The sequence below is a fragment of the Desulfovibrio intestinalis genome (assembly GCF_014202345.1).
Lineage (GTDB): Bacteria > Desulfobacterota > Desulfovibrionia > Desulfovibrionales > Desulfovibrionaceae > Desulfovibrio > Desulfovibrio intestinalis.
In genome coordinates this window covers 229,565-287,235 of sequence record NZ_JACHGO010000003.1, presented here as the reverse complement: position 1 = coordinate 287,235, position 57,671 = coordinate 229,565, and the positions used below count along the sequence as shown (strand labels likewise).

The following is a 57,671-nucleotide window of genomic DNA, read 5'->3' as shown; positions in this document are numbered from 1 at the left end:
TCACACGCAGTGGCAAAAGCAGGTCAGCCAGTGGCGCGAAGAAGTGGCGCAAGACCCGCAGCTTGGCGGCACTCACATGGCCGCCAACGTGGCCCGCGCCCAGCTTGCTCTGGACCGTTTTGACCAGGGCAGGCACATAGGCCGTCTGCTGGAAGAAAGCGGCTATGGCAATCATCCCGAAGTGTTGCGCTTCTTCAGCCGGGTAGCTGACGCCTTGATGGAAGACAGTCTGGTGCGGGGCGAACCGGGCAACAACAGCATGCCCCCGCTCGAAGAGCGCATGTACGCTGGCTGGAGTTCGCGCAAATAGTCTGATCTGCCCCGCCTGAAAACCTGTGCTCTTTTAGAATAACCCCGCCTGCGCCAGCCCATTACGGGCAGTTCAGAGCACTCGGCGGGCAGCAATCATCACAATCCTGCTTCGTGCAGAAGTACCCTTGCTGAATATTCATCCTTTCAGCAGGCGCTCCACTACTGTTCTCTGTCGCACAGCTTTACCCTTATTACACATTCACCTTTCTACATACGAGGCATTCATGTCCAGCTCTGCAGGTCTTGTGGTTTCTCTGGCGGAAATGGAACAGTTTTACCGTGGCGACAAGGCTGGTCAGATCATCGAGCTGATGAACAAGACCAACGACATTATGGACGACGTGCTCTGGATGGAATCCAACCAGAGCGACGGGCATCTCACCCGCATTCGCACGGGGCTGCCTGAAGTTTACTGGCGCAGGCTCTATCAGGGCACCCCGCCATCCAAATCCCAGTGGGGGCAGGTCAAGGAAGGCTGCGGCATTCTTGAGGCCATTATGGAACTGGATGTGGAAGAGCTGCGCCTCTACGGCAGCCGCGACAAGGCTTTTCGCATGAGTGAAGGCGTGGCCTTTGCCGAGGCCATGCGTCAGAAAGTGGCCGCCACGCTTTTTTACGGCAACAGCAACATCAACCCCGACGAATTCAACGGTCTTTCCATGCGCTATCCCGCGCAGGACGCCAAAAACGTGCTGGACGCGGGCGGGCGTGACGAAGGCGGCTGCACGTCGCTCTGGCTTATCTCCTGGGGCGCTCAGGCCGTGCACGGCATTTACCCCAAGAGCAGCACGGGCGGACTTTCGCACGAAGATCTCAACACCTACATGGCCCAAGACCCCGATGGCCGCAAATATCAGGTGGTGGGCGACAAGTACAACTGGCGCTGCGGCCTGGCCGTGCGCGACTGGCGCGCCGTGGTGCGCGTTGCCAACCTGCCTTTGGCGGCCCTTGGCAAGCGCAAGGGCCAGAGCGGCTTTATTGACCTGCAAAAGCTGACCATTGAGGCCAAAAACCGCATGCCCCAGCACTTGCGCCAGAAGGCCGTGTGGTACGCCAATTCCGATGTGCTCACGGCTCTGGAACTGCAAAATTCTGACGCGGGCAACGTGCAGTTGCAGTACGGAGAATTCTTTGACTCCAAGGCGATTCCCATACTGCATGGCCGCCCCGTGCGCCAGTGCGATGCCGTGCTGGGCAACGAAGGTATTGTATAGAACAATTTGGTTTTGAAAATATTCAACTTCAAAAGTTAGGATTGGCCAACCTGAGCGATTGCCTGCGCAAAATCTGACAGCGCCATACCTTCAACAGTTACAGACGATGACGCTGTCTTGCGGATAGTGAAAGCAAAGCCTGCAACCCTGCTCTGCTCTGGACAACATTTTCTCAGGAAAGAGCCTCTGCCATTAGCTTGGCTGCTTGCACCAGATCGATGCAGGCAGGGGCTCCTTCCCAATCCGAAGCACCACAACTGAACAAGGAGCCCACATGGCCATTATTGATCGTAATTCCATTTTTTTTGAAGGCCCGCTTACCGCCAGTACCACGGGAACAGCCGTGGCTCTCAACGCGCTCAAGCTGCCGGGCCGTATGGAGCCCATGCCCCTGCGTCTCTCCGTGACGCAGGCTTTCAAGCCCGAAGAGGTGCAGTCCCTGACCATCGGCCTTGAAGAAGCCGATGCCGCAAGCGGCCCCTGGGCAGCCGTGCCCGGAGCCGCCGTCAGCGTGCCCAATACGGCGGAAAATCCTGCTCTGACTGCTGGAGCCCGTCCCTACCACCGCTTTTTGCCTCAGGGGGTACGCAAAAGCTGGCTGCGCCTGACGTTCACGCTCACCCCCGTGAGCGGCAAAAGCGTGACGCAGGGCCATATTTTTTCCGCGCTGCTGCGTGAGGAAGATTTGCCCTATGAAAAGGCGCTGATGGTCGGTTAGACCATCTTAACGTTCCCCAAACTGATCTGGCTGATCTGCCTTGGACAGACAGTACGTACCGTACATGCAAGCCTTCTTGTTTTTCCGCGAATAAGCCGGAAAGCTGTGCATCTCGCTATGGCTTGTAGAACTGCGCCCTGAGTTTTTTTGAACCTTGCCGCTAAAGCTCCGCGCGTGGCTTTCGCGCAGGCAAAATCCTCCGCATGCCTGCCCGTATTGCACAAAGAACCACTAATACCGCCACAATCTTGAACACGTTTTCTGCCTCCGGCTGCCTTGGCCGCCGGAGGCTTTTTCTTTTTATCACTCGATATGGAGGCGTCATGACCATCAGCCAGATAGACATCTGGAACCGCGCTCTCGGCTTTCTGGGCGCACGCAGCGTGGCATCTGAACGCGAAAGCACGCCCGAAGTTTTGCAGTGCCGCCTGTACTGGGATTCTGCCCGGCGTCAGGTGCTGCGGGATTTTCCGTGGAGCTTCGCCCAGCGCAGGGCGTGGCTGGCCTTGCAGGCACTGCCCCAGGGCTATGCGCCGGAATACCGCTTTGCCTACGCCCTGCCAGAAAATTGCCTCAAAGTGCATGAAGTGCGGCACGAGGGCATCTCTGCCCGGCCATTCTGCCTTGCGCTCAATGCGGCAGGCGACGGCTCGCTGCTTTTGACCAATGCCTCGCGCGCCTTGCTCCTGTACACCGAAGACGTGCGCAACAGCCGCCTGTTTGACGATCTTTTCGCCCACATGCTGGCCCGCAAGCTGGCCGCACTTGTTGCCGTGCCTCTGCTCAAGGGCAATGGGCAAAAAGCCGCTGAACTGGAACAGCTCTATACCGTCAGCCTGCCCCCGGCGCGTGAGGCCGCAGCTTCGGAACGCAGCGAAAAACCGGCGGAGGATTCCTGGCTTGCCACACGTTGAAACTGATGCATCAAAAACTGTGAGGATACATTAATGACCATGCCATATAGTCCCAGCCGGGCCGTCTATGAGGGCAACGACGCGGCCACGCGCTTTCCCTTCAGCTTCAAGGTGTGGGACGCGTCACAACTTGTGGTCACACTCACTTCCCCAGCAGGAGTAACCACCGGGGCCTCCGGCTGGACAGCGGATATTGGAGCGTCCGGCGGCGAAATCGTCTACCTGCACGATGCCGCCCCCCTGCCCGCTGGCTGGAAGCTGGCCATCACCCGCGACATGCCCTTCACGCAGGAGGTAAATCTGGTCAGCGCCTCGCGCTTTGACCCCCAGGTTATTGAAGATGCCCTGGATCAGGCAGCGGCTGAACGCCAGCAAACTATGGAAATGATGCGCCGCGCCGTCATCCTTCCAGCCACAAGTGACAAAACACCACAGGATGTTGTGCAGGACGTGTATGCCAGCCGGGATGCCTCAGTGGCCTCTGCCATACATTCGAAAAACGCAGCAGAGGAGTCTGCAACGCAAGCCAACAAATCTGAGGCCGAAGCGCACAGGGCTGCATCAGAAGCAGACAGGGCCGGGGCTGAAGCCAACCGTTCAAAATCCGAGGCTAACCGGGCTGAAAGTGCTGCCGAGGTTGCTGCAGATAAAGCTCACGAGGCTATGGCAAGCGAACTTGCCCGTGCCGCATCCGAGGCTGACAGAGCACGGGCAGAAGCCGACAGGGCGCAAAATATGAGTAATATCGGCCCAGCCACGGTTGATAAGCTTGGTTTTGTCAAGATTGGCGAAGGTATTGCCGCAGAGGATAATGGAACGATTTCTGTCACCCCCGTAGACTTCGCCTCTTCCGAAAAACCCGGCACCGTCAAACCGGGCCTGGGTTTAACCATTGCCGATGGCGGCGCGCTGAACGTTTCATACTGGGACGCTTTTCCGCCATGCGTGCCTGTTCCCGTATGGGGAGTAACTTTCGGGGGCAGCGACGGAAGACGGGCTATTATGCCCGGCGAAACGCAGGCAAGGGAAGACTGGATAAAGTGCGACGGTGGAACTGATGGGATTTCTGGGGTGGTGCCAAACTTAACTGGACGAGTTTTGCTTGGCACAGACACCGCGAACCCGGCGGGAGCGCTGGCCGGCACGTCCAAGCATACACACACAATCACGGGCAATGTAGACGCAACTACCATCTCAACCGCACAGATGCCCAGTCATGGGCACTATTACACGTACCCGCCGCATTACGGGCAAGAGAATCAGGCAAGTGGCGGTTCAGCCGGGAGACTGTTCAACAGCTTGGTTGGGGGTACCACAGGCGCCCAGGGCGACAGCGGAGGACATATCCACAGTATGTCTAATGCGTTAGCGTCCAATACATCTAACATGATGCCTTATTTCGCAATGGATTTTGTAATAAAGGTGGTATGAAATGCCTACAGTGACTGTTGTGCCTAGTGACAACCTGATTATGGTAGACGGCGTTCCGCTGGTGTTTGAATTTCCGCACCCAGTCAACCTTCATGCAATCCAGTGGATGATAAAAACAGGCTACATAGAGTGGGTTGACGACTACAACTGGCCGCTGTCAGCCGCCGACACTACAGCCTATGATGAGGAGGTGGCTCCCTACGTAGCCCTTTGGCAGGCAGAAAAAGAACGGTTGGAGCAAGAAGCCGCCACTCGTGCCGCCGAAGAGGTCGCAGCCGAAACTACCCGCCTTGCCGAATACAACTGTGTGGCCGCCAGAGCGTCACGGTTGCGTGAGCTGCGCGATGGCCGCCTTGCAGCCTCTGACAAATATTTGCTGGCAGACTACCCCATCACCTCGGAAGAGCTTGTGGTTATCAAGGCCTACCGCCAGCTTTTGCGCGATCTGCCCGCGCAGGAGGGCGCACCATTTGACGGCGGCGGGTCGTCCACTCCCTGGCCCGAAATGCCGCAAATATAACAGGAGCACGCATGCGCACAGCCCTGCAAAATTTTACAGGCGGCGAAATCGCGCCCACCCTGTACGCTCGCTATGATCTGGCGCGGTACCGTAACTGCCTTTCCTGCATGGAAAACATGCTGCCCGGCCTGCACGGCGACGCTGCCCGGCGGCCCGGCACGCGCTTTGTGGCGGATATGGGCGGGTATTCCGTGCTTATTCCTTTCAGTTTCAACGCCCTTGCCAAACAAAATTTCGTTCTGGTTCTGGGCGACCATAGCTTGCGCATTGCCAGCGAGCGCGGGCTTGAAGACGTTGCTGCCATTGCAACTCCTTACGCGCCCAATGAACTGCTGGACATATCCTACGCTCAGGTGGGGGACATTGTGTACCTCGCTCACAGCAACCACCCCCTGCACAAAATAATACGCCGGGATGCGGAAAACAGCTCCGAGTCTGGAAATACAGGCTCCACAAACGGGCAGGCAGCGTATTCCTGGCATCTGGAAGCAGTAGCCCTCAACACATCCATAAAAGCTCCGCCTACACCCACTGTGACATTTTCCGGCACAGCGGGCAGCTACACCCTGCGCTACAAGGTGGCAGCTGTAGATGCCAACGGGCGCGAATCCCTTGCTTCGCCTGCCGGGCAATGCACCAATGGCCGCCACCCTTCCGACTGGGTGCAGGGCAACAGCGCCGCCATATCCTGGCCCGCTGTCGCTGGTGCAGTGGAATACAACATTTACCGTGAAGAAGCGGGCTACTTTGGTTTTATAGGCGTGTCGGCGGGCCTGAATTTCAGCGATCAAAACTATCAGGCCGATACCGCCGACACCCCGAAAGAAGACTGGAATCCCTTTGCTGACGGCAACTATCCCGGTGTGGTGACTTTTCATCAACAACGCATGGTGCTGGCGGCCACACCAAAAAATCCGCAGGCATTCTACATGTCACGGGTGGGAGATTTTGAAAACTTTCGTAAATCGCGCCCCTTGCAGAATGATGATCCTGTGGAATACCTCATTGCATCGGGCTCCATAGACGCCGTCACCTGGGCGGCCAGCTTTGGCGATCTGCTCATTGGCACGTCCGGCAGCGAATACAAGGCCACAGGGGGCGACGGCACGGCGATCACGCCGGGCAACATCAGCATCACGGCGCAAAGCTACTGGGGCAGCGCGGGCCTTGCGCCCATAATCATCGGCAACTCCATTCTGCATGTGCAGCGGCACGGCTCGCGCGTGCGCGACCTTTTCTATTCGCTGGAAAAAGACGGCTACGCGGGCAACGACCTTTCCATCATGGCTCCGCACCTTTTTGAAGGGCATACTATTTTACAATGGGCCTATCAGCAGACACCCGGCTCCACTATCTGGTGCCTGCGCGATGACGGCCTGCTGCTGGCCTTTACCTATATGAAGGAGCACGACATCTGGGGCTGGTCGCGGCAGGTCACAGACGGACGGGTGCTCTCCATCGCCGCTGTTTCCGGCGAAAATGGCGATGTCCTTATGCTGGTGGTAGAGCGCCACATAAACGGGCAGAGCCGTATTTTTCTGGAACGCCTTGCCTCGCAGTGGCAGGATCACGAACCCATTGAGGAGGCCTTTTTTGTAGACTGCGGCCTGACCTTGCGCCCGGAGCAGCCTGCAACCCGGCTGGACGGCCTGGACCATCTTGAAGGATGCGAACTGGCCGTGCTGGCAGACGGCAGCCCGGTGGAAGGCTGCGTGGTGCACGAAGGCGGCATTGAACTGCCCTATGCAACCAGCGTGGCGCAGGCTGGCCTGCCCTATGCTTCGGCGCTCGCCTCTCTGCCTATAGAGCTGGACGGCCCTTCCGGCACAACCCTTGGCCGCCAGCGTGCCCACGGCATGTGTACCGCCCGCCTGTACCGCAGTGTTGGCGGTAAATACGGCCCCGGCAGGCAGGAACTCTATGACTTGCCCTTTTTGCCGGAGTATTGGGGGCAGGCAATTTTGCCCTATTCCGGCGACGTATCCTTTGCCCCCGGCGGCACATGGACAGCCTCGGATAATCTTTGGCTGGTTCAGGACAGGCCCCTGCCCTTCCGCCTGCTTTCGCTGGTGCTGGAAGTGAACTTTTCCTGACCGCAGCGCTACACAGTTAAATATATGGGCCGTGATCTGGCATTGCACCCTCTGCCATCCGGGCGGCTGTAAAGGCCGCCAATTTTACGCCAGCGAGAGGACGCCACGTCAATAAATCCTCCCGCTGCGGCACCCAACAAGGAGAATCGCATGCTGGCCTTTGCCACAGAATCTTTTACAAAACTGGAACCTGAAGCCCGGCTTCTTACCGCTGCGCACTGGCATGAGGTGGAGGCCCCACTGCACAATAATACAAACTTTGGCCTGGACGCAGAGCGGTACGCCTGCCTTGAAAATCTGGATATGCTGCACGTCAGCGCGGCGCGCACACCCGATGGAAATCTGGCGGGCTATGCGGCCTTTACCCTTGTTTCCTGCCCACACAGGCAGGGCACGCTTCTGGCGGCGCTGGACGGGCTGTACCTGGCCCCGCAAGCTCGCGGTGGCTTCACTGCCCTGAACCTGCTGCGCCATGCCGAAGCGGAACTCAGGCAACGCGGCGCAGGTCTTGTGCAATACAGTTCACCCGCCTCACGGCCCTGTGACGCCCTGTACCGCCGTCTGGGCGCGCGCCATACCGAAACCATCTGGCACAAGGAGCTTTGCTGATGGCCATTACAACAAGTACTGCCGCTGCCATCAGCGCAGCCGTAGCTCTGGCCGGAGCCGCTGTGGGCACGGTCAGTTCCATCCAACAGGCTGAAAGCCGCCGCCAGCAGACAGAATACCAGTCCAAACTGGCTGAACGCAGCGCACAACAGGCTGAACAGAGCGCCACCCTGGCGGACGAGGCCGCCCGGCAGGAAAAGCAGGCCGGATATGAAGCCGCAGTAAAAAAACGTCAGGAAGTTGCGCGCATTATTGGCGGGCAAAGAGCGCAGGCGTCAACATCGGGCGCACAAGTGGGGACCGGAAGTCAACTGGATCTGAACCTTGATACCGCAGAAAAAGGCGAACTGGACGCCCTGGCTCAGGAACAGCAAGGCAATGCCGCCTCATATAACCAGCAGGTTCGCGCCTGGAACCTGCGCAACCAGTCCACAGGGGCAACCCTGAATGCCGAAAATCTCAACAATCACGCACAGACCGACTATCTGGGCCTGACTACTACCCTGCTCAACGGTGCCAACCGCGTGGGGCGCAACTTCTACACCCTTGGCACGCGTGGCCCGTTGCTGCCCTGACCGTATACCTGTTGTGGTGCTGCACCCGGAGTGTATGCCGTCTATATCTGGAGCAGATTTGGTTTGAACTATTTTGTGGGGGAGGGGCCCTTTTGAAAAAGGGTCTCCTCCCCCACGCCCCACCCCCTAAAACTTTTTTTGGGGGATGCTCTGATAGTTTTTACTGAAAAACGAACAAAACCTCTTTGCTTCAAGGAGGCATTGTGAAGCGCTCACGTCATCAACGCTATGATGTATTCAAATCCGAGCTGGTTAAAAAAGCGCAGTTCAGCCCGATTTTTGAATTGCCGCAGTTAGAGCCGGTTCACTTCAAACCTGCGCATGCTATTCCTTTTGAAAAAATATACAGCAAGGCAACCAGTAAAAACTGGCTGCACTTCTACACGCATGACCATATCTTTGAATGTGTCTGGAATAACCCCAAACGCTATCTGCCCATATTCAAGCGAATTGCTGGCGTGATTACGCCAGACTTCAGCGTATACCGTGAAATGCCATTGGCTATGCAGATATGGAACACCTACCGCAACAGGGCACTGGCCTTTTGGCTGCAACGCGAGGGTGTGCCAATCATTCCCAATGTTCGCTGGGGAGACGAACGCACCTATGCTTTTGCTTTTGAAGGCCTTCCCAAGGGGGGAACCGTGGCAGTCAGCACCAATGGGCTACTGCGCAACAAGCAGTACAGGGAATATTTCAAACAGGGGTTAGCTGTTATGATTGAAACGCTCCAGCCACAAACCATCGTCAACTACAGCCGGATGACGGATGATATTTTTGGCCCTTACCGTAATGACGGGCCAGAACTGATTGAAGTGCCATATTACGCATTTTCAGTTCGCAAGGAGGCTGCGTAATGGGCGGAGGCAGAGGTGCCGGATTTTTTGCCGGAACAGACGGATGGCGCGCGTCAGAGGCTTTTGCCAAGGGAACGCTGGTTGCTGCGGCCGCCCTGAACAGCGCTACGGACGCTGGTGGCGGCACATCCGGCGGCATGCTTGACGCTTTGCGCCCATGGTGGTCTTACCCGTATGGGCACCCAAAAAAAAACAAAAAAGATTGAGATGCTACAGAAGGCTTTAAAGCCGAGAGCGGAAAGATTAGCAAAAGGGGTTATGATTCACCCCAGCCTCCTACAAGAATCAATAAAACTTGGTGGTAAATTTATCAAAAAAAATCCCTAAATACTGGTGTGACTCCTGCAAAGCAGATAAAATGAAATAAGTTCAATGCAAAAAGCCGATAACAGCCTTCCGAAAGGCTGTTATCGGCTTTTTGCAAGAATTTCCTGATTGATATATTTGCCGGAAAAAAAATAGGCGCACAATAAAAAATACAAATAAAGCAAGGCAGCTAGCAATGCGTGATCAATGGGAACGAAACGATCTTTTTTGAAAAAAAGAACATTAGGCGTAGCACCAGGGCTTGAGAAAAATGACATTCCATCACTACTATAACCAAATATATTAAGTACCATCATGACTAGACAATATGTCAACGTTATTTTAACACTGAATTCTAGAATTTTCTTGTAAAAAAAGCTTGCGACAAAGGCAATGCCCACAAAAATTCGTATACATTCCGTCATGATCACATAAACAAAAGACGCCTGCTCCCAATGCCCGCCATACAGCCAGATAAAATGGTCAATAATAACAAAGAACAACAGCACTATTCTGTGGCGATTATCAACTGATAAACGCATCTAAACTCCAAGCTAACCTGTTTTTGCAGAAATTCGTCAAAACCAATACCGCTGAACTGCTCACCGCCTCTCTGTACGCTGCGTTTTTCATCAACATTCCGTCCCATGAGGGCATCAAAAGCAATCAATCTACCTTTAAATATGCAAAAATTAACAATACATAATATATTATCAAGCTCTGTTAATGTTCTTTTTTGCAATGATTTCAGGATTAATATATTTCCCGGAAAAGAAATATGTACCTAATATAAAGTATGAATAAATTATTGTCGCAAGAAATCCATACTCAATGGGAACAAAGCGGTCTTTTTTGAACCAAAAAAAATTAACCATAGAACCAGGGATATCGGAATTCCTCGCTTTATCCGTACAACCAAATAGATTCAGCACAAACATGACCAGGCAATACGCCAGCACAAACTTAACACTGCCTTCCAGAATCCTTGGGTAAAAAAAGCTTGCCACAAGGGCCATGCCCACGAAAATCCGCAGACATTCCGTCATCACCACATAGGCAAAAGACGCCTGCTCCCAATGCCCGCCATACAGCCACACAAGATGGTCAAACACTACAAAGAGAAGCAATACAATTCTGTGGCGATTATCAACGGATATGCGCATCCAAGCCTCGGGCTGGGCATTTTTTACAGAAAATTGTCAAAGCCATAGCCGCTGAACTGCTCACCGCCTCACTGCACACTGCGGCTTTCGTCAGCTACCTGCCCCATAAGGGCTTCAAGGTTTTCAACAGCAACCAGACGCCCGGCGTTGCTGCCGTCAAAACTCACCCGCCCGGTTACCCGGTAGCTTTCGCCATTGCCGTGGTCATACACCGTAAAGGGCACCAGCCAGTCGCCATTTTTGGCGCGTGCCTCGCCCACCTGTCGAATTTCCTTGCGGCCAGTGGAGGCATCTGCAAACAGCGGAGCCAGCACGCCCTGTGCGGCGCGGCCATCCACCTTGCGCCCTGCAAATGCGCCGGAACTGATGCCATTCATGATAAACGAGCGGGATTCGCTGAGCAGCACCGCGCGCACCGTAGCGCTGCCCTGCTCGCCTGATCCGGCCTGAGAAAACAGTATGGCCAGCATAGGCGGCAGTTCGGCAGCGGCCTGCGGCTGTTTGGCGCGGCGCACAAAAATATCCAGGGCGTCGGCAAGAATACCGTCCACATCCACAAGTTTTTCAAAAGCCGTGGCGTCGGCGCTGTCCACAGCCTTGCCCGCCTGCACCACACATTGCCGCGCAGCGGCTGCCGTGCCTGCTGCCAGAGACGGAACAGCAAGTCCAAGGCACAGCGGCACAAGAAAAAGACACAACAATGCCATCGACAAGGCGTTTCTATTGGCCGTGCCGATGTTTATACGCGCACAATTCAGCATATTTCCTCCGGCAGCGCCCCCTTGAGGGGCAGGGGCAGGCCGCAGCTGACAAAAACTACATGATGGCAAACCCGGGCCAGTTTCTGATTGGCGAGGCCCAGCACGTCATTGAAGGCCCGCCCCAAAGGCGACATGGGCACAAGGCCCAGGCCCGTCTCGGCGCTGACCACAGCCACAGGCAGGGGAGGTGCCGCAAGGCGCTCCCCAAGGGCCGATACTTTGCGTAAAATTGTATCCTCGTCCTGATCTCGGGCAAGAAGATTGGCAATCCACAGGCTTACGCAGTCTAACAGAACGACGCCCGGCACAAGAGTTTCTGCTCTTTCAGACCTGCCGAAAGCCTCGCCTTTTTGCGGCGCGCAAGCATTGTCTGCCTGTGACACTGCGGCAAAAAGACGGTCAAGGGCGGCGGCTGGGTCCAGAGGTTCTTCCTGACATTGCCAGCCAGCGCCCCGCATGTCCTGATGGCGCGCCACGCGGCGCGTCATTTCTTCGTCCTCGGCCCAGCAGGTTGCCAGATACAGACGTTGCGGGGCTACAGCTTCGGCCCAGCGCTGGGCCATGTCGCTTTTACCGCTGCGTGTGCCGCCCACAAAAAAGACGCAAGGCGCGCTCAACGGCCCTGCCCGCCCACTTGAACGGGTGCTCCAATGGCTTCCTGACGCGCGGCAGGCGGCGTAAGCGCCGAACCTGTATGCGGCGCGGCAGGAACAGCCGGGGCCATTCCCTGAGCCGGAACCTGTGCCGGGGCAGGCGTAGGGGCGGGCGCAGGCGCAGCAAGAGCGCCATTACCACCGGGCACGGTCAAACCTTGCGGCGTGCCTTGTGCCGCCCCCATTCCAGCCGCCGGGCCGGAATGAGCGGGCTGCTGCGTTGCCCCTGTGTGCGCTGCGGGCGCGCCAGTGGCGGCCTGAGCGAAGCGGCGGGCAAGATCGCGCAAAATACCTGCAGAAGACTGCACCGATGCCATAGCCTGCGGATCCTGCTTGAGACGGCGGTCTGCCCAGCGGGCTACGAAGAGCAGTTCGTCATCGTCCATAGTCTGCCCGGCCCCGCGCCGGATGGCGTTCACCAAAGCCCGCTGCACCACCGACTGCTCTTCCAGAGAACGGCGAAACCGCGCCCCAAGGCCATCTACGCGTAATTGCGACGTGCTGAGCTGCGACTGAGACGCCCCGGATTCACGCAACTGGTCGTATTCAAATACCGCTTCAGCCATCTGGCTGTTAATGTCCACTGTGCTTTGGGCAGCAGCGTCCACCTGGCGCAAGCGGGCATCCAGATCGGGCGTTGCTGCAACGCCCTCCAGCGCTCCTGCAAGCATCACAAAGCGGCCAGCCAGCGCCATATATAGTTGATGCGTTTGCTCGGCAGTGAAATCCTTGGCCCTTGCTTCACGGGCCACGTCTTCCATAAAACGGTCCACATACAGACTGTACAGACCTTGCAGCATGGTGGGATGAAAGGCATAGCGCAGAAGAGCCGCTCTGCCCCCGGTATCGCCTTCAGCAATGCCCGTAAGTTTTGTGCCGAACCGCTGATTGACGTTCTGCACCGAGACATTAAGCGTGCCAGCGCGAGGGCCGGGCTTGAAGCGCGAAACCAGATAGGCCGCCAGACTTTCCACAAACTGCGGGCGCACGCGGCTGTCTTCCGTAACTCGCGGGGGCAGACCAGTTGGGGCCGCAGCGCCGTTTGTTGCCGCAAGGCCGCTTCCGGGCATGGTGCCGTCTGCGGGGCCACCTACTGCTCCCTGTACATTTTGACCAGCCAGGGTACCCGGCGCTGTATAAGGACTGACAACCGATGGAGGCGGCGGCGGAGGCGCGTCGCGAAAGGCATCGCCCACACCAGCCAGAGGCGTGCCGCTGGTGGCGTTATCAATAACAGAGGCAGCCTGTTCGCGCCAATGATCGCGAGTATCTTTATCCCGCGTAAGCCAGAAGGCGGCTCCACCCACCAGCAATACCGCCAGCAGAGCCAAAGCCACAACCTTACGTCCGCCCTTGCCCGGAGCAGGATCGGGAAGATTAACAATACCCGGTACGCCGGGTTCTTTTTTTTCCAACTTCATGCGCAACTCCTTCTCTGGCGGCGCGCGAAAATATATAATCACACTGGGCGCAAAAGCCTGCGCCGGGGAGCTTTAAGCTATATAAGGGGCACTCCCGTACGGCGCTCATACCGCCTAGCGGATGCTAGCATTGCTTCTCGGGGCTGTGAAGACTTTTTCTAGACTCGTCGCGGCCGGAAACGGTGATTGACATCAACACATTGCGTCCGGCAACAGGGAGAGCTATAGTATACCTCTGTTCGCTTATACTGTTTCTAATTTCTACTCAAAAGGGGCTCGCATGTTAACTCCTCCTAACATTCTCACTATTGCCGGGTCCGACTCTGGCGGCGGTGCGGGCATCCAGGCAGACCTGAAAACCATTATGGCTCTAGGCGGCTATGGCATGAGCGTCATTACGGCGCTTACCGCCCAAAATGGCATGGGCGTCACGGGCATACATGCTCCTGACCCTGATTTCGTGGCACTTCAACTAGACACGGTGCTTGATGGCTTTCCCGTGGCAGCCGCAAAAACGGGCATGCTTTTTTCCGCTGGCATTATCCGGGCTGTGGCCCCTGTATTGCGGCGGCGCAGTTTTCCTCTTGTTGTTGACCCCGTTTCAGTGAGCCAGAGCGGCAGCCGCCTTTTGCAGGAAGACGCCATCTCCGCTCTTGTCAATGACATTCTGCCCGGCTGCGATCTGCTGACGCCCAACAGGCCGGAAGCGGAAATGCTGACCAACATGACCATCGACAGTCTGGACGATGCCGCCACCGCAGGCGAAAAACTGCTGCAAATGGGCGCAAGAGCAGTGCTTATCAAGGGCGGCCATATGGAAAACAGCGTCGTTGTCACAGACTGCCTGTGCATGGAAGGCCAGGCCCCCAAGGCTCTGCCGCAGGCCAAGGTAGATACGGAAAACAATCACGGCACTGGCTGTACGCTTTCTGCGGCCATAGCAGTGGGTCTTGGCAAGGGGCTGCCCCTTCAGGTAGCAGTGACGCGGGCTCAGGAGTATCTTAATCTCGCCCTGCGCCGCAGCTACAGCCCCGGCAACGGAGCTGGCCCAGTCAACCATGCGGCGGGCTTGAACTTATAGCAGCCGGGTAGCGATAGAGCAAAATGCCGTTAAAAGCGTACATTCCTCAAAGTTAAGGGGCGCTTGTTATGGCGGGCAGATGCTTAACCAGCCTCAATGTATATTAAAATAAACGCTGATAAGCTATATAGCAAAACGATTCATCAAGTGGCGTCCGGGCGCGCCAGCGGAACTTTCTGCGTACACTGTCTATATATAGATAGAAGACAAGTCGCGGTGCGGGTTTTCCTGGCTGCCCCCGGTTCAGACTGTATTTTGGCGCAAAGCGTCGCCAGAACGGCCCGCAGCTTTGGTGGCTGGCGCTTTTTCATGAGCACCCGCAGAACAGACGAGCACCTTCCATCGAAAACTCTTTGGGGAAGATTTGTTCCACGCGCAACAGCCTGAACCTGCCTGCGAAAATTCATCGCGCAAGCGTATCTGCACGGGCCGTACGGTCACAAGTGGAACGCCGCTTGGCCCGCTGTTTGCAACTGACGGAAACGGATACCCCGCAGGTGTCAAAAAAAAGGCGGTATGCGCGTGCCCTTCCGTTTCAAAATGCAAAAAGTGCTGGATTACCGGGAGCAGCTGGAAGAAGAGGCCAAGGTAAACCTTGCCATTCAGCGGGCCCGTCTGGCCGAAGCCCAGGACCGCCTTGATAAGGTCAAAGCAGAGTTGCTCCAGACGGAGGACCGTCTTGTGGGGGCAGTTCTTATGGACGCATCCGAGCGCTGGCTGCTTGAGCAATATGCCAAAGGCCTGCGGGCAGATGTAGCCCACGAAACCCTTCAGGTACGCATGCTCGAACAACTGGCTGAAGAAGCCCGCAAGCTGCTGGCTGAACGCGCCATCGACAAAAAATTGCTGGAAAAGCTCAAGGAAAGGCAAAAACAGCACTATGCCCGTGAGGAACAATTGAAGGAGCAACGCACCAATGACGAAACAGCAACCCTCCGCTACAAAGCTCCGACTCTCTAAGCTGTTCCGCTGGCTGGCGGTGCTTTGCTTTATCAAGCTTTCCATGCTCAGCATGCTGCTTCTTGATGTTCCCCTGCCTTCGTGGCTTGGCGGCGCACCTTCGCAAACAGCCTTTGTTCCTCCCGTTGATCCCCTGTCCGACGCGGCTGTTATGGAAAAATTGACCGCGCTTGTGGCTGCAAGCCGTCAGGAAGGTGACAAGGATGCCCAGGCCGTTGACCTGCCCGCCAGCCCTCAAGAAGCTACCGTTGGGGTAAACCTTGCACCTGGCGCGCCTGCCGCAACCGTAGCGCCTCAAGGCGCGGCTGTTGTCCAGCTTGCCAAGGATCAGGCCAGTGCGCCGCAGGGTTCGGCTGCCGCAAAAATGGCGGCTGCGGCCCAACCGCACAGCTCTGGCCCCATGCAGGGAAGGCTTGTTGACGCCGAAGCCCTGCCAGCACCGCTTATGACCGCAGGCGTGTCCTCCGTAAGCCATGCCGCAGAGCAACAACTTTTCACGCCGCCAAACATCAGCCAGCCCAAGCCCCTGCCTGCGCCTCTGGCCCAGCCCGGCGTGAGCGCGCCTACGCAAAGCAGCAGCTCCACTGCAAACGCTGCGGCAAAAAATTCTGGCGAACCCAGCTGGCTCGACGCCCTTGCCCGTTTGCCGATTCCGGCACTTGGCAGCGTGCAGGCTGCCCACGCCGCTGCTCAGGATATGCCCATACCGCAAACGCCGCCCTCGGCCCAAACAACGCCCTTTGCTCCTGCCGCGCAGGCCGCCCCCTATTCGCTGCCCGGCGCAGCGGAAATTCCGGCCAATATTCCCCGTGGTCAGGGTACGGATGGCGCGCCCTTGCCGCCGCGCGGTTCATCCGGCGCAAATGGTCAGGGCGCTGGATTCACTCCTGCGTTGCCCATGAGCGGCCAGACAGGCATACCTGCGGCACCGACGCCTAACGTGCGTCCGTCGCAGCCGACAACTGATCCCAATATCAAGGCTCAGGAGCTGGCCCGCCAGCAACAGGATATCCTCATGCTGCGCCAGCAGATGGATCAGCGCCTCAAGGACATGCAGAGCGCGGAACAAAAGATGAAGGACATGATCCGCGAAGCGCGTGGCATCGAAGACGAAAAAATCCGCCGCCTCGTGCTCACCTATACCCAGATGAAGCCAAAGGCTGCTGCCAAGGCTCTGGAAAGTATGGATGAGCGAGTGGCTGTACGCATTCTCACGGGCATGTCGCCCAAGCAGTCAGGGGACATCCTTACCTACGTCAACCCGGCCAAAACAGCCAAACTGACGGAAATCATCACTCGCATGAAGCTGCCCGAATAATGCGCCTCAGACTTCTTGTTTCCTATGTGGGCACGGCCTACAGCGGCTGGCAGATACAGGAAAAACCCAAGCCCCCGCCAACGATTCAGGGCGCGCTTGAGGCCGCCCTGTTCAGGCTCACAGGCCAGCTCGTGCGCGTTCACGGCTCCGGGCGTACGGACTCTGGCGTGCACGCTCACGGTCAGGTGGCGCACTGCGACGTGCCCGACGCCCGCGAAGGATTTGATTGGCGGCACAGCCTCAATGCCGTGCTGCCGCATGACATCCGGGTGCTGGAGGCCAGCCCGGCGGCGGCTGATTTTCACGCCCGCAAAGATGCCCTGCGCAAAACCTATGCCTACCAGTTTTGGCAAGACCGCCGCTTTCTGCCGCCCCAGCTTCGCCCCTTTGTCTGGAATTGCGGCCCGCTGGATCTGGATCTCATGCGCAAGGCCATTCCCTATCTGCTGGGCACGCACGACTTCGCTGGCCTGCGCAATGCGGGCACAGATGTGGAAAATACCGAGCGAACCCTGCTGGACGCCCGTCTGGAACAATTGCCACCGTGCGAGTTTTACCCGCCCCACGCCCCCATGCTGCGCCTGGCCGTCACGGCTGACGGATTTCTCAAGCAGATGGTCCGCAACATGGCTGGCCTTCTGGCCGCCTGCGGGCAAGGCAAAATGGAACCAGAACAAATTCCTGCCCAGTTGGCCGCTCTTGATCGGCGGGCGGTGCCCTCAGTGACGGCTCCCCCGGAAGGTCTCGCTCTCGTGCGTGTGGAATACCCTGCGACTGATCCTGACTAAAACTTTACACACTACGCGTACCATCCCGCCTGCCGCTGACTGGCAAAAAATCAGCATACCCCGAATCTCCGATTGAGTTCTACTGATGCCCCGCGTCTACGCCAGGGGCAGCAAAAAAATAATCCACATAGACAGTGCCATCACGAGAGAATTTTTCTTGTTATAAGAAAGTGGGCCTTTTATACAGGCACCCTCCTTTTATGGTGCTCTGCCAGAATAAAAAGAATACTTCTGAGCAGGAAGAACTGAAAAGGCACTCTTAACAACACTGCCTAACAGAGCCATCCCGATCAGCAACAATTCTGTCCCTCTTCTCAATTTTTCTTTTTGGACGCCCAAAAAATTATACCGACTGTAATCCTAGTGTAACAGACTGAATTTAATGCGCCCTTGATAATTTTGAAGGCCAGCGCCCCAATTTTGTGTAAAGTCAGGAAAAAAAAATATTATCTAGAAAAACTTTAACCCAAAGATTTTCTAGGGATTTGGGTTTTTTTTCATTTTTTGGGCATTTCTTGGTTAAAATTTTTGCACGATAATGCTTGCAATGTGTTCGGGCCTTTCCTATAGTTAGCCCGAAGCGGACAACCGCTCCACAGGCGTGTACAGCAAAAACGTGCCCTACTTGGGCAAAATAAAGGAAGGTTAACAATGAAAAAGATCGCTACTCTTCTGTTGGCGGCCGGCCTCGTGTTCGGCGCAGCCACAGGCGCCAGCGCCATCGACTTCAAGGCCAAGGGCCAGTGGATCATGAGCTTTGACTACGGCATGAACGGCAACTTCACCGGTGGCCACGGCCAGACCGGTTACAACGGCAAAGAAGACGAATTCGAAGCCAACCAGCGCGTACGCCTGCAGTTGGACGCCGTGGCTTCTGAGTCCCTGTCCGGTACCGTGTTCTTTGAAATTGGCAAGCAGACCTGGGGCCAGAGTGAAACTGGCGGTGCTCTTGGCGCTGACAACAGCAGCGCTATCAAGCTGAAGAACGCTTACATCGACTGGATCGTTCCCCAGACCGACCTGAAGGTGCGCATGGGCATTCAGGGCATGGCCATTCCCAGCTTCACCACCGGCAGCAACGTGTTCAACGACGACGTGGCTGGCATCACCGCCTCCTACCAGTTCAACGAAAACGTTGCCGTGACCGCTCTGTGGGCCCGCCCCTGGAACGACAACTATAACACGGTCAACGAAACCAACACCGGCAACAGCAACCGCGACAACTTCCTGGATAACGTGGACGTCGCTGGCCTGCTCGTGCCCCTGACCTTTGACGGCGTGAAAGTGACCCCCTGGGTCATGTACGCTGCCCTCGGCCCCAACGCTTTCCGCAGTGGTGACAACTCCATTGGTAAGTTCAGCGGCACCTCCGGCAAGTATGCCCGCGCCGGCATGGTTCCCGTGGGCGGCGCTCACCACAAGGACGGCAGCAGCGCCTCCAAAAAGCTGAACGAATACGGCAGTGCCGTTTGGGCTGGCCTGACCGGCGAAGTGACCATGTTTGATCCCATCCGCATTGCGTGGGATTTCAACTACGGTTCCGCCAACTACGACGACAGCCGCCTGAACCGTTCCGGCTGGCTGGCTTCTTTGCTTGCTGAATACAAGCTTGACTGGGCCATCCCCGGCATCTACGGCTGGTACGGCTCCGGTGACGACAGCAACCCCGCCAACGGCTCCGAGCGTATGCCCAGCCTGAGCGTGAACAACAATAACAACGGCTTCTCCAACTTCGCCTTCAACGGCAACCCCTACATTGCCCGTGAAGCCACCCTTGGCTACAGCATGTCTGGCACCTGGGGCGTGGGCGCGCGCTTGAAGGACATGAGCTTCCTGGAAGACCTGAAGCACACCTTCCGCGTGAACGTCATCGGCGGCACCAACAGCCCGACCATGGCCAAAAAGATGTCCAACAGCTGGCAGCCCACCAACCTCGCTGCTAACAGCGGCGCTGCTGGTATGGATCCCCTGTACATGACCACCGAAGACGTGGTTATGGAAGTGGGCCTGACCAACACCTACCAGATGTACGAAAACTTCACCATCATGCTTGACGCCGCTTACCTGGCTACCTGGCTTGACCAGTCCAAGTCCGTGTGGGGCAACAGCAAGATGAACGGCAAGTCCGACGAAGTGCGTGATCCCTGGAACGTCAACGTGAGCTTCGTGTACTCTTTCTAAGAGAACAGAACTCAAGTTTCGCTATAAAAGGGGAGCCGCAAGGCTCCCCTTTTTCTGTGTATGCTGCTACCTTGAGTGATTTTATTCGTACGGAGCCGCCTTACTGGCTAGGACAGCATAGCTACGGACGCTTCAAATGTTGTGAGACAGGAAATTACGTTTAAAGACAGAACGCGTAACGACTCTGCATGTTCCACGCAGGTGCTGTCTCTATCCGTAGTTTTATGCACCGTAACTACCAAAGCATCCTGGCCATACCCGTCGCAACGGCTACCCCCGAGAGGTAACAGCTAAAATAGAACGCACTTCGCTTGAAGTCTGCGTCGCACTACTTAGAGCATTCCGTAAGCCTTGAGAGTACACCTCGAACCGTTGATGGAGTCTCTTTGCGCAGCGGAACAGTCCCCCTAGTGAGAGAATGCAAGCATGACTGCTTACTTTTGCAGTTGGGGCCGCGATGAGGATGTAAAATCCTTGGAATGCGCCTTGCCAACGTTGCAATGCCATGCGGCCCGTCAGACTTAAGGTCCTGACAATTTCATGCCTAATCATACAGAAAATTCTATACACACTATAGCTTTTCCAGCGCCTGCACTTGCAGATCGCGACGTTAGCGCTTCACCAACGTCAGCAATCAACCAAACTGCGTTGAGCTCCCCCTCCCCCAGTCTTCATCCTTTCTGTTGGCAAGTTTGCCAATGGTGGTTATATGGTGGGCATGCAGAAACCGGAATCCGCAACTATCCCACTTTCGCCCGGCGTTTACCTCTACAAGGACGACCGTGGCCGCATAATTTATGTTGGCAAGGCTCGCGTGCTGCGGCGGCGGGTACTCTCATATTTCAGGCCCGAAGGTCTGCCCGCCAAGACCAAAGCCATGCTTTCTCACGCCGAGAGCATAGAATATCTTACCACCACCACGGAAAAAGAAGCTCTGCTTCTCGAAGCCAGCCTTATCAAAAAACACAGGCCGCGCTACAACATCGTACTGCGCGACGACAAGCAGTATGTGCTGTTTCGTTTGAACACCAAGCATGAATTCCCCCGGCTTGAGATCGTACGTCAGGCCCGGCGAGATGGCGCGCGCTATTTTGGGCCCTTCACTTCGGCATTGGCGGCCCGCGAAACCTGGAAAATCATCCACCGCGCCTTTGCCCTGCGCCGCTGTTCCGACAAGGCCATGAAAAACCGTGTACGCGCCTGCCTGTACCATTTCATGGGCCAATGCCCCGCTCCGTGTATGGGCATGGTGACTCCGCAGGAATACAACGAAAACGTGCGCAAAGTTTGCGATCTGTTGCAGGGACGCGCCGCTCCCTTGCTGGACAGCTTGCGCACGGCCATGAATCAGGCATCTGAAGATCTGGAATTTGAAAAAGCCGCAGTTCTGCGCGACCAGATTCAGGCTGTGGAACGCACGGTTGAGCGTCAGGCCGCCGTGCTGCCCGGTGGTGGCGACATGGACGCTGTGGGGCTTTTTCCGGCAGACAAGGGGCTCGCCCTTGGCATTGTCTTTGTTCGCGGCGGCGCTGTCACTGACGGACGCTCTTTCTACTGGCCGGGTCTGACATTTGAAGACGCCCCCGAACTGCTCTGGAGCTTTGTGAGCCAGTACTACAGTCAGGTCACCCCGCCGCCCAGAATCCTGCTGCCCTGGCTTCCGCAAGATGCCGAAGATGCAGTCAGAGAAGACGGCGCTGAAGGTCTGGCGGATGAAGAAATTTCTGATGCAGAAAAGACCTCACTTAGGGCAGTCCTGCACGAAGCGATGGACGCGCTTTCTGCTGAAAAACTGTCGGATGTGAATCCTTCGGCCATATTGGCCTCACCCGCTGTTCATGCCGACAGCGGCACACCTGCGCCGCTTCCCGCCACAGGCCGTGAACTGCTGGAACAGACCCTGTCTGACCGCCGCAACGGCGCAGTGCGTATTGTGCCGCCGCAAAATGCCGGGGACAATCAGCTTGTGGATATGGCCCAATCCAATGCCCGGGAAGAGGCACGCCGTCAGGAACAGAAGTCAGAGATGGGCATTCTTGACCGACTGGCGCGCGCACTGCATCTTGCAGGGCCGCCGCACCGCATCGAATGCGTAGACGTTTCCCACACGGGCGGCCAGCAAACACGGGTGGGCATGGTAGTTTTTGAAGAAGGTCAACCCGCGCGTTCCCAGTACCGCGCTTACGCCATGCCAGACAGCGGCGATGACTACGCCACCCTGTACGCGTGGGTGGCGCGCAGGCTTGAAAGCGGCCCCCCATGGCCAGACCTGCTGCTCATCGACGGCGGACGCGGGCAACTGCGTACCATACAGCGTGCACTGAGTGAGGCAGGCCAGTCTGACCTCTTCGCACTGGCGGCCATTGCCAAAGCCAGGGATGAACAAGGCCATGCCGACCGCCGTGCAGGTAACGTGGCTGACCGCATTTTTGTGCCAGACAGGGCCAATCCCTTGCCCCTGCGTGAAGGCGGGCCAGAACTGCTGTTCCTGCAAAACGTGCGCGACTCTACCCACCGCTTTGCCATTGGTCGGCACCGTAAGGCAAAGCGTGGCGCGGCCCTTTCCGGTGAGCTCATGCGCCTGCCCGGCATCGGCCCTGCCACGGCGCGCCTTTTATGGGACCGCTTCGGCAGTGTGGAAGCTATGTGCGCGGCCACCAAAGAAGATTTGTGCAGCCTGCCCGGCATTGGGGCGGCCAAGGCGGCCTTGCTGCTGGAAAAACTGGCGGGGCTGCATTAGGAGCTGTTTCTGATTAACTCTTTTGTCCAACTGGCTGCGGCAAAAGGCCATTATCTGGGGTATTTTAACTTTTGAAAAGTTTAAATGCCCCGTGCAGCGCGCCGCAACGCGGCGTGGGTTCTGCCGAAAATCGCATTTTTCGGCAGAATGACAACTTTGAAGTGATTGCATTTCAAAATTAATCTGCTCTAGAAACAGGCCCCTAGCCCTCACCATCTGTAAAAAGCACCGAGGCCCTTAGGCCTGTTTCCATCAATAGGCTTGGGCCAATGTCCTGCAATGGTCTAAGGCGGAAAGCCCGTCTGGCGCTTGCTGCCAACAGCACGTCGCCTACCCCACCCTGCCCGACCTCTACCCAGCTAATTCTTTTCCGGCTGCAAAGCTCTGCACTCCGTCCTTCATTGTGTTTTTCCCAGCTCCCCCAGCGTCTCAGGCTGGGGGATTTTGTTTTTTTGCGCAAAAATGTATACTTATTTTCCAATGGCAGCCATTGACCTTATATATAACGGCCTTATTCTTGCATATTGAGACCCGGACATCACAAGTCCAGACCGGTGGCCCAAACCGCCGCCCTGAATGACCGTGACTACGGGAGTACGATTCGCACGGGGGAGTAGAGAATGTCAGTATCTTACAAGGATTATTACAAACTTCTGGGAGTGGAGCGCACAACCAAGGCCGAGGATATTTCCAAGGCCTACAAGAAGCTGGCGCGCAAATACCACCCCGATCTGAATCCCGGCGACAAACAGGCTGAGGACAAATTTAAAGAAATCAACGAGGCGCATGAAGTTCTCAAAGATCCTGAAAAGCGTAAGCTTTATGACCAGCTTGGCCCCAACTGGCAGCATGGCCAGCAGTTTCAGGGCGAACCGGGCTTTGAAAACGTGCACTTTACGTTTGGCGGCAAAAGCTTTGACGGATCAGGGTTTTCGGATTTTTTTGATACCCTCTTCGGCGGAGCGGGCGGCGCGCAGTTTGGCGGCCAGGGTGGAAGCCCTTTTGGCGGGCAGGCGGGCGGGCGCGGCGCGCAATTCGGGCCAGACCCCTTTGGCGGTTTTTCCTCTCGCCCACGGCGTGGCAGAGACGTGGAAGCCGAGCTGCCCCTGACGCTTGAAGAAATTCAAAAAGGCGGCAGCCGTACTGTTTCCATTCAGGGTTCGCAAGGTCCCAAAACGCTGGAAGTCAACGTGCCTGCGGGCATACGCGAGGGTGCGAAATTACGGCTGGCCGGACAGGGAGACCCTGCGCCCGGCGGCACGGCAGGCGACCTCTTTTTGCGTGTGCGGTACCTGCCGCACGCCGTCTTCAAGGTTGACGGCGAAAACCTGCAGTGCGACCTGGCCCTGGCCCCCTGGGAGGCCGTGCTTGGCGCAAAGGTAGAAGTGCCCACCCTTGAAGGGCATGTGGAAATGCAGATCCCCGCTGGTTCCAGTTCTGGCCGCAAGTTCCGGCTGCGCGGCAAGGGATTGGGCGCAACTGGCAAACGCGGTGATCTGCTGGCCAGAGTCATGATAAAAACGCCTGCGCAACTGTCCGACGCGGAACGCGAACTTTGGCAGAAACTGGCGGAAACTTCGGCTTTTCAGGCCCGCGCATAGCGCCTGGTGGAGGGTTTTAGCATGAGCATGACACCCAAAAATCCCACCCTGCCCGCTCCGTCTACGGTAATGGTATGGGAAGAATTTATTCAGATTACGGGCGTACACCCTGAACGTCTTCAGGAACTGCTTGCCCTGGGCTGGATTGAAGCCCGCGGCAGCGCTGTGCAGCAGTACCTTTTTCGCGATACGGACATATACCGAGTGCGCAAGCTTGAACGCATCTGCTGCGATTTTGAACTGCCCGTGCTTGGCGGCACGATCATAGTTGACCTGCTGGAACGCATAGACGCTCTGGAGCGTTCCGTTCGCAGCTTCAAGAGCTTTGAAGACTAGACAATGCCGCCACGGGATACATTTTCTTGGTATGTCAGAGAGACAAACCTGTTATGCAGGCAGCACTCTCATAATATGCGGCCAGAATAAAAAACGAAGTCTGGCCTGAAGCAATTTCACCTTGAAGTTGCTCCGTTGAAAAAATGCTCGTGACGACGCAGTCAAGGAACTGGTGCAGCACCAGGGATAAAATATATTTTGCCCGCCCATAGCGGCGTGGCTCCGTCGGAGGAATCCATATGGATATTAACAAGTTCACAGAAAAAGCGCGTGAAGCTGTCAGCGAGGCTCAAAGCCTTGCCGCAGGTATGGGCCATCAGGAAACGGATGTCGAACATCTGGCCTTGGCTCTTACCCAGCAGGAAAACGGCATCGTCCCCCGCATTCTGGACCAGATGGGTGTGCAACCCCGTGCCCTCTCCGTTGCCATTGAAGGCGCGCTGCGCAAGCGCCCTTCTGTTTCCGGCACGGGCATGGACCCCACAAAAATCATGATTACGCAGCGCCTGGCCAAGGTTCTGGGAGACGCCCAAAACGAAGCCAAGCGCATGAAGGACGAGTACGTCAGCGTTGACCACCTCTTTGCAGCCTTGACCGAGGTAGCGCCCTCCACGCCGCTTGGCGAGGTGTTCAAGGAATACAAAGTTACCCGTGCGGGCTTTGTGGCGGCGATGGAAGAGCTGCGCGGCGGCGCGCGCGTAACGAGCGCCAACCCCGAAGACACCTTTGAGGCGCTGAACAAATACGCCCGTGATCTTGTGGAAGCCGCGCGCCAGGGCAAGATGGACCCGGTTATTGGCCGTGACTCCGAGATCCGCCGCGTTATTCGCATTCTTTCGCGCCGCACCAAGAACAACCCTGTTCTTATTGGTGAGGCGGGCGTTGGCAAGACGGCCATTGTGGAAGGCCTTGCCTTTCGTATCGTCAAGGGCGACGTGCCCGAAGGCCTGAAAGGCCGCAAGCTTTTCGCCCTTGATATGGGCGCGCTTATCGCTGGCGCCAAGTACCGTGGTGAATTTGAAGAACGCCTCAAGGCCGTTCTAAATGAGGTGGAAAAAAGCGAAGGCAAGACCATCCTTTTCATTGACGAACTGCACACCATTGTGGGTGCGGGCAAAACCGAAGGCGCAATGGACGCGGGCAACCTGCTCAAGCCCATGCTGGCGCGTGGCGAGCTGCACTGCATCGGCGCTACAACGGTGGACGAATACCGCAAGTATATTGAAAAGGACCCGGCTCTGGAACGGCGCTTCCAACCCGTCATGGTTGAAGAACCTACGGTGGAAGACACCATTTCCATCCTGCGTGGCCTCAAGGAACGCTTTGAGGTGCACCACGGCGTGCGCATCAGCGACTCGGCCATAGTGGAAGCGGTTGTGCTGTCGCACCGCTATATCACTGACCGCCAGCTGCCGGACAAGGCCATTGACCTTATTGACGAAGCGGCGGCCCTTATCCGCACAGAAATTGATTCACTGCCTGCGGATCTGGACGAAGTGAACCGTAAGGTCATGCAGCTTGAAATCGAGCGAGAAGCCCTGCGCCGCGAAACCGACGCCGCTTCACGCGAACGCCTTGAAAAGCTTGAAAACGAGCTGGCAGACCTTCGTGCGGATCAGGCCGAACTGCGCAAGCAGTGGGAAAGTGAAAAGGGCTCCATCAATCAGGTACGCGAAATCAAGGAACAGATCGAGCAGACCAAACTGGCCATTGAACAGGCCGAACGCGCCTATGACCTGAACAGGGCCGCTGAACTCAAGTACTCGAAGCTGCTTGAGCTTGAAAAGAAACTGGCTGACGCCGAAGGCTCTGAAGGCAGCGAGGCCGAAGGCCCGCGCCTGCTCAAGGAAGAAGTGCGGCCAGACGATGTGGCAGAAATCGTGGGCAAGTGGACGGGCATACCCGTCACCCGCCTGCTGGAGTCTGAACGCGAAAAGCTTCTGCGCCTGCCCGAGCAGTTGCACGAACGTGTTGTGGGGCAGGACGAAGCCGTCACTGCCGTGGCAGACGCTGTGCTGCGCGCCAGAGCGGGCCTTTCCGACCCTGACAGGCCTACAGGTTCCTTTATCTTCCTTGGCCCCACAGGCGTAGGTAAGACAGAGCTTTCCAAGGCATTGGCCGAAGCGCTCTTTGACACAGAAGACAACATGGTGCGCCTCGACATGAGCGAGTATATGGAAAAGCATTCTGTATCCCGTCTCATCGGCGCGCCTCCCGGATATGTGGGTTACGATGAAGGCGGCCAGCTCACCGAAGCCGTACGGCGCAAGCCCTATTCCGTCATTCTTTTTGACGAAATTGAAAAGGCGCACCCGGACGTGTTCAATACCCTGCTGCAATTACTGGACGACGGACGTCTGACTGACAGCCAGGGCAGGACGGTGGATTTTCGCAACTGCATCGTCATCATGACGTCCAACATTGGCTCGATGCATCTGCTGGACGGCATTGAAGCGGATGGAGCGCTGAAAGAAGGCGCGCGCGACAGGGTTATGGAAGACCTGCGGGCGCACTTCAGGCCGGAATTCCTCAACCGTGTGGACGAAACGGTTGTCTTTCTGCCGCTCAGGCGCGACCAGATCAACCGCATTGTTGACCTGCAACTGGCCCGTTTGCGCAAGCGCCTTGAAGACCGCAAGATCAGGCTGGATATGACCGATGCGGCCAAAGACTTTATCGGCGAGGCTGGCTACGATCCCATTTATGGCGCGCGGCCCCTCAAGCGCTATGTGCAGCAGGCCGTGGAAACGCCCCTTGCCCGCCTGATCGTGGGCGGCAAGATACGCGATGGCCAGAGCGTCACTGTGGATGTTAAGGACGAAGAACTTACCTTCACGGCTGCGTAACTTCTGCAAATAGATCCAGATGCATCAAGGCCCGCACAGTTTTTTACTGTGCGGGCCTTTTCTATTTTGGCAACGGCTGCGGAAAATTGCGCCGCCTGTGCAGATAATTTTGGCTCTTCTGAACAATTCAAGTAGTATGCTCAAATTTTGCGCATGGGGATGCATTTTTTCAAGCTTAAAGTATTTCAACTTTGAAATGCTAAGGTGGCTGCGTGAGCAGACGCCCGCCGTGGAGGCGTAGCGCAGCTTCAGCCGTTGCGACGCAGGAAGCTACGGATGAAGTCAGCACCGCTATTTATTTGCGCGATTAAACGCCGTAACGAGCGTGTATTAAACTTTGAAAATATATATTTTCAAAGTTAATCTGCTCAAAAGGCGGCTGCGATGCAGCATAATAGCCCACAAACGCGCATTTAAAATCAGGCATGAAAAAAGCGGTTCCAGGCCACAAGCTGGATCACAGTTGTGACAGAAAGAAAAAATTCTCTGGCGCTTTCTTCCGTAGGATGCTCCGGCGGGCAGGGTTCATGCCCTGCGTACCACGGCAAAGTACGCAACAATCCGGTCAGCATGTAGTCGTAAAGCGGCGTCAGCAGATCATCAGGGCGGGTACGGCTGGCATCCTCGCCCTGGGCGCAGGCTCTGCCAAAAACCATATACTGTCGGCAGGCCACGGGCCGCACAGGATAGACAAGGCAACTGCTGTCCTGAAGGAAGGGACAGGGCAAGGTCATGTATCTTTTGTCACCCTCAAAAGCTGCCAGCCTGTCAACCAACGTAGCAAGGCCATCCTGCGGCAACCTGTGCCGGGTGTAGCTGTGCAAGGCCAGCACTTCAAGCGGCGTAACGGGTATGGGCTGCTTGCAGCACTGGTCGCACCCGGCGTGACAGGCAACAGCACGCCCATCACGTTCTGCGGCTTTTTTCACGCCCAGGTCAACGACGGCATACGTGTCCAGCAACAGCCCCACACCGGGATAGCGGCGCTCGAGATGGGCATCTGTATGCCTGAAAAGCCGAGCCTCAGCGGGCCACACCAAGGGCACAGTCTACACCCGCAAACGGTTCTGGTCAGACATTCTCCGTATCCTTTTCCGTGCGGCGGCGGCGCTGAGGACTTTTTTCATCATCTGCCACAGGCGTTGCTGCGGATGTATCCTTGGAATTTTCTGCCATATTTTCGACAGCAGCAATGGCAGCGGCAACCGGTCCGCCGGAAACGGAAAGCCCTTCTTCCCTGTTTTCGCCCTTGTGCTTGAGACTTTCGCCCCGGCTGATGAAGTAGACGTGCTCGGCTATGTTGATGGATCGCCGCCAGATGCGCGTGAGGGAACGTGTAACAAGAATGATATGCATGGCAAGGTGCGGCTCAAGGCTGCACTGCGGATCGGAAAGGCATTCCATAATCCCCTGAATGATGCGTACCTCATTCTGCACGGCCTCATCGTCGCCCCGGCTCATGGCCAGTGCTCCCTGAGCATCGTTTTCGCGAAAAACCCGCACTGAATTTTCAAAAGCCTCGCGTGCGCCAGTGTAAAGTTCGCGCACATGCGGTATGACGCCAAACCCCGGCATATCCTGCATAAGAATTGCCTGTTCAGCCATGCTCACGGCCTCGTCGCCAATGCGCTCAAGATCCACCACCATGCGAAGCGATGTGACCACAAAACGCAAGTCGCTGGCCACAGGCTGGGAACGGGCCAACAGGCGCAGGGCCATTTCGTCAATTTCATTTTCCAGCGCATCAATGGATGCGTCGCTTTCAATAACGGCGGCGGCCCTGCCGGGATCGTTGGCGGCAAGGGCTTTGCCCGCTTCTTCCAGCGCAATGCCCACACTGGCACACATGACCAGAAGCCGGGTACGCAGCGTCACAAGCAGTTGTTGCAGATAATTGGCCTGTTGCATGACAGTCTCCTGAAAAACGCGCTGTATGTTCTGTACCGGGTTGCCATATTTTCGCCAAGTCCGGCACTGATTGAAAAATTCTGACCAAGAGATAATTGTTGTAACCCTTACCCAAAGCGCCCTGTGATGTAGTCTTCAGTCTGTTTTTTAGCTGGACGCGTAAACATTATGTCCGTGGCATTGTGCTCAATGAGCTCACCCATGTAGAAAAACGCCGTGGTGTCAGATACACGGGCAGCCTGCTGCATATTATGGGTGACAATGATAATGGACAGAGATTCGCGCAGTTCGCGTATACTTTCTTCAATTTTTTGCGTGGCAATGGGATCAAGCGCGCTTGCGGGTTCATCCATAAGCAGCACCTCGGGTTCAACGGCAAGGGCGCGGGCAATGCACAAACGCTGCTGCTGCCCGCCGGAAAGGCCAAGGGCCGGAGCTTGCAGGCGGTCTTTCACTTCTTCAAAAATTGCTGCCCGGCGCAAAGAAAGTTCCACTTTTTCAGCAATGAGGCTTTCGTCCCTGAGGCCATTGACCCGTAAACCGTAAGCCACATTTTCATAAATGGTTTTGGGAAAGGGGTTGGGCTTCTGAAAAACCATACCGACCCGGCAGCGCAAGGAAACCACATCCGTATCCGGGCGGTTCATGTCCTTGCCGTCCAGCAGAACCTCGCCCTCTACGCGCGCGCCGGGCACAAGATCATTCATGCGGTTCAGGCAACGCAAAAAGGTGGATTTGCCGCAGCCAGAGGGGCCGATAAGAGCCGTCACCTTACACGGCTCAAAGGCCAGAGACACTTCGTGCAGGGCCTTGTGCTGCCCGTAATAGACACTGACGTTGCGTGCCAGCAGATGTTCCTTCATGACTGTGCTGCTCCGTGGACGGAAGTAAGAGTGAAAACAAGGGCTGTGTTGCCGTCAGGAGCCGGACTTTCCGCCCGGATACTGCCGCCATGCCTCTCGATAATATGCTTGCAGATGGCGAGGCCGAGGCCGGTGCTGGCCTGCCCCCGGTGGCGCTCAACCTGATAAAAACGCTCGAATACCCGCTCCAGATCCTGCCGGGGTATGCCGGGGCCGTCGTCAGTAACGCGAAAGACCACACTGTCGCCTACCTGCCGGGCATTCACGCGTATGCTGCCTCCCTCGGGGGCATAGCGGCCCGCGTTTTCCAGCAGATTACGAAAGACCTGCGTCAGATGCGGCAGGCTGGCCATCACGCGGCAATCAGGGGCAATATGTGATTCTACCCGGCAGTGGCGGCGCTCCAGCACTTCACGGCACATGCCCGTGGCCTGGGCCAGAGCCTCGCGGGGATCAACCGGGGCAAGTTCAAGGCTGCCGCTTTTTCCCTCAAGCCGGGCCAGAGTGAGCAGATCGTCCACCATGCGCGAAAGGCACACGCCGTGTTTGAGAATGATCTCGCCAAAACGGCGGCATTCAGGCGGGCCGTCCAGGCTGATGAGGGTTTCGGCATAGCCCTGAATGGCCGTGAGGGGCGTGCGCAGTTCGTGCGACACGTTGGCCACGAAGTCGCGGCGCACACGTTCAAGGCGCATGAGTTCCGTAATGTCATGAAAAACTGCCACAGCGCCCACCTGCCCGCCTTCTGCCGCATCCGCAGCGCCAGGCAGGGAAATGCAGACCGACATTACCTGGCCGGAAGGCAGTTCAAGGTGCAGATAGCGCTGCACCCGCCCGCTTTCAGGGGAAACGATATCCCCATTTTCGGTTCCGCCTGCCGCAGAAGCGGCTGCGCCGGAAACAAGATCAGCTTTGGCGCTGTCATCAAGGCCTGAGGTCTGCTCATGGCTAGTAGCGTCAGAAGAAAAATCGGCCTGGGATTTGACGCTGCCCGCATTCTCCGCGGCATCGTGGGCCACAGAAGCTGCAAGGGCCAGCGCCCGCTGACGCGCGAAGTTCTGGGCCTCAGCCTCGGCCATGATATCGTCAACGGCATTTTGCAGTGGCGGCGAGGGAATCACCTCAACCACCTGTGCCCCCAGAGCGGAAGCCGCCGCCGGAAATTCGCGGGCCAAAGCCCTGTTACAGCGGCGTATGCGCCCGCGTGGGCCAAGAACCAGCACGCCGTCGCTCATAGTGTCCAAAATACTTTCCAGCTGGGCTGTCTGCTCTGCGGCCGCGCGGATGTGCTCTTCAATATTTTCCGCCATGCGGTTCACGGCATCGGCCAGGGGCGCGAATTCGCGGCCGGGGATACGGCGCAGGCGGCGCTGAAAATTGCCAAGGGATATGGCCTCCACAACGGACACCATCTGGCTCAGTGAGCGACGCAGCGCGCCAGAAAGCAGCCCGGCCAGCACCAGTGAAAGCGCCACGGTAATAAGACCGATCTGGGTAAAGACGGCAAGTCGGCTGTCTATGATCTGCCTGAGGCTGGCCAGCGGTACAGAGACCCGCAAAATGTCGCCGTTACGCAGAGCAACAGCGGCATAAGCCAGATCCTTGCCCAGGGTTCCGCTGGGGCGGATGGCGAAGCCCGGCGTGCCATTCATAGCTTCGCGCACTTCGGGCCTGTCGGCATGGTTGTCCAGACGGGTAATGGGCTGCGCACCGGGAGCGGTGTCGCCCAGCACGCTACCCTTGCTGTTAAGCAAGGACAGGCGTTCTTCGGGCATATTCAGGATGGCGGCCAGTTGCGGAAGCCCCGAGGTATGGTCGCCAAGCCCGTCAAGAATGGCTCCGGCCAATACCGTTTCGCGCACAAGGCGCTCGCGTGCGGCATCAAGCTGGACCTTTTCAAACCATGCCTTGCCGTAAAACACGGCTACGGCGATGGAAACCAGGGCCACGGCCAGCATGCCGCAAAAAATTCTGGTTCTGAATGAAAACATAGTTCCCTGCCAGTGCGGCCTTGCCGCCTGCTTTGCTATAGGCCCGCCACAGAAAGTATCTGTGCGGGATTGCCTACTCCTTGATTCTGTAGCCGACGCCGCGTACAGTTTCCAGCATGGAGGCTGCATCGCCGAGTTTGGCGCGCAGACGGCGCACATGCGTATCCACCGTGCGGGCGTAGCCTTCAAAAGAATAGCCCCACACCTTGTTCAAAAGCTGTTCGCGTGTACGCACTGAACCCGCATGCCGCAGCAGGTCTTCCAGCAGACGAAACTCCGTAGCAGTGAGCAGCAGCTCTTCACCCTGAGCCTCAACCGTGTGGGCTTCAGGGCGCAGCCGTATGCCGTGGCGCTCAAGCACCGGGCTTTCGCTGCTTCGTACTCCACGCCGCAATACGGCCCTGATGCGCAGCATGAGTTCGCGCACGCTGAAGGGCTTGACCACATAGTCGTCAGCCCCAAGGCTCAAACCCACTACCCGATCCATCTCTTCACCCTTGGCAGTGAGCATGAGGACAGGAATATGGGCAGTTTCCGATTGCGCCCCCAGGCGGCGGCAGACTTCAAATCCGTCCAGGCCGGGCAGCATTACATCCAGCAACATAAGATCGGGCAGATGGTGCCGGGCCAGTTTGAGCCCTTCGTTACCATCGGCGGCCTCCAACACGGTGAAACCTTCACGCTCAAGATTGAAACGCAGAAGTTCACGAATGTCGGCTTCATCTTCAACTATCAGTATTTGTTGACCCATAATTCACACCTCTCTGACGCAGCCAGAGTACACCGACTCTTTGCGCCAATGTGATGGTGGATTTGTTACAATTGCGTGACGCCGCTTAAAACTGAAAAAACCATGCCCCACAGGGGGTTGAAAAGCAATTGTCAGCTTCACGCAGTCTTCTTGTTTCTGTCATCATTTTGTAACAGAGGCAGGCCAAAAAGGAGTCGCGGCGGGAAAAACCGCCACGAAACCCAATGTCACAGAGTAATAACAACAGGAGAAGACCAATGTCTTTCGACTTCAAATCCCGCATTACCCGTCACAGCAGCAAGCTGCTTGCCTGCGCCGTCACCGTTCTTTGCCTCAGCGCCCCGGCCATGGCCGCCCAACAGATCACCATCAACGGCTCCACCACGGTACTGCCTGTTGTGCAAAAAGCCGGTGAAGCCTTCATGGCCTCCCACCCCGGTACGGAAATCAGCATTTCCGGCGGCGGCTCCGGCAACGGCATCAAAGCCCTTATTGAAAAGCAGTGCGACGTGGCCATGAGCTCGCGCGATATCAAGGACAAGGAAAAAGACGCCGCCGCCAAAAACGGCGTCAGCCCGTTGCGCACGGCCATCGCCATTGACGCCATCGTACCCGTGGTCAACCCCGGCAACAAGGTGGGCGCGCTCACCACCGAGCAGCTGCGCGACATATTCTCCGGCAAGATCACCAACTGGAAAGACCTTGGCGGCGAAGACGCCCAGATCGTAGCCATTTCGCGCGACACCTCTTCCGGCACCTTTGAATCCTGGGAAGAGCTGGTCATGAACAAGGAACGCGTGAGCCCCAAGGCCCTTATGCAGGCTTCCAACGGCGCTGTTGTGCAGACCGTTTCCAAGAACAAGAATGCCATCGGTTATGTGGGCCTCGGCTATGTGGACAAGTCCACCAAGCCCCTCAAGGTCAACAATGTGACCCCCAATGCGGAAACCGCCATCTCCAAGCAGTGGCCCATTGCCCGCGAACTTTACATCTTCACCAACGGCGCTCCCCAGGGTACGGTGAAGGAATTTGTGGAATACCTGCTTGCCCCCGACAAGGGCCAGAAGGACGTGCTTGAAGTGGGTTATGTGCCCCTGACGAAGTAAAGCCTTCTCGTCGAAATGGTTGCCTGAAGGCGGATCAGCTCCGCCTCGCAACCATTTCGGGGCGCAGTTTCAACAACGCGCAACGTGACAGAATGTTTTGAAGAGGAAACGCTCAACAATCCTTGCGAGCAATTCCTGCATGGCGCGGGGCAGCCGGGAAACCGCACCCGTCCTGCCCCGTCATACAACATATGTGCAATGGACGCGGCTAGCGCGTCAGGAGAACGGCCCATGCGCTCCAGAGATCTGAAAGAAAAGCTGGTTCACTACACGCTCACCGGCATGGCAGGCAGTTCGCTGCTGGCTCTGGCCGGCATTGTCGTATTCCTGTTTATGGAAGGCCTGCCGCTCTTTGCGCACTATTCGCCCATAGATTTTCTTTTTGGCAACCTGTGGTACCCCACTGAAGATCCCGGGCTTTTCGGCATATTTCCACTGCTGGTGGCGTCTCTTGCAGTGACGTTTTTCTCGTCACTGCTGGCAGTGCCTCTGGGCGTTCTTACTGCTGTGTACCTGACGGAAATCGCCCATCCTGGCGTGCGGCGCATCATCAAGCCCTTTGTGGAACTTTTGGCCGCGTTGCCTTCGGTTGTGCTGGGCTTTCTTGGTATGGTGGTGTTAGCGCCCTTTCTACAGGACTATCTGGGAGCGGCCACAGGTTTGAACCTGCTTAACGCCTCGCTGGTGCTGGCCTTCATGAGCGTGCCTACCATCTGTTCCGTATCTGAAGACGCCCTGTACAGCGTGCCGCGCGACCTGCGCGAGGCGTCGCTGGCGCTGGGCGCTACCCGCTGGCAAACCACGGTGCGCGTGGTTATTCCCGCCGCACTTTCCGGTATCGGCACCGCCGTTATGCTGGGCATGTCGCGGGCCATCGGCGAAACAATGGTGGTGCTTATGGTGGCAGGCGGCGCGGCAATTATTCCCACATCCCTGCTGGACCCCGTGCGGCCCATGCCCGCATCCATCGCCGCCGAAATGGCCGAAGCCCCCTTCCGCGGCGAGCACTACCACGCTCTTTTCGCCATCGGCATTGTGTTGTTTCTGCTTACGCTGGCCTTCAATATGCTGGCCGGGCACATAGCTGAAAAACACCGCCAGGCCGGAACCTCAAGTTTGTAGCATCAGCAGGACGGAGAAATCATGTCACAGGCATCATCTTCACAGCACGGCATACAGCCCGAATCACCAACGCGTGTAACACTGCCTTCCAGCGGTAGGGCACGAGGGCGCGCGCAAAACGTCATGTTCTGGTTTCTGCGCGGCATAGCTGCCTGTAACGTGCTGGTGCTCCTGGGCGTATGCGGCTTTTTATTCTATAACGGCCTGCCCGCGCTCAGTTGGGAATTCATCAGCCAGGCTCCCCGTAACATGATGACCGAGGGCGGCATTCTGCCCTGCATCATTGGCACGGCCATCCTGTCCCTGGGTGCTTTGCTGCTGGCCTTTCCCCTGGGCGTTGCCTCGGCGGTTTATTTGCACGAATACGCCAAACGCAACGCCTTTGCCCGCTATGTTCGCCTTGGGGTCAACAATCTGGCTGGCGTGCCTTCAGTGGTCTTTGGCCTTTTTGGCCTGTCCTTCTTTGTGACATTTTGCGGCTTTGGGGTCAGCATTCTTTCAGGCGTTCTTACCCTTGCCGTGCTGACTCTGCCCGTAATTATCGGCACAGCGGAAGAAGCCCTGCGCAACGTTCCCGATACCTACCGCGAAGCCTCTCTCGCCCTTGGCGCAACCAAATGGCAGACCATCAGCCGTGTGGTATTGCCCTGCGCGCTGCCCGGTATGCTTACCGGAGCCATTCTGGGCGTGGCCCGGGCGGCGGGCGAAACAGCGGCCATCATGTTTACGGCGGCAGTTTTTTATACCCCCAAAACGCCGGACTCCATTTTTAGTTCTGTCATGGCCCTGCCCTACCACATGTATGTACTGGCCACCGCCGGAACGGAAATCGCCAAAACTCGCCCCCTGCAATACGGAACAGGCCTTGTGCTTCTGCTCCTGGTGCTGGGTATGAACCTGGTGGCCATTCTGTTGCGTGACCGTCTCCAGCGTAAACGCTAGGTTGCCTCACGCTATTCTTCCGCTTCGCTTTTACACGGTTCTTTTACAACAAATCCGCCCGTCACAGATCAGTGACGGGCGGATTTGTTTCGTGAAAAAACATGACACCCACAATTACATCCAGCACTGGTACAGGCAGAACTACACGCCTTCACACTCCGCACCGCCTGGCCCGATGAGACTTGGCCCTGTTGACGGAAAAAATGCTGAACCTGCCCATTTTCGCACCGTGTCACACGTCTTTTCCGCTGTCTGTGTACAGGCTGATGGATGGCCACTCTCTGGAGGAAGCGGCATGGCGCTATATCTTCTGGTACTATACCCGGATGGGTGCCGTTTTTGCCCCATCAGAATAATCCCGGCAGGATCTGATAGCGCGGGTTGCAACCGCAGGGAATTCACATAGACCCGTGCGGCATTGCTGCCTCAATTTCTACCCCCTCCTGACAACGAAGCGGCACTTCAAAAGAGGAAAAATACAATCACTCCAAGTCTGATGGTTATCCAAAGAAAAGGCATCCATCTTCTGATGGAGGCCTTTCAACGTGTGTACGCGCGAGCACCAAACTCAGCATAGGTAATTGGCTTCACTGTATTCATTTTTGTCAATAAACACACGTACGCGCTGCATGCTTATCTTCATAAACCACGCTACTTCCCTTTGCCCTTTGCAGCAGATGCTTTTTTACCAACAAAGCAAGCCAAATGCCTTGGCCAGTGAAATGCCGGTAGCTTCAAATCGCCTTAAGCGGAGCAGAAAGTTTACCACAAGGGACAGTTTGCGCTTCGCTGTAAACCGCAGGCACAGGGCATATTATTTTCAAAGACGACACGCCCCGAAACCGCTTTATTGTTTTGCTGCAAAAAACACAAAAAAGGGAGGCCGAAGCCTCCCTTTGAAGTCATAATTGCTTGCCTTTCGGCAAGGGTGCGTAGCTTAGAAGCTGTATGCGAAGACCACCTGGGCCTTCCACATATCCTGCTTGTCGAAGCTGCCGCCGCCGTTGGCTTTCTTCCAGGTGCTGTTATCCATGCAGTTGATAACGTAGTCCAGTTCAAGATTCATTTCGAGGTTTTCGTAGATCTTGTAGCTGTTCACCAGGTTGAATTCAACCATACCGTCGTTGGTGGTCAGGTAAGGGCCGGTGTTGCTGCCCCAGCCGTCAGACCAGGACTTGGCGTCATTCATGTACTTGACCATGCTGGTGCTGTTGGTGCCGCCCCAGTAGGCCACGCGGAAGGTGTGCGTCAGGTCTTCGAGGAAGCTCATGTCGCGCAACTGAGCGCCGATACCCCAGGTGCCGTCATAGGTCAGGGAGTAGTCCTGACGAACCCAGCCCATGTTGCCATCACCGATGAAGGAGGTGAAGTTGCCGGAAGCAGCAACGGAAGGCATGCGCTGCGAACCGTTCTTCGGGTTACCGTCGTCGCCGGAAGCGTACCAGCCGAAGATGCCGGGCACAGCCCAGTCAAGCTTGTATTCCACCAGGGCTTTGGCAAGCCAGCCCTGACGTTCGGTGCTGGAGCGCTTCACATCGCCATTATTTTTGATGGCATCAAAGCGGCCCATGCTCTGCATGTAACCGTAGTTGATGTCCAGTTCGATGTTCAGCGGATCCCACAGGGTGATAGCAACAGGCAGGCCAGCCCAGAAGGCGGAGCCGTATTCGTTGCCGGTGCTGCCGATACCATTGTTGGTGGCGCCAATGCCGGGATAAGGACGCAGCGAGAAGGGCAGATTGCCGTCGCTGGTGCCCACGCTGTCATAAGCGCTGATATCTTTGTTCCAACCGCTCTTCAGGGCATTCTTGCCGACCATGCCGTACATGACCCAGGGGGTGACGTTCACGCCGTCAAAGGTCAGGGGCATCATCAGGCTGAACAGATCCATGTTGTCAAGATAGTTGTTCTTCTTGGTGTTGTCGTTGTCAACATAGTTGTCGTTCAGGGGGCGGGCCCACAGAGCGGTCAGCGCAACGTTTTCGTTGAACTTGTAGTTGACGGTGATACCGGCTACGTCGGTATCCATAACAGCGGAGCCACCGGCCACGTTGGGCAGGGCCACGCCCTGGATGCCCATACGCACCTTGGCGTCGGTATCCGGCACAGCCCAGTCAATGTAGGCGCGCTTCAGCTTGATCTGGTTGGAGCCGTCAGCACCGAGGGCGGCGCCATTATCAGCTTTGCCCCACTGAGCCGTGCCGATTTCGAAGTACACGGTGCCGGACAGGGATTCGGAAGCCACGGCATCCAACTGCAGACGGAGGCGCTGAGCGGCCTGAAACTGGTCGTCGCTATTGGACTTGGTCTGGCTGCTGGCGCCCTTGTCGCGGTACTGCTTGATGGGGTTGGCGTCGCCCACGCCGAAGCCCATGAGCCACTGGCCCTTCGCCTTGAAATCAATGGCGCTGGCGCCGGTGGCAGCGCCAAGCAGCATGCTGGCGGCCAAAAGAAGTGTACAGATGCGTTTCATAGCCCTTCCTCTCGTTTAAATCATCCCACAAGAAAAACTCAATACCTACATTTAGGTTGAAAGTCTTTTTACACGGATTCATGACCATTAGCAAGATTTTTCGTAAAAATTTTTTTACCGCTCGCGACATCGTACAGCAGCAGCATTTCCATTCAAATGACACATACCAAAAACCCGGCTATTGCGTAGGCAACAACCGGGTTTTTCATCAATCCTTTCGGCGCTGAAAATTTTCAGCCAAAAGTTTTGTCAGGACAGTTTCTTGTACTACAAAAAATCCGGGTCAGCGGCTGCCTTTCCCTCCGCCAGCATAATACGCACATAGTGCAAGCTGTGTTCGTCCACGGGAATGATGGGAAAACCCTCTCCGCAGCCGGGGCAGCGCACCATACGCGGCTCGGTGGGGCTGGCCTGCGGCACATGCTTGCCACAGCCGGGGCACTGATAGAAAAAAAGAATTTCCATGCCATCAGGAGCCACAGGCTCGATGGGTCTCTTACGCTCAGCCACGGACGGCCTCCTTGTGCGCCTGATCCGCGGCATCGCTGTCCAGGGCCAGATTACGCCCCGTCATGGGGGATGAAGGCTTCAGTCCCCACAGGGCCAGAAGCGTTGGGGCTACGTCAGACAACCTGCCAGCAGCCAGGGCTTTCACCGCACCGCCCGGCTCCATCAGAATGCAGGGCACGGGATTGGTGGTATGGGCTGTCTGGGGATGACCTTCAGGCGTGAGCATGACCTCGCAGTTGCCGTGGTCGGCAATGACAAGCATGCGGCCCTTGCGGGCTTCTACAGCTTCCACCATACGGCCCACGCACTGGTCCACCACTTCGCAGGCCTGAATGGCGGCTTCAAGTATGCCTGTATGCCCCACCATATCGCCGTTGGCGAGATTGCAGACCACCAGGTCATACTGCCCCGAATTCCAGGCCTTGATGAATTCATCCGTCACCAAAGGAGCGCTCATGGCGGGCTTTTGGTCGTAGGTGGCCACATCGCGCGGCGACGGTACAAGAATACGGTCTTCCCCCACAAAGGGCTCCTCGACGCCGCCATTGAAAAAATAGGTCACGTGGGCGTATTTTTCCGTTTCAGCAAGACGCAGCTGGCGCATGCCCTGCTCCGACACAACCTGGCCCAAACCGTGAGTGGTCGCATCTTTGGGAAAAGCCACTGGCAAGGTAAAGCTGGCCTCATAGGACGTCATGGACGCCAGAGCCGACAGCACGGGCATCTCGCCCCTGTCAAAACCTTCAAAGCCGGGCGTGATAAAGGCCGCCGTCAGTTCGCGCATGCGGTCAGCCCGGAAGTTGAAGAAAAAGACCGCATCGCCGTCGGCCATGCCGGCGGCAGCGTCGCCCGTGTCAAAGCGCACGGGCTTCATGAATTCATCGGTAATACCAGCCTCATATGAGGCCTGCACCGCCGCCAAGGGGTTAGCCGCCGTAGGAGCCTGACCATGCACAATGACATTCCAGGCTTCGCTGACCCGCTCCCAGTGCTTGTCGCGGTCCATAGCGTAAAAACGCCCCACGAGGCTGGCAATGCGCGTCTGCGGCTGATCCTTGATGCTCGTTTCAAGCTCGTGGATAAAATCCGCGCCACTGTGCGGTTCGCAATCGCGGCCATCCATAAGAGCGTGCACGCGCACGGGGATGTCCTGCCCGGCAGCCATGCTGCACAGGGCTTCAAGATGGCGGATATGACTATGAACGCCGCCGCCGGAAAGCAGGCCCACGAGATGCAGCCTGCCGCCGCTGCGTTTGGCTGCCGCCAGAACATCATTAATGACGGGGTTGGCCGTGAAGGAACTGTCCTCCACAGCCACGTCGATACGGGTCATATCCTGATAGACCACGCGCCCTGCACCGATGTTCAGATGCCCCACTTCCGAGTTCCCCATATACCCCTTGGGCAGGCCTACATCCCGCCCGGAGGCGATGAGCTGACCATGCGGGCAACGGGCAACAAGGGCATCCAGATTGGGGGTTCGCGCCAGGGAAGGGGCATTGCCCGGCCCAGGCGGAGCTATGCCCCAGCCATCCAGTATCAGCAGCAGCGTTGGCGTCATATATTATTCTCCGCGGTCTTCTTGCCCTGCGGTTTTGGCATATCCAGAACCGTGCCCCCACAGGGCTTCGAGGGCATAGAGATCGCGCACGGGTTCCTGAAAGATATTGACGATAATATCGTTCATATCCACCAGTATCCACTGCCCGGTGGCGTAGCCTTCCGTGCGCAGAAATTCATAGTTTTTCTCACGGCACATCAAACTCACGCCATCGGCGAGGCTTTGGGCATGACGCACCGAACCGGCGCTGGCGATGATCAGGGCATCGGCAAAGCCGCCTTGCTCCTCAAGATCAAGGCAAACCACGCGCAGGGCCTTGTGTTCTTCAAGCCATTGGGCCACATCCGCCGCCTTGCGGCTAGCGGGAACGTCTGAAAACTGTTTGGGGGCGCGGCCCCCGGGGGTCGTATTGGGGTGATTATTTTCCATAGCAAGCACATATCGCAAAGCCGCGTCAAGGGCAATGGCTTCCCGAAGCTGCAGCTCCATACCCCGTACCTGCCAACTGCGCAGCCACAGCCGCATGCAGGCGCTGCCGCCGCTGCCGCGACTTTTTCTCCAGATAAACGGATCTTATATTTTTGCTGTTTTTTCAGCCAATTCGTGACGCGCCGCCCCGGCCCCACCCCCCGTTTTTGTTGACCCGGTGCGGACATTGCGGCATACCGGAAAGGGTTTACATACTACAAAACCATTTTTTCTCTTTTTTTGACGGCCCATGCCGCCAAATGCCAGCTATTATAAGGAGAGGGTCGTGCTTTTCAATATCAAACAGGAAACCCTGCCCCGCGAAGAACTGGAAGCGTTGCAACTGCGCCGTCTGCGCAATTTGTGCGACCGCGTTTACGCCAACGTGCCCTTCTATCGCAAACGTTTTGACGAGGTAGGCATCACCCCTGCCGACATCAAATCCTTGGCCGACCTGAAGCTTTTGCCCTTTACCGAAAAGCAGGACCTGCGCAATTATTATCCTTTCGGACTCTTTGCCGTGCCGCGCGACCACATCGTGCGCCTGCACGCCTCCAGCGGCACCACAGGCAAGGCCGTGGTGGTGGGCTATACCGCCCGCGACCTTGAAAACTGGGCCGAGCTTATGGCCCGCAGCATGGGCGCCGCGGGCGTTACCCGCTCAGACGTGGTGCATGTGGCCTATGGCTACGGCCTGTTCACGGGCGGGCTTGGCGCGCACTACGGCGCGGAGCGCATCGGGGCCACTGTGGTTCCGGCTTCCGGCGGGGCCACGCGCCGTCAGGCGCACCTTATGCGCGATTTTGGAGCCACGGTGCTGTGCGCCACGCCTTCCTACGGCCTGCACTTGTGGGAAGCCGCGCAGGAAGCCGGAGTGGACTTTCGCGAATTGCCGTTGCGCATAGGCATCTTCGGTGCCGAGCCCTGGACAGAGGCCATGCGGCGCGACATCGAAGAAAAGATGAACATAGACGCTATGAACATCTATGGCCTTTCTGAGATTATGGGGCCGGGCGTGGCAATGGAGTGCGTGGAAGCCAAGTGCGGCATGCACCTTTGGGAAGATCACATTCTGCCCGAAATCATTGACCCGGTAACTGGCGAGCAGTTGCCCCCCGGCCAGGTGGGCGAGCTGGTGCTGACCACCCTCACCAAGGAGGGCATCCCCATGCTTCGCTACCGCACCCGCGACCTCACCAGCCTGAACTACACACCCTGTAGCTGTGGCCGCACCCATGTGCGTATATCGCGCTTGCAGGGCCGCAGTGACGACATGCTCATCATACGCGGGGTCAACGTCTTTCCGCAGCAGATCGAAGGCCTGCTTATGGAAAGCGACGGCCTCACGCCTAACTACCAGATCATTGTGGGCACGGTTAACAATCTGGATACGCTGGAAGTGCGCGTGGAAGTCAGCGACACCCTGTTTGCCGACGAGATTCGCAAGCTCCAGATGCTTGAAAACCGCCTGCAAAAGAACATCAAGGAATTCCTGGGCGTCACGGCCAAGGTGCGCCTGATGGAACCGCGCTCCATCCAGCGTTCAGAAGGCAAGGCCCAGCGCATAGTGGATCAGCGCGGCAAGGATTAGCCGCGAAGGCCTGGCGCATGACGCAAAATTGAAGGCGAACCGTTTTACGGCGGTTCGCCTATGCTTTATTTCACTCATACTGGCTTTCCATGCGGTTTATCAGGCTTTTTTGCGCCTGTTGGCACGATGAAAAAAATAAAACTTTTCAAAAATTGTGGAACAATGCTTGACACTCAGGTTCAATAGACGTAAAAGCGTACCTCGTTGAGCGGGAGTAACTCAGTGGTAGAGTGCAACCTTGCCAAGGTTGAAGTCGCGGGTTCAAATCCCGTCTCCCGCTCCACTTTTTTTGCTGGCGGCATAGCCAAGTGGTAAGGCAGAGGTCTGCAAAACCTCCATCTCCAGTTCAAATCTGGATGCCGCCTCCAAAAAGTATTTTTCACGCTTCGCCGTTCGCAGACCATGCGGGAGTAACTCAGTGGTAGAGTGCAACCTTGCCAAGGTTGAAGTCGCGGGTTCAAATCCCGTCTCCCGCTCCACTTTTGCGGGAATAACTCAACGGTAGAGTGTCAGCTTCCCAAGCTGAAGGTTGCGGGTTCAAATCCCGTTTCCCGCTCCAGAGAAAAATCAAGCCTTTACGAATTACTTCGTAAAGGCATTTTTGTTTTTGGCAACATTCTTTGTGGCCCGCAGCAGGCATCATAAAAATCGCGCGGCGCGGCCCTGCCCTCTTTGCAAAATTAAGCGATACGCAAGCTGCGCGGCAGGCACTGGTTTGTGTATAGTTGATGCAGCCTTGCCCACATCTGGTGCAGTTTTGCCCACTGGCGGCATAGGCTGAAGGCGCACGGGCCAAACTTGCCCACAGTTGCCTCAGATCGCCCTGTCAACATAGCCTTGCGCACGGCCTGGCACGAGTTTACGCACGGTGGTACAGTCTTACCCATTGACGTCATGAGGTTACGCACAAGGGCTAAGACGCGCGGCAGGCCCGGCCTTACACGCAGTCGGCTCTGACATACTCACAGGCTGCACGGCCCGTTTGATCGGCACAGGCGCGCTTTCGGCTCTGGCATACTCACAATCAGCTCAGGCGCACGCAGTTGGCTCTGGCGCGTGTTTGGCCTGCATCGTCAAATATTGTTCAAAAAACTAATGACGCCACAGAGCTGTATACGTTACCTTGCTTGCATAGATTACGGGTGGAGCAACTAAACCGCCAAAACAAACGCTAACGGTGAGTACGCTATGGCATATGCTGTGATTAATTTAAGTGAGCCTGGAACCGATAACGGTGAGCTTCATTTTGAGGTTTGCGACGGAGATTTCAGTTTTCATTTTACTGATGAAAATAAAGCAGACGAATTTTGCAAGCTGCTCAACGTACTTTTAGCAAGCAAAAGATATTCAGATATTTTTGACCTGTGGAATGCAATGCAAGAAAAAAATCTGGAATACTTTATGAAAAAAAATAAACAGTATTTCAGTGAATGCGCCAATAAATCAAACACAGACACAAAATAAAATCCATAGCATTTGATTTTTCAAAGCTAAAACGCCCTGCCGCGCGAGAGTGCAGTGCGTCGCCACAAGTGTGGATCCGCCCAAATTACATTTTTATGCTGAATGACAATTTTGAAGTATCACACATTCAAGATTATTCTGTTTCAGACCAAAAGCCCCCCGGCATATTAATGCCGAGGGGGCTTTTGCGTGGCAATGTCAAAGAAGCTAGCTCTGCTTCATCTCAACTATCAGATTATTGAGCGCCTGTGCCTGCCGCGCCAGTTCACTAACGGCCCGGTTGGCCTCGGCCATAGCCTGAGCCGTTTGCGCAGACATGTCGTTCACCTGAACGATGGACATGTTGATTTCTTCGCTGGCGGCAGACTGCTCTTCACTGGCAGTGGCGATGGCCCCCACCTGATCTGCCGTGGACTCGACATTACTGACAATCTGCTGCAACGCCTCGCCAGACTGACTGGCAAACTTGGTGGCGGTTTCCACTTCCAGCAGGGCCTTGTTCATTGCGGCAACACTTTGCGCGGAACTTTCCTGAATAGACTTGATGGCATGGCCCACATCATTGGTAGACGCCATAGTTTTTTCAGCGAGCTTGCGCACCTCGTCGGCCACAACGGCGAAGCCTCGCCCGGCATCGCCAGCGCGGGCGGCCTCAATGGCGGCATTGAGCGCCAGAAGGTTCGTCTGGTCGGCAATATCAGAAATAACGTTCATGATCTTGCTAATGGCCTGGGCGTGATCGTTAAGCTGCGACATATCGCCTTTAAGCTCCATAGAGAGCTTTTGAACCTGATCGATGCTTTGCAAAGCGTTCTGCACGATAACGGCCCCGTTTTCGGCATTGGCCTTGGTTTCAGCAGACACATTGGCCGCAGTAGAGGCATTGCGCGCCACTTCCTGCACGGTAGCATTCATTTCATTCATGGCTGTGGCAGCCTCACTGAGGCGGTGGGCAGATTCCAACGCGCCACGGTCCGACTGCTCAATCTGGGCAGAAAGCTGGCTGGATGCGGATGAAATAATAGACACCACGCCTTCCAGCTGATTAGCGGCAGCCAGCATACCCTCACGCTTGGCGCTTTCGGCACGGTGGGCGGCTTCCTCCGCCTTGAGGGTGGCCTGCTGCGCCTCAACGGTTGCTTCTTCGGCGGCCAGTGTTTTTTGTTCGCTTTCTGCAAGCAGGCTTTTAATATTGCCCACCATACGCTCCATACCCTGCCCCAGCACACTAAACTCGTCTTTGCGTTTTTGGGCCTGCGCCAGCAACAATGACTCGGCAGCTCCGGTTTCAAGGCGCCCGGCAGCCACGGCTTCGGCCATACCGGAAAAACCACCGACCATACGCACAATGCCGCGCGCGGAAAGAATAATCATGACCCCCACGATTAAAACGCAGGCGCCCGCGATCATCAGGGAGTTGGCGAGCATTTTTTCGATGGGAACCGCAATTTCCTCACGGTCAACCTCAAGCGCAACCAGCCAGCCTTCTTCAGGCAACGTCTCAAAATAGACGGATTTTTCGTCACCCTTGCTGTCAGTGTAGATGGCGCGCCCCTGCTTTTCCGCAAGCATTTTCTGCACATGCGGCTTGTTGCCATCTTTTCGCGCAAGCGCCTTGGTATCGGGATGCATGACAACCTGACCGGTATAATCGTACACAAAGGCAAAGCCTTTTTCGCCCACCTTGATTTTGTTGCTGGTGGCGTTTGCCAGATTTACGTTGTCAGTGCCAACAGTAACAATAGCGATAACCTTACCGTCACGCTTTACGGGCATGGCAATCACGGTAGACGGCAACCCTGTGGTTGCACTGATAATATCCGCAATGACGGTTTTACCCTTTATGGCTTCTTTAAAATACTCACGATTGGAAAAGTCTGAACCAACGGATTTACTTGGGCCTGCCTGACCGCTGACATGATGGGCAATTACTTTTCCATCCGGCGTAATAAAACCGCTGTAGGCAAGATTATCAGACGCATTGACAAGCCCCGCCAGAACATCATCCGCATCCAGAGCTTCCCTGGAGCGAAAAACTTCCGGGTTGCCCGGTTCTGCTTCATAAAGGGCACTATAGCGCGCAAGCCGATTATCCTGCGCGATAATGCCTAGCGAATCCTGCAGCCCTGTAACTACAGCTTGCAGGCCAACAGCTTGCGTTTGAACAATCTGGGCCATGTCTGACCGCAATTGTTGACGCATGACATCCTCTGACATTTTATAGTTTATTCCCGTAATCAAAATCAGTCCTAGAACTGCCGGGACAAAGATAAAAAGGATCATTTTAGACAATAGACCGAATTTCATGAACATTCTCCTTAACAGCCCATACCGGTAAATTTTGCATTGGGCGAAATATATAGAAGGCCGTAAGAACAGCCTGCTGATTGTATTGTCTGGGTTTCTTAATAGTATCGTTTCTTAATCGCTTCGGCAATATTAATTATCCGCATTACAAATAAACATGTAATGCATTAAAAAATAAGTAAAAAACTATTTATACCGAAGTTCATAAAAAGATAACTCTTTTATAATGAAGAAGTATTTTTATTCGGGTAAACAGCCTTTCAAAGCCTGGTAAAAAAGAAGCCAAAAAGAATTGTAATGAGCTTCAAAAAGTTGTGTTTTCGTTACGCGACGCTCCTCCCGCTGGCGCATTTTCATTTTTTCTAGAAAAATTGATGTGTTACTCAATTTATGCTCAAAAACCCGCCAGACGCAGAAACAATCAAGAAGACACTTGTGCCAGTACGGCCAAAAAGCCCCCACAAAAACATAGGAGTGCGCAGAAAAACTTCTGCACACTCCTACACATGTTGCCATCAATTCGTTTTGAAGCTGTGTAGAAAAACAAAAAGGCTCTCACCTAATAAAGAGCGGCTGCATTTTCGCCACCGGGCGAACCACTAATAAAATTACCGCTGCGCCAGCTTGCCAGGCGGTTACGGCCCCATACCACCGTTGCTTGCTTGTATTTTTTTGTATCTTGGGGGGGGGGCTGACAATCGCTACGTCAGCGAACAGGCTCAACCTTATCATAAACGTTTTTCATGCGTAGCAGCAGGGCTGACACCTGATCGAGCAGGCGGCCCAGGCTGACAATCACATGGCCCCTTACGCGCACGTCGCGGCTTACGCTTTTCATTACCTTGACCAAGCCTGCCAGAAGCATATGCGCTTCCCCCAAAAGCCCGCGCAAATCTTGCGCGCCATAGTGGCTCAATAGCTCCCGTTCGTGCTGGGCCACACCCGGCGAAAAGTAGTAACAGCGGGTTTCGCCTTGTGCCTTTGTGGTTGGCTGCGGCGCGGCATCCTCACTGCGCACTGGCGCTTCATATACGGCCAGCAAGTCCTGCGCGGCTTTTTGAAACCGCTCAACGCGCGCGGCAAGTTCCGCATGGCTGAAAGGATGGGGCGAGGGAGATTGAGACTGTGGAATTATACTCGGAGAAGAATGGGACATAAGGCACTCCATTGGGTTTAGTATAGGCATTACTTTGAGAATGCCGGGACTCAACTACGCCCAATGAGCGCTGCTCTTATTTCCCCGCGAACGAGGTGTTGTATTCGGAGCTATCGACCCGGCAAAATATGCTGATGATGGCTAACCATCAATAAAGAAACCCAGCACAGACGCCGGGCAGAATACGCGCAAATTTTACCAGCTGCGCGTGCTGCCATTGGGAATTAGTGTAATGATATTAATCGTGAGACATGTTCTCGTCAACATGTAAGAGCTTAATCTCGGATCATACTTGGCCTTGGCTAAAGCCAAAAAAAGCGATAACCTTTATAAAAAAGTACCTATCACAATAGTCCCTTGGAGGTAATTCGTGCACATTAGCCAACTCTTTATTGAAGGGTACAAGGGATTCAAAGATCCATTTAATATTGAATTTTCCAAGGGGGTTAATATAATCGTCGGCGAGAATGGGTCTGGTAAAACAGCTGTGATCGATGCCATTCGACTATTACTTATGGAAGATGAGTTTGGCAGAACACCAATTTTTAATTCAGATTTTAATAAACCCTTTGGGCAGCACGAAGCATCCCGTTCTTTCAGACTTCAGCTCATTTGCTCAGGAATGTCTGACGCAGAGATGTCCGTATTTTTACCGTGGACCGATCTCTCTGGCACTGCCAAATTAACAATAGAAGTAGACAATAAGCAAAATAGTCGAGGCCGTTTCAAAAAGACTCAATGGGGAGGAGATGCAAAATCAAGTTTTTTTGAATTCGAATTATTTGATACTATCAATTGCATATATCTTCCCCCGTTACGAGATGCCGAATCAAAACTTAGAGAAGGAAAAGCATCTCGACTTGCGCGACTACTCAAAAATTTAAATAAAAGCGACAGAGAAAATTTATCCATCCAAGGTGTGACCCTTGAAGAAAAAGTTAAATTATTCAATGCAGAATTAGCTAATGATAGCGAAGGAGTGATTGCTAGGGCAAACGCTATAATTCGCGAACGGTTAAAAGAATCTCTTGGTCACACCTTCGGACAGTCAACTCTTATACAGTTTTCAGAAACAAATTTTGACAATATTGTTGAGAGGTTGAGATTATTCTTTTTTCCCGGCCTTATAGATCGCGAAAATGAATTTTATAGAGGACTGGAAGAGAATAGCCTCGGATATAACAACCTTCTTTATATCGCCACGGTATTGTCAGAACTAACCTCAATCAATGAAGAAACATATTTAAAAGTACTTCTAATTGAAGAACCGGAAGCCCATTTGCACCCTCAGCTTCAAGTCAAGCTACTTAATTATTTTAAAGATATTTCTGAAAAGAATAATATTCAAGTCATTATGACTACTCATTCACCAATCCTTTCAGCTTCGAGCCGAATAAGCTCACTAATCCACCTTTCCTGCACTAATGACAAACCTATTGCCACACCACTAAGCCAGTGTGGGCTACATCCTTTAAGCCTCTCTTTTATTGAGAGATGGCTTGATATAACAAAATCAACTCTATTTTTTGCAAAAGGGGTCATTCTAGTTGAAGGAATCGCGGAGGCAATGCTCATCCCAATACTTGCACAACGTATCCTAGTTGAACAGCGCCGTGCGACTGGAGAGACAAACATACCTTCTTCCCTTGAAGAGGCTGGTGTTTCAGTGATAAATATGAATGGAATTTATTTTAAACATTTTATGCAATTTTTTGCCAATCTGCCAGACGCGGCTGACAATGCTTTAAACATTCCGATCCGATGTTCAGGCATAACTGACTATGACCCCCCGGGAGCAAAAATCGAACTTCCGGATAACGATGGCAGCATCAAAAAAACCTACGCGAAAAGCAAGCCAATCTCCCCTCCTGACAAATCTGGCAACCATGCTGTTAATTCTCTGATGGATAAAATCAATCAATCGACTTGGGCTAGACTATACCATAGTCCCCTCAAAACACTCGAATATGACCTATCAATGGAGAATGCAAAAAATTGTCAAATCATGATGAAAATCGCTGCGCCACTTTGTGGCCCAAAAGTCTGTAAGCGTTTATATGAAAAATCAATGCATACTGATTGTATTGAGATTCGAGCAGATAATTCTCTATATCTTTTAGAGCATATTGATAAGGGAGAGTATTCGCAGCGCCTCGCATCCTTTTTGCAGAGATATCCAGGTAGAAAATTTGTAGTCCCCATCTATATAAAAAAAGCAGTTTTGTGGGCATGTGGGGTTTCACATGAGGCATGAACAACTTTTTGAAGAAATCGCCTCTCTTGTTTGCGGAAAACCCCAAGGAATAAGTGCCGAAGAATGTAAGGGATCATATGGATCACGACACCCTCTATGCTCAGAATATTCAGCATGCCGAATCAATGAAAAAACAAGGGAGCAATTAGAATTTGTTTGTGAACCGAGTAATCTCAACATCCACCTTGCCGCTTGTCCGGGAAGCGGCAAAACTGAATCGGTCGCCTTGAGGGCTGCCCATATTATCAAAACATGGCCGTCGAGCCATTCCGGCGTTGCTGTCCTTACTTTTACTAATAATGCGGCGTCTGTCATAAAATCCAGAACAGCCCAATTAATTGGCGCTGAAGCAATATCATCTCCACATTTTATCGGAACAATAGATAGTTGGATTCACGGGTTTATACTGCATCCATTTAGCCATCTGCTTACAAAATATGAAGGGAAGCAAGGTGACAAATCGATGCGTCTAATTGAAAATGATTCGCGCTCGCCATTTTTGAAACATTATGAATCATACTATGGGATGGCACAGACTGGAAAGCTGAAGGCCCATGAATTTTATTATACTACTTCGGGTAAAATTATTTTTTCTTCTGCAGATAAGGGCAATGATACAAAAAGAGAGCAGGTCAGACTTGTGGACTGGCAAGTCAAAGACCTCTCAAAGACAAAATTAAAATTTTGGAAAGCTGGATTCTGCACATACCAAGATGCTGAAATTCTCTGCTTTCGTTTGATTAAAAATCATGCCTATTTCAAAAAATTGTTTGCTAATAGATTTAGGCTTATAATTATTGATGAGTGCCAAGATTTGTCACCTGTACAAATTGATATATTGGATCAGCTTTTAGACAGTGGAGTAAAGATCAATTTAGTTGGAGATTTGAACCAAGCGATTTATAAATTTCGCCATGTAGATATAAATATTATCAAAAATTTTATTCAAGAAAAAAATATAAAAACATTAGCACTTTCTGTTAACCATCGCAGTTGCCAATCAATTGTAAACACATGCAATAAGCTTATAGCGGAGGTCCCCCCTCCTCAAGGAATGCAACACCAACTACTCAAAAATCCTTGTGTTTGCTTGTGTTATCCTCGTGATAAGATCGCGATTCTTCCTCAATGGTTTAATGACAATATTATGTCTAATGAATGCGTGCGCTCATCCGCGATTTTGGCCAGAGGATGGAGCACCGTGAATAAAATGCGCCCCTCGAAACAATCAGGGGCTCGAGATCACGAAAAATTTGCAAGATCCATTTATTGTTGGGGGATTAATAGCATAGAAGAAAAGAAAATAGCCTTTGAAAACCTCGGTGATTTTATTACTAATAAATTTTTACAGAAAAGCCATTTTTCAAGGCAAAATTTTTTTTGTCCTGATGAGTGCACGCCCAAGGATTGGCGTATTTTTTTATCTGGAATTCTAACTAATATAGTTACATCTCACCAATACATTTCTGATCTTAATCAATCTTGGGCAGCTTGGATTCCAAAAGTTCTTTTATCAATAAATGACATTGTGTTCAATGAGCTTAAAAAATCGCCTGTTAACTGCTTGACTGAGTCATTCCAAAAACTTGATGGTCGACGTTTTAAGAAACCTCAAAACGGAAATGACAACATCATTTCAAATTATGTTGGAAACACTATCTCAGCGGCAATTGACACTAAAATCACAACTATTCATAGCGTTAAAGGTGAAACATTTGATGCCGTGATGGTTGTCTCTTCATCCAGCAAGAGCGGTAGTCAAGATTCGCACTGGGAACACTGGCTAGAAAATCAGCATAACGAAGCAGCCAGAATTGCGTATGTTGCAAGCTCTCGACCAAGACATTGGTTAATATGGGCAATACCATCTCCCAATCAAGAACAAAAAGAGCGCTTAAAGCAATTTGGATTTGAATTGACCAGCATTTGATCAGCGATATTTTTCTATCTGAAAATTAACTACCGATTTAATCTCTGAGCCTCTAATTATTGAAGAGTTGTTACAAACGAGCGGCCATTCGTGTATCCCCACGCCATTGCCACATCCATAGTTCTACGCTAAGAAAATCCATCCACACATCACTGCAAGGCTGGACTTTCCGCTGTTCAGCAGCATTTTGATAGTATGGCCAGGCTGCTCAAGCCTTGCCACGCCGGGCGCTGATCGTATGCAAAAATTCCAGTGCTGCACCGCAGTTTTATGGCTACTGGCAAACGTGCAGGCGCATACCCATTTGCTTGCCACCCATGCAGCACCACCCGGCAGCAGGAGAACACTATGGCAGATATCTTGATTTTATTGCTGATCTTTGGTGGTGTTGCAGCGTTTTATCTGCTCGCCCTCAAGAAAGGCTGGCTGCCAATGGACCGCATGAACTGTGGCTGAGTGCCTTTTGACAAGCGGCGTGCCCAGCTTGAAGAAGATGAACATAGAAAGAAAATGGCGGAAAAGCGAAAGGCCAAGGCAAACCGCGGCAAGTAACTTTCGCACCCGTCGCCTAGCGTTATAACAACATATAATACCCCCCTGCCCTTTCGGTAAACCGGGGCGGCAGACCACACGAACAAACAGATACGCCCTCGAATCTCGGGGGCGTATCTGTTTACATTCTGCCCGTGGTAATCTGGCCCTCTTCAGGGCCACAATCCCCAACTAGCGACAGACACAATTGGCGGCAACCAAACGCGCACCAGCCGAACCGCATCCTCTTCTTAAAAACAGCCTCATTACCGCAACTGTCACAATTAACAGCGTATAATATAAGCCAACAGCCAACAAATTGTGCTTTGTGTCATTATTGTCACCGCCCTTCTGCTGTCTCGTCTGACGGTAACATTCGCTGGAATGACACTCTGGGGCACAAACTAAAAAGCACTTATATTACGCGCTACTAAAAACAATATTCGGTATCGCGCAATCATCTGCCAACATACGCAAAAACATGTAAAACTGTAACCGTATTGCCATATTGGCGCGCTACTTCTTTGGGCAATTCATCACCTCACCGGAGACTGATTATGCCCACGCCGTTAGTGCAAAGCCCTCTTACTTCCGGCAACGAACCGCTGGTCCTGTGCCCAGGCCCGCGCCCTCTGGAAAAACCTTTGGCCGCCATGCGGGCCGCAGCCCGCGCCGCCGCGCGTGCCACCGCTCTGGCTGCGGAAGAACGGCAAGCCCTGTGGGATGTTTTGCATAACAAAAGCATCCACAGTGTGCTGCAACCCATAATATCCCTGCGGGACGGCTCCATTTTCGGCTACGAAGCCCTTGGACGCGGCCCGGCGGGCAACCCTCTTGAAAATCCCGAAGCCCTCATCAACGCGGCCCTGCGCCACGGGCGCATGCTTGAGCTGGAGCATCTGTTCCGCTACAGCGCCCTCAAGGCGGCACGGCAGATCGCCACGGGCATACGCCTTTTTCTCAACGTCAATCCCAACATTATACAAGACCCGCACTTTGGTGTGGGCTTCACCAAAGAATATCTTACCCGCTTTGCCATCAGCGCCGAAGATATGGTTTTTGAAATCACGGAACGCGAATCCGTGGACAATTTGCGCGGCTTTAAAAAGATCATTGAGCACTATAAGGCTCAAAACTACCAGATAAGCATTGACGACGCAGGGGCCGGATATTCCGGCCTCAACCTTATTTCAGACGTGCAGCCCCACTTCATCAAGCTGGATATGCGCCTCATTCGCGGGGTGGACAAAGACCTCACCCGGCAGGCGCTTATCAAGAGCATGCAGGAATTTGCGTCGCTGACCAACACGCGCATCATTGCCGAGGGCATTGAAACGGAAGAAGAACTGGCAACCCTCATCAGCTTCGACGTGCCTTACGGCCAGGGTTACTTTATCCAGCGCCCGGCCCCGCAGCCCCAGCCCATTGCCGAGCATGTGGTGCGCTTTATCCACCGCGAAAACAAGATCAAGAATCGCTTTTTCGGCGCACGCGTACACAAGTTTCATGTGCGGCACATCATACGCCCCGGCTTCACGGTTTCCCCTACTTTGCCTGTGCTTGAGGTTGTAGAACGCTTTGAACACGACGAAAGCTTGCAAGGACTGTGCGTTGTTGACGATGGCAAACCCTTGGGCACTGTCATGCGCCACCACCTGCACCGCCAGTTGAGCGGGCGCTTCGGCTTTTCGCTCTTTGCGGGCAAAACCGTTGCTTCTGTTATGGACAAGGGGTTTTTAAGCGTAGACCACCAGACCACCATTGATGTGGTCTCCCGCCACGCCATGCGGCGTGAAAGCAACCAGATATACGACTTTGTAACTGTTACCCGCGACGGCAACTATGCGGGCATCGTCACCGTGCGCGAACTGCTTGAAAAAAGCATCGAGCTTGAAGTGGCCAATGCCCGCCAGCTCAACCCGCTTTCAGAACTGCCGGGCAACGCCCTTATTGATATTGAGCTGGAACGCCTTGTGCGGCTCAACCTGGACAAGCGCGTGCTCTATTTCGATATCGACAACTTCAAGGCCTACAACGACAAGTACGGCTTCAAAAACGGCGACCGCGTGCTCAAGCGCCTTGCATCCATCATTTCAGAAAACACGCCTGAAGGGGACTTCGTGGGTCACATCGGCGGCGACGATTTTATCGCCGTCACCGAAAGGTCCGAGGCCGAAAAGGTCTGTCAGGACATCATCAGCGCTTTTGCCCAGGGCGTCGCCGCCTACTATAACGCCGAGGATTTTCAGAACGGCTACATCGAAGGCAAAAACCGCAACCACCAGGAAGAGCGCTTCCCTCTTATGTCCCTCACCATTGTGGGCGTGTGCGCCACCAGCTTTCAAAGCAGCTTTGATCTCGCACGGGCCGCCGCTGACATGAAAAAACGCTGCAAGCAGCTTTTGGGCAATAACTTCATGTTCGACGATGGCGACGGCAACAGCGCAGACGAAGACAGCGCGCAGTAAAATCCGCCGGGCGCAGGCCGAAATGCAGCGCGCAGCCAGCGGCATTTCGCGCGAGTGAACGAGCTGGGGCGTAACATATAAAAAAATAATGAGGATACAAATGAAGCTGAGCGCAAAACTGATCCTTTCGTTTTGCAGCATCATTCTTTTTATGGTGCTTCTTTTTGCCGTCTATATGCGCAACAGCCAAAAAATCACCGCCACTGTGGGCCACATCACCGAAACCGTCATTCCCTCAGTGGTGGCGATTCAGTCAATGAACGCCCTGCTCTACTCCACCCGGTCCGATCTGGCAGCCGTCAGCACGCGCACAGACCGCGTGACCATTACGGAATACACCTCGCGCATCAATCGCGCGCTGCGCACCATTGCAGAATATGAAAAAATTTATGCGGATCTGGCGGCCCGGCCCACGCCCGAAGAGTGCGTTATGCCAGCCTCAGACAAGGCCGCGCAGGATGGCGAAAATCAGGGTATGGATCTGCCGGAACTGCTGGAACACATCCGTGTGGCCACGCAGGAAGACGCCCAGAACCGTCTGCAAATCATCGCCCACGCCAAGGAAGGCGAAAGCGACGAGGCCGTGGCGCTTTTTGACCGCAGCCGGGCCAATTTTTTGCGTCTGGCAAAATTTTATGAGCAGGTGCTTGAGCTGGATACGGCCCGCAGCCGCCAGGCCGCAGAGGCCGCGCGCCACATCGCCGATCAGTCGCAAAAAATGGCTGTGGGCCTTACTGGCGCGGCCCTGCTGTTCAGCATTCTCGTCACCTGTTTGCTGATTGTTTCGGTCAAACGCCAGTTGGGCATTGATCCCGGTCAGCTCAATATTCTGGCCCAGCGTGTAGCCAAAGGCGATTACAACACGGATGCCGACGGCAACAAAAAAAATCGGCGCGGCGTGTATGCCTCCATCATATCAATGGTGGCATCTCTGCAGGAGCACATCAGCAATGCTGACAAGCAATCGCAGATGGCTTTGAGCCATTCACAGCGGGCCGAAGAAGCCTTGCGCGAAGCCGAGGCCGCGCGGGTGCAGGCGCAGGGCAGAACGGAAACCCTGCTGCACACTGCCGAACAGCTGGAAGGCGTGGCCCACAACCTGACCACAGCCTCGGATCAGCTGACGCGGCAGATCGAGCAGTCCAGCATGGGAGCCACGGCCACGGCGGAAAATCTGGACGGCGCAGCAACCGCTATGGAGCAGATGAACGCCACGGTGCGGCAGGTGGCAGACAATGCCGGGCAGGCGGCGCAGGCTTCAGCCGGAACACGAACCAGCGCCGAAGAAGGGGCAGAAGTCGTGCGGCAGGCTTTGGACAGCATCAACAAGGTCAATGAGGTTTCTGAACGCCTCAAGGCCGATATGGATGACCTTAATGCCCGTGCCCGCGACATCAGCCGCATTATGGGCTTTATTTCTGACATTGCAGACCAGACAAATTTGCTGGCCCTCAATGCGGCCATTGAAGCGGCGCGTGCCGGAGACGCCGGACGCGGCTTTGCCGTGGTTGCCGACGAGGTGCGCAAACTGGCGGAAAAAACCGTCACCTCCACGCACGATGTGGGAGCCGCCATCAGCGCCATGCAAAAAAGCACGGCTCACAGCATGGCCTCGCTGGACGAAGCCGTGGCCCAGGTTAAGCAAGCAACGCTCAGCGCGGGCAAATCCGGTTCAGCCCTTGAAGATATTGTAAGCATGGCCGACGCCACAGCAGGTCAGGTACGGGCCATTGCCGCCGCCAGTGAAGAACAGTCTGCCGCCAGCGAAGAAGTAAACCGCACCATCAGCAGCGTCAGTCAGGCAGCCCGTGGAAGTGCGCAAACTATGGCCGAGGCAGCCCAGGCTGTTATCCACCTTACAGAGCAGGCAAAGACTGTGGAAAATCTTGTGGAGAAGCTGCGAAACAACGGATGAGCAGCTTTGGACTGTGCTGTCACGAGTGCCCTTTCAGCTATTTTTATTTTAGATTTATCCTTTCATTCCAGCGTATTGTCATAGAATACGTATCAGCAGGAAGGCTTGCTCTATGCGTATATGCGCAGAATACAGGGCAAAGCAGCATGCTGCCTGCATAAAAGGTTCGTTTTCTGCGGTGGTACAAGAAGTTCATCTTATGATGACACGGCCTGGAATATTTTCACTTTAGAATACCCCACGGTAATTCAGGATGCCGGCCAGCTTACGCTGACCGGCATCCGAACATTGGCACAAGTGCCGCTGTGTGGCTTCAAAACTACTGCTTGGCGGCCTTGGCAGCCTCGGCGGCTTCACGCGCGGCGGGGCTCATGTGGCAGGGGCGGCAGCCCTTGAACTGCGGGAACTTGCCGGGATTTTCAGCAGCAAGCTTCTTGTGGCAGCCAAGGCAGGAGCGGTCGCTGCTCTGGGAATGGAAGGCCATAAACATGCTCATGGGGTCACGCTCACGCGCGCCGGGCGTGGCATGGCATTCGGTGCAGGCTACATAACGGCCATCACCACCTTCTTCGTGGTGACACTGAAAACAGGAAATACCCTTGTGCGCCGTGTGCGGGAACATGACGTTCATGCGCTTGGAACCGGAAGCTTCAATCTCAATGGGTTTTTTGATTACTTCCGACATTTCCTTGACGCTGCGGGCCTGTGCTCCGCCGGCACACAAAAGAGTCAGGGCAAAAAAAGTGATGACCAAGGTTTTCATGAACAAGCTCCTCCTGATGTAGTAGACCTTCATGTCTTGGCGCATGCGGAGCGCCCTTACCGGGCGGCCGCCGGGTCTCGTCCACAGCCCCATAGCTCTGGACGCGCTCCCTCCCGGTTACCCGGTTCGGCATGCTTTCGGCCTTTTCAAAACATATTGCACAAAGAAGATTTCGCTTCCTGCCCAAAAAAAATTTTAT

The 57,671-nt window shown here is 54.9% G+C and carries 46 protein-coding genes and 4 tRNA genes (1 of these 50 cut by a window edge); 33 read left to right on the top strand and 17 right to left on the bottom strand.

Features of this window, described 5'->3' with window-relative positions; all coding sequences use genetic code 11:
- From HNQ38_RS06425 to HNQ38_RS06375, 11 genes are all read left to right on the top strand, one after another.
- Positions 1–310, top strand: the final stretch of a protein-coding gene (locus tag HNQ38_RS06425; RefSeq protein WP_183718594.1) for a hypothetical protein. It extends 356 nt beyond the left edge of the window; only the last 310 of its 666 coding nucleotides appear in the window; its start codon lies off the left edge, out of view; its stop codon occupies positions 308–310.
- 226 nt (positions 311–536) lie between these two features.
- Positions 537–1,526 carry a major capsid protein gene (locus tag HNQ38_RS06420; protein WP_183718592.1) on the top strand — a complete coding sequence of 330 codons (990 nt, stop codon included), beginning with the start codon at positions 537–539 and terminating at the stop codon, positions 1,524–1,526.
- 274 nt (positions 1,527–1,800) lie between these two features.
- Positions 1,801–2,244, top strand: coding sequence for a hypothetical protein (locus HNQ38_RS06415; protein WP_183718590.1), 444 nt, complete (start codon positions 1,801–1,803; stop codon positions 2,242–2,244).
- Between the two features lie 323 nt (positions 2,245–2,567).
- Complete coding sequence (locus HNQ38_RS06410) at positions 2,568–3,158, top strand: phage connector family protein (RefSeq protein ID WP_183718588.1); 591 nt, start codon at positions 2,568–2,570, stop codon at positions 3,156–3,158.
- A 33-nt stretch (positions 3,159–3,191) separates the two neighbouring features.
- Positions 3,192–4,589, top strand: a complete 1,398-nt coding sequence (locus tag HNQ38_RS06405) for a hypothetical protein (RefSeq protein ID WP_183718586.1) — start codon at positions 3,192–3,194, stop codon at positions 4,587–4,589.
- A 1-nt stretch (position 4,590) separates the two neighbouring features.
- Positions 4,591–5,109: a tail fiber assembly protein gene (locus HNQ38_RS06400; RefSeq protein WP_183718584.1), complete on the top strand. Its 519-nt coding sequence runs from the start codon at positions 4,591–4,593 to the stop codon at positions 5,107–5,109.
- A gap of 11 nt (positions 5,110–5,120) precedes the next feature.
- Positions 5,121–7,202 carry a phage tail protein gene (locus HNQ38_RS06395; RefSeq protein WP_183718582.1) on the top strand — a complete coding sequence of 694 codons (2,082 nt, stop codon included), beginning with the start codon at positions 5,121–5,123 and terminating at the stop codon, positions 7,200–7,202.
- Between the two features lie 150 nt (positions 7,203–7,352).
- Positions 7,353–7,811, top strand: a complete 459-nt coding sequence (locus HNQ38_RS06390; RefSeq protein ID WP_183718580.1) for a GNAT family N-acetyltransferase — start codon at positions 7,353–7,355, stop codon at positions 7,809–7,811.
- Entirely contained in the window at positions 7,811–8,386 is a 576-nt protein-coding gene (locus tag HNQ38_RS06385; RefSeq protein WP_183718578.1) for a hypothetical protein, read from the top strand. Before HNQ38_RS06390 ends, HNQ38_RS06385 begins: the two co-directional genes overlap by 1 nt.
- A 203-nt stretch (positions 8,387–8,589) precedes the next feature.
- Positions 8,590–9,243: a DUF4417 domain-containing protein gene (locus HNQ38_RS06380; protein ID WP_183718577.1), complete on the top strand. Its 654-nt coding sequence runs from the start codon at positions 8,590–8,592 to the stop codon at positions 9,241–9,243.
- On the top strand, positions 9,243–9,449 hold the full coding sequence (locus HNQ38_RS06375) for a hypothetical protein (protein ID WP_183718576.1): 207 nt from the start codon (positions 9,243–9,245) through the stop codon (positions 9,447–9,449). Before HNQ38_RS06380 ends, HNQ38_RS06375 begins: the two co-directional genes overlap by 1 nt.
- A 201-nt stretch (positions 9,450–9,650) precedes the next feature.
- Here the strand turns inward: HNQ38_RS06375 and HNQ38_RS06370 are convergent, their stop codons facing one another.
- The 5 genes from HNQ38_RS06370 to HNQ38_RS06350 all read right to left on the bottom strand — a co-directional run bounded on the left by HNQ38_RS06370 (position 9,651) and on the right by HNQ38_RS06350 (position 13,547).
- Positions 9,651–10,091, bottom strand: a complete 441-nt coding sequence (locus tag HNQ38_RS06370) for a hypothetical protein (protein ID WP_183718575.1) — start codon at positions 10,089–10,091, stop codon at positions 9,651–9,653.
- Positions 10,092–10,262: 171 nt separating this feature from the next.
- A complete protein-coding gene (locus HNQ38_RS06365; RefSeq protein WP_183718574.1) occupies positions 10,263–10,712 on the bottom strand; it encodes a hypothetical protein in 450 nt (149 codons plus the stop codon).
- A gap of 68 nt (positions 10,713–10,780) precedes the next feature.
- Positions 10,781–11,473, bottom strand: a complete 693-nt coding sequence (locus HNQ38_RS06360; RefSeq protein ID WP_183718573.1) for a hypothetical protein — start codon at positions 11,471–11,473, stop codon at positions 10,781–10,783.
- Positions 11,467–12,090, bottom strand: coding sequence for a bifunctional adenosylcobinamide kinase/adenosylcobinamide-phosphate guanylyltransferase (locus tag HNQ38_RS06355; protein WP_183718572.1), 624 nt, complete (start codon positions 12,088–12,090; stop codon positions 11,467–11,469). Before HNQ38_RS06355 ends, HNQ38_RS06360 begins: the two co-directional genes overlap by 7 nt.
- On the bottom strand, positions 12,087–13,547 hold the full coding sequence (locus tag HNQ38_RS06350; RefSeq protein ID WP_183718571.1) for a hypothetical protein: 1,461 nt from the start codon (positions 13,545–13,547) through the stop codon (positions 12,087–12,089). The genes HNQ38_RS06355 and HNQ38_RS06350 overlap by 4 nt, the downstream gene beginning before the upstream one ends.
- Positions 13,548–13,827: 280 nt before the next feature.
- Between HNQ38_RS06350 and thiD the strand changes: the two genes are divergently transcribed.
- From thiD to clpB, 9 genes are all read left to right on the top strand, one after another.
- Positions 13,828–14,628, top strand: coding sequence for a bifunctional hydroxymethylpyrimidine kinase/phosphomethylpyrimidine kinase (gene thiD, locus HNQ38_RS06345; RefSeq protein WP_183718570.1), 801 nt, complete (start codon positions 13,828–13,830; stop codon positions 14,626–14,628).
- A gap of 516 nt (positions 14,629–15,144) precedes the next feature.
- A complete protein-coding gene (fliJ, locus tag HNQ38_RS06340; protein ID WP_183718569.1) occupies positions 15,145–15,588 on the top strand; it encodes a flagellar export protein FliJ in 444 nt (147 codons plus the stop codon).
- Positions 15,545–16,906: a MotE family protein gene (locus HNQ38_RS06335; RefSeq protein WP_221277836.1), complete on the top strand. Its 1,362-nt coding sequence runs from the start codon at positions 15,545–15,547 to the stop codon at positions 16,904–16,906. The genes fliJ and HNQ38_RS06335 overlap by 44 nt, the downstream gene beginning before the upstream one ends.
- The gene (gene truA, locus HNQ38_RS06330; RefSeq protein ID WP_183718568.1) at positions 16,906–17,694 is read left to right on the top strand and encodes a tRNA pseudouridine(38-40) synthase TruA; all 789 of its coding nucleotides are present in this window, start codon (positions 16,906–16,908) and stop codon (positions 17,692–17,694) included. Before HNQ38_RS06335 ends, truA begins: the two co-directional genes overlap by 1 nt.
- 651 nt (positions 17,695–18,345) lie before the next feature.
- Positions 18,346–19,875: an outer membrane homotrimeric porin gene (locus tag HNQ38_RS06325; protein WP_183718567.1), complete on the top strand. Its 1,530-nt coding sequence runs from the start codon at positions 18,346–18,348 to the stop codon at positions 19,873–19,875.
- Positions 19,876–20,593: 718 nt separating this feature from the next.
- Positions 20,594–22,615, top strand: a complete 2,022-nt coding sequence (uvrC, locus tag HNQ38_RS06320) for an excinuclease ABC subunit UvrC (RefSeq protein WP_183718780.1) — start codon at positions 20,594–20,596, stop codon at positions 22,613–22,615.
- 620 nt (positions 22,616–23,235) lie between these two features.
- Positions 23,236–24,216: a DnaJ C-terminal domain-containing protein gene (locus HNQ38_RS06315; protein WP_183718566.1), complete on the top strand. Its 981-nt coding sequence runs from the start codon at positions 23,236–23,238 to the stop codon at positions 24,214–24,216.
- Between the two features lie 21 nt (positions 24,217–24,237).
- Positions 24,238–24,552 carry a chaperone modulator CbpM gene (locus HNQ38_RS06310; RefSeq protein ID WP_183718565.1) on the top strand — a complete coding sequence of 105 codons (315 nt, stop codon included), beginning with the start codon at positions 24,238–24,240 and terminating at the stop codon, positions 24,550–24,552.
- 239 nt (positions 24,553–24,791) lie between these two features.
- On the top strand, positions 24,792–27,398 hold the full coding sequence (clpB, locus tag HNQ38_RS06305) for an ATP-dependent chaperone ClpB (protein ID WP_183718564.1): 2,607 nt from the start codon (positions 24,792–24,794) through the stop codon (positions 27,396–27,398).
- Positions 27,399–27,817: 419 nt separating this feature from the next.
- On the opposite strand, the gene HNQ38_RS06300 is transcribed toward clpB, so the two are convergent.
- From HNQ38_RS06300 to HNQ38_RS06280, 5 genes are all read right to left on the bottom strand, one after another.
- Positions 27,818–28,444 carry a YkgJ family cysteine cluster protein gene (locus tag HNQ38_RS06300; RefSeq protein ID WP_183718563.1) on the bottom strand — a complete coding sequence of 209 codons (627 nt, stop codon included), beginning with the start codon at positions 28,442–28,444 and terminating at the stop codon, positions 27,818–27,820.
- A 25-nt stretch (positions 28,445–28,469) separates the two neighbouring features.
- Positions 28,470–29,306: a phosphate signaling complex protein PhoU gene (gene phoU / locus HNQ38_RS06295; protein ID WP_246388022.1), complete on the bottom strand. Its 837-nt coding sequence runs from the start codon at positions 29,304–29,306 to the stop codon at positions 28,470–28,472.
- Positions 29,307–29,413: 107 nt separating this feature from the next.
- Complete coding sequence (gene pstB, locus HNQ38_RS06290; RefSeq protein ID WP_183718562.1) at positions 29,414–30,169, bottom strand: phosphate ABC transporter ATP-binding protein PstB; 756 nt, start codon at positions 30,167–30,169, stop codon at positions 29,414–29,416.
- Positions 30,166–32,160: an ATP-binding protein gene (locus tag HNQ38_RS06285; protein WP_183718561.1), complete on the bottom strand. Its 1,995-nt coding sequence runs from the start codon at positions 32,158–32,160 to the stop codon at positions 30,166–30,168. The genes pstB and HNQ38_RS06285 overlap by 4 nt, the downstream gene beginning before the upstream one ends.
- Positions 32,161–32,233: 73 nt before the next feature.
- On the bottom strand, positions 32,234–32,914 hold the full coding sequence (locus HNQ38_RS06280; protein ID WP_343060121.1) for a response regulator: 681 nt from the start codon (positions 32,912–32,914) through the stop codon (positions 32,234–32,236).
- A gap of 254 nt (positions 32,915–33,168) precedes the next feature.
- On the opposite strand from HNQ38_RS06280, the gene HNQ38_RS06275 reads away from it, so the two are divergent.
- From HNQ38_RS06275 to pstA, 3 genes are all read left to right on the top strand, one after another.
- On the top strand, positions 33,169–34,017 hold the full coding sequence (locus HNQ38_RS06275) for a phosphate ABC transporter substrate-binding protein (protein WP_183718559.1): 849 nt from the start codon (positions 33,169–33,171) through the stop codon (positions 34,015–34,017).
- A 231-nt stretch (positions 34,018–34,248) separates the two neighbouring features.
- The gene (gene pstC, locus HNQ38_RS06270) at positions 34,249–35,139 is read left to right on the top strand and encodes a phosphate ABC transporter permease subunit PstC (protein ID WP_183718558.1); all 891 of its coding nucleotides are present in this window, start codon (positions 34,249–34,251) and stop codon (positions 35,137–35,139) included.
- A 123-nt stretch (positions 35,140–35,262) separates the two neighbouring features.
- Positions 35,263–36,081, top strand: a complete 819-nt coding sequence (gene pstA, locus HNQ38_RS06265) for a phosphate ABC transporter permease PstA (RefSeq protein WP_183718778.1) — start codon at positions 35,263–35,265, stop codon at positions 36,079–36,081.
- A gap of 937 nt (positions 36,082–37,018) precedes the next feature.
- Here the strand turns inward: pstA and HNQ38_RS06260 are convergent.
- The 4 genes from HNQ38_RS06260 to rsfS form a co-directional block, all read right to left on the bottom strand.
- The gene (locus HNQ38_RS06260; RefSeq protein WP_183718557.1) at positions 37,019–38,554 is read right to left on the bottom strand and encodes an outer membrane homotrimeric porin; all 1,536 of its coding nucleotides are present in this window, start codon (positions 38,552–38,554) and stop codon (positions 37,019–37,021) included.
- Between the two features lie 267 nt (positions 38,555–38,821).
- Positions 38,822–39,064 (bottom strand): hypothetical protein, encoded by a 243-nt coding sequence (locus HNQ38_RS06255; protein WP_183718556.1) that lies wholly within the window; start codon positions 39,062–39,064, stop codon positions 38,822–38,824.
- Positions 39,057–40,625 carry a 2,3-bisphosphoglycerate-independent phosphoglycerate mutase gene (gene gpmI, locus HNQ38_RS06250; protein WP_183718555.1) on the bottom strand — a complete coding sequence of 523 codons (1,569 nt, stop codon included), beginning with the start codon at positions 40,623–40,625 and terminating at the stop codon, positions 39,057–39,059. Before gpmI ends, HNQ38_RS06255 begins: the two co-directional genes overlap by 8 nt.
- Positions 40,626–40,628: 3 nt before the next feature.
- On the bottom strand, positions 40,629–41,114 hold the full coding sequence (rsfS, locus tag HNQ38_RS06245) for a ribosome silencing factor (protein WP_246388021.1): 486 nt from the start codon (positions 41,112–41,114) through the stop codon (positions 40,629–40,631).
- Between the two features lie 265 nt (positions 41,115–41,379).
- Here rsfS and HNQ38_RS06240 point away from each other — a divergent pair, with 265 nt between their 5' ends.
- The 6 genes from HNQ38_RS06240 (at position 41,380) to HNQ38_RS06215 (ending at position 44,148) form a co-directional block, all read left to right on the top strand.
- The gene (locus HNQ38_RS06240; RefSeq protein ID WP_183718554.1) at positions 41,380–42,684 is read left to right on the top strand and encodes an AMP-binding protein; all 1,305 of its coding nucleotides are present in this window, start codon (positions 41,380–41,382) and stop codon (positions 42,682–42,684) included.
- 208 nt (positions 42,685–42,892) lie between these two features.
- Positions 42,893–42,967 (top strand) — tRNA-Gly (locus HNQ38_RS06235).
- Positions 42,968–42,978: 11 nt separating this feature from the next.
- Positions 42,979–43,052: transfer RNA gene (locus HNQ38_RS06230), tRNA-Cys, on the top strand.
- Positions 43,053–43,088: 36 nt separating this feature from the next.
- Positions 43,089–43,163: transfer RNA gene (locus HNQ38_RS06225), tRNA-Gly, on the top strand.
- A 5-nt stretch (positions 43,164–43,168) separates the two neighbouring features.
- Positions 43,169–43,243, top strand: a tRNA-Gly gene (locus HNQ38_RS06220).
- 629 nt (positions 43,244–43,872) lie between these two features.
- Positions 43,873–44,148, top strand: coding sequence for a hypothetical protein (locus tag HNQ38_RS06215; protein WP_183718553.1), 276 nt, complete (start codon positions 43,873–43,875; stop codon positions 44,146–44,148).
- A 207-nt stretch (positions 44,149–44,355) separates the two neighbouring features.
- Here the strand turns inward: HNQ38_RS06215 and HNQ38_RS06210 are convergent, their stop codons facing one another.
- Positions 44,356–46,350, bottom strand: a complete 1,995-nt coding sequence (locus HNQ38_RS06210; protein ID WP_246388020.1) for a methyl-accepting chemotaxis protein — start codon at positions 46,348–46,350, stop codon at positions 44,356–44,358.
- Between the two features lie 811 nt (positions 46,351–47,161).
- Positions 47,162–47,611 carry an ATPase gene (locus HNQ38_RS06205; RefSeq protein WP_183718551.1) on the bottom strand — a complete coding sequence of 150 codons (450 nt, stop codon included), beginning with the start codon at positions 47,609–47,611 and terminating at the stop codon, positions 47,162–47,164.
- 370 nt (positions 47,612–47,981) lie between these two features.
- Between HNQ38_RS06205 and HNQ38_RS06200 the strand changes: the two genes are divergently transcribed.
- From HNQ38_RS06200 to HNQ38_RS06185, 4 genes are all read left to right on the top strand, one after another.
- The gene (locus HNQ38_RS06200; RefSeq protein ID WP_183718550.1) at positions 47,982–49,865 is read left to right on the top strand and encodes an AAA family ATPase; all 1,884 of its coding nucleotides are present in this window, start codon (positions 47,982–47,984) and stop codon (positions 49,863–49,865) included.
- Entirely contained in the window at positions 49,855–51,795 is a 1,941-nt protein-coding gene (locus HNQ38_RS06195) for a UvrD-helicase domain-containing protein (RefSeq protein WP_183718549.1), read from the top strand. The genes HNQ38_RS06200 and HNQ38_RS06195 overlap by 11 nt, the downstream gene beginning before the upstream one ends.
- A 1,088-nt stretch (positions 51,796–52,883) precedes the next feature.
- Positions 52,884–54,794, top strand: coding sequence for a GGDEF domain-containing protein (locus HNQ38_RS06190; protein WP_183718548.1), 1,911 nt, complete (start codon positions 52,884–52,886; stop codon positions 54,792–54,794).
- A 100-nt stretch (positions 54,795–54,894) separates the two neighbouring features.
- Positions 54,895–56,709 carry a methyl-accepting chemotaxis protein gene (locus HNQ38_RS06185; protein ID WP_183718547.1) on the top strand — a complete coding sequence of 605 codons (1,815 nt, stop codon included), beginning with the start codon at positions 54,895–54,897 and terminating at the stop codon, positions 56,707–56,709.
- Between the two features lie 319 nt (positions 56,710–57,028).
- Here the strand turns inward: HNQ38_RS06185 and HNQ38_RS06180 are convergent, their stop codons facing one another.
- On the bottom strand, positions 57,029–57,472 hold the full coding sequence (locus tag HNQ38_RS06180; RefSeq protein ID WP_183718546.1) for a cytochrome c3 family protein: 444 nt from the start codon (positions 57,470–57,472) through the stop codon (positions 57,029–57,031).
- Positions 57,473–57,671 lie beyond the last annotated feature (199 nt).

Excerpts from the sequence above, each read along its gene's own strand:
- HNQ38_RS06335 (WP_221277836.1), top strand. The coding sequence starts at position 15,545 with ATGACGAAACAGCAACCCTCCGCTACAAAGCTCCGACTCTCTAAGCTG.
- HNQ38_RS06195 (WP_183718549.1), top strand. The coding sequence starts at position 49,855 with ATGAGGCATGAACAACTTTTTGAAGAAATCGCCTCTCTTGTTTGCGGA.
- fliJ (WP_183718569.1), top strand. The coding sequence starts at position 15,145 with ATGCGCGTGCCCTTCCGTTTCAAAATGCAAAAAGTGCTGGATTACCGG.
- pstA (WP_183718778.1), top strand. The coding sequence starts at position 35,263 with ATGTTCTGGTTTCTGCGCGGCATAGCTGCCTGTAACGTGCTGGTGCTC.
- HNQ38_RS06310 (WP_183718565.1), top strand. The coding sequence starts at position 24,238 with ATGAGCATGACACCCAAAAATCCCACCCTGCCCGCTCCGTCTACGGTA.
- thiD (WP_183718570.1), top strand. The coding sequence starts at position 13,828 with ATGTTAACTCCTCCTAACATTCTCACTATTGCCGGGTCCGACTCTGGC.
- rsfS (WP_246388021.1), bottom strand. The coding sequence starts at position 41,114 with ATGGAGCTGCAGCTTCGGGAAGCCATTGCCCTTGACGCGGCTTTGCGA.
- HNQ38_RS06210 (WP_246388020.1), bottom strand. The coding sequence starts at position 46,350 with ATGCGTCAACAATTGCGGTCAGACATGGCCCAGATTGTTCAAACGCAA.
- HNQ38_RS06325 (WP_183718567.1), top strand. The coding sequence starts at position 18,346 with ATGAAAAAGATCGCTACTCTTCTGTTGGCGGCCGGCCTCGTGTTCGGC.
- HNQ38_RS06215 (WP_183718553.1), top strand. The coding sequence starts at position 43,873 with ATGGCATATGCTGTGATTAATTTAAGTGAGCCTGGAACCGATAACGGT.
- pstC (WP_183718558.1), top strand. The coding sequence starts at position 34,249 with ATGCGCTCCAGAGATCTGAAAGAAAAGCTGGTTCACTACACGCTCACC.
- HNQ38_RS06360 (WP_183718573.1), bottom strand. The coding sequence starts at position 11,473 with ATGCTGAATTGTGCGCGTATAAACATCGGCACGGCCAATAGAAACGCC.
- HNQ38_RS06350 (WP_183718571.1), bottom strand. The coding sequence starts at position 13,547 with ATGAAGTTGGAAAAAAAAGAACCCGGCGTACCGGGTATTGTTAATCTT.
- HNQ38_RS06190 (WP_183718548.1), top strand. The coding sequence starts at position 52,884 with ATGCCCACGCCGTTAGTGCAAAGCCCTCTTACTTCCGGCAACGAACCG.
- clpB (WP_183718564.1), top strand. The coding sequence starts at position 24,792 with ATGGATATTAACAAGTTCACAGAAAAAGCGCGTGAAGCTGTCAGCGAG.
- phoU (WP_246388022.1), bottom strand. The coding sequence starts at position 29,306 with ATGCAACAGGCCAATTATCTGCAACAACTGCTTGTGACGCTGCGTACC.
- HNQ38_RS06415 (WP_183718590.1), top strand. The coding sequence starts at position 1,801 with ATGGCCATTATTGATCGTAATTCCATTTTTTTTGAAGGCCCGCTTACC.
- HNQ38_RS06180 (WP_183718546.1), bottom strand. The coding sequence starts at position 57,472 with ATGAAAACCTTGGTCATCACTTTTTTTGCCCTGACTCTTTTGTGTGCC.
- HNQ38_RS06400 (WP_183718584.1), top strand. The coding sequence starts at position 4,591 with ATGCCTACAGTGACTGTTGTGCCTAGTGACAACCTGATTATGGTAGAC.
- HNQ38_RS06395 (WP_183718582.1), top strand. The coding sequence starts at position 5,121 with ATGCGCACAGCCCTGCAAAATTTTACAGGCGGCGAAATCGCGCCCACC.
- HNQ38_RS06285 (WP_183718561.1), bottom strand. The coding sequence starts at position 32,160 with ATGTTTTCATTCAGAACCAGAATTTTTTGCGGCATGCTGGCCGTGGCC.
- HNQ38_RS06315 (WP_183718566.1), top strand. The coding sequence starts at position 23,236 with ATGTCAGTATCTTACAAGGATTATTACAAACTTCTGGGAGTGGAGCGC.
- HNQ38_RS06365 (WP_183718574.1), bottom strand. The coding sequence starts at position 10,712 with ATGCGCATATCCGTTGATAATCGCCACAGAATTGTATTGCTTCTCTTT.
- HNQ38_RS06370 (WP_183718575.1), bottom strand. The coding sequence starts at position 10,091 with ATGCGTTTATCAGTTGATAATCGCCACAGAATAGTGCTGTTGTTCTTT.
- HNQ38_RS06185 (WP_183718547.1), top strand. The coding sequence starts at position 54,895 with ATGAAGCTGAGCGCAAAACTGATCCTTTCGTTTTGCAGCATCATTCTT.
- pstB (WP_183718562.1), bottom strand. The coding sequence starts at position 30,169 with ATGAAGGAACATCTGCTGGCACGCAACGTCAGTGTCTATTACGGGCAG.
- gpmI (WP_183718555.1), bottom strand. The coding sequence starts at position 40,625 with ATGACGCCAACGCTGCTGCTGATACTGGATGGCTGGGGCATAGCTCCG.
- HNQ38_RS06390 (WP_183718580.1), top strand. The coding sequence starts at position 7,353 with ATGCTGGCCTTTGCCACAGAATCTTTTACAAAACTGGAACCTGAAGCC.
- HNQ38_RS06275 (WP_183718559.1), top strand. The coding sequence starts at position 33,169 with ATGTCTTTCGACTTCAAATCCCGCATTACCCGTCACAGCAGCAAGCTG.
- HNQ38_RS06375 (WP_183718576.1), top strand. The coding sequence starts at position 9,243 with ATGGGCGGAGGCAGAGGTGCCGGATTTTTTGCCGGAACAGACGGATGG.
- HNQ38_RS06410 (WP_183718588.1), top strand. The coding sequence starts at position 2,568 with ATGACCATCAGCCAGATAGACATCTGGAACCGCGCTCTCGGCTTTCTG.
- HNQ38_RS06385 (WP_183718578.1), top strand. The coding sequence starts at position 7,811 with ATGGCCATTACAACAAGTACTGCCGCTGCCATCAGCGCAGCCGTAGCT.
- HNQ38_RS06260 (WP_183718557.1), bottom strand. The coding sequence starts at position 38,554 with ATGAAACGCATCTGTACACTTCTTTTGGCCGCCAGCATGCTGCTTGGC.
- HNQ38_RS06405 (WP_183718586.1), top strand. The coding sequence starts at position 3,192 with ATGACCATGCCATATAGTCCCAGCCGGGCCGTCTATGAGGGCAACGAC.
- truA (WP_183718568.1), top strand. The coding sequence starts at position 16,906 with ATGCGCCTCAGACTTCTTGTTTCCTATGTGGGCACGGCCTACAGCGGC.
- HNQ38_RS06420 (WP_183718592.1), top strand. The coding sequence starts at position 537 with ATGTCCAGCTCTGCAGGTCTTGTGGTTTCTCTGGCGGAAATGGAACAG.
- uvrC (WP_183718780.1), top strand. The coding sequence starts at position 20,594 with ATGCAGAAACCGGAATCCGCAACTATCCCACTTTCGCCCGGCGTTTAC.
- HNQ38_RS06205 (WP_183718551.1), bottom strand. The coding sequence starts at position 47,611 with ATGTCCCATTCTTCTCCGAGTATAATTCCACAGTCTCAATCTCCCTCG.